Origin of the sequence: Pseudoalteromonas sp. P1-30 (assembly GCF_001400005.1) — a bacterium.
Taxonomy (GTDB): domain Bacteria; phylum Pseudomonadota; class Gammaproteobacteria; order Enterobacterales; family Alteromonadaceae; genus Pseudoalteromonas; species Pseudoalteromonas atlantica.
Window position 1 is genome coordinate 526,716 of sequence record NZ_LKBC01000001.1, and the last position, 57,671, is coordinate 584,386.

Here is a 57,671-nt window from a genome sequence, read left to right on the forward strand (position 1 = left end):
GTTAATATTGGCGATGCTAAATCGCTAGCTTGTCACCCAGCGTCAACCACGCACCGCCAATTAAATGATGAAGAGCTTGCAAACGCAGGTGTGAGCCGTGATTTAATTCGCCTATCAGTCGGTATTGAAAACATTGCCGATATTATTGCCGATGTAAGCCAAGCGCTCGATAAAGCATAGTTATAAAATTAAGAACCTTGCGTGAGTAAAGAAGGTGCTTTTGTAGCGCCTTTTTTATTAGGTTTAATTTGCTTGGTTTGTTTTATAAATGCATTTGTATAAAGTTTATTTAAAACGCCGCTGTGTAATTGTTGAAACTTACGTTTAAAAAAAGCTTTTTTAACCTTGGTTTTAGTAGCGCAGCTTGCAATATCGCTCTGTATGTCTGTATTTTGCGAAACAGGGTATGGCATAAGCGAAAAACCATTTACGTGGGTTTCCCAAATATGCTGTAAATCGCAATCTACAGGGCGGCCAAATTGAGCTGTGGCTTTAAGTAATTGCTTAGCCCCTTCATAGCTTATTGCCGTAGCACAACAGCCGGTCATTAGCTTTTTATGTATGACTAATTGCTGGTGGTTATTTAGGTTTTGCTGATAGGCAATAGGGCGAGTGCGGTTTTCATAAGCGGCGAGTTTAATAAGCTGCCAGGGCTGCTGTAGCAGCTCAATATTTTTTATCGCATTATGAATGCTCTCATCAATATAAAAGTCATCCTCGAGCACAATCGCGTAATCTAGTTTTTCATCAACTATTTTTTGCCATGCTTTACGGTGGCTTAAATAGCAGCCAATTTGGCCATTGCTTAGCGGATAGTGATACTGCTGTTTATTTAATTGCGGGCTGTAATGTAGGAGCTTTTGTTGTGTACTCAATTGTGCGCCATCTACGGCATCAATCCGTTCAAATGACAAGTTAACACGTGCCAGTTGCGTTTGAGTATTTGCGAGTCGCTGCGCGGAGCGCGCTAAGTTTATTACAAATAATGCTGCCATGATGTTCACCCCCTACCGTTTTTAGCAATACTAAAGGGGGGCTGTTACACGCAAGTGGCAAATTTATGGCTTTTTTAAGTCAGCTCGCGGCTGCGCTAAAATGGCGTTTTTTTCTTCTTGGCTGAGGATGATCCAATCAAATATTTCTTCATTAGTTCGCCCGCAGCCAGTGCAATAACCGCTGCGGCGCTCACATATGCCTAAACAGTCTGTTTTTAACTTAGTGTTTGAGTGTGTGGGTTTTTGCATTTAATTTCCTAGCGGTGGAGCAATTTCAAAACGGGTAATATAGCGCGTTCTGTTTTGAGAGGTAAATAAGGTGATAACTGGATGAGCTTCATCCAAAACAAAGTTACTACTGATTGAAGTTGCTGACTCTTTCGTATTTTCGTACCAGCCTTGTGACGCTACACATTGACGTATTTTATCCACTGTTTGTATATGTAGATTTGTGGCATGGGCTTGTTTGTTCTCACTCGTGCATTGATAACTAAACTGCTTATTATGTTGAGTAATGGTGCAGGTATTGCCTATAAAATGAGTATTAGCATGCCACTGGTTTATAAAATCATTTCCCACTTTATTTGCTTTTACTGCATTAAAGCCGTTAGTGTGCGCATTAAGTAATGTGTTTAGTGGCCTACATGCGTTTTGCGTTTTTACTATTTTAGGCGCAGGGGCTTTTTGGCTTACACAGCCTGTTAGTACCAATAAGGATAAGGCTGTGATAATTGATTTATTCATAAGCAACGCTAAAAGAATTCGATAAGCTGCACCATACGCAACCTATGTAAAAAAATAAATACCATAACGTAAAAAGGCCCATAAAATATGGGCCTGTAAATGCGCTAAAATAAAGCAGCTGTATTATTTATGGCGACCTTGCAGGCATTTTACAACGTCTTCAAGGGCTAAGCCTTGGCGTTGTAGTAATACAGTAAGGTGGTAAATTAAATCAGCGGATTCGTTAGTAAGCTCATCGTTATCGTGTTTCATTGCAGCAAGCGCTACTTCTACGCCTTCTTCACCTACTTTTTGACAGCTACGGCTTAAGTCTTTAGCAAACAATGAAGCTGTGTAGCTTTTTGATGGGTCGTCGTTTTTACGCTCAACAATCACATCTTCTAATTGCGCTAAAAAGCTTAGGCTAGGTTTTGCGTCATCACCAAAGCAGCTTTGTGTGCCTAAGTGACATGTTGGGCCTTCTGGGTTAGCCAGTACTAAAATTGAGTCGTAGTCACAATCGGTATGCACTGATACTACGTTTAAGTAGTTTTCTGATGACTCACCTTTGGTCCATAAACGTGACTTTGAACGCGAGTAAAAGGTTACTTTGTTACTTTCAAGCGTTACCTTTAGTGCTTCGCTGTTCATGAAGCCTTGCATTAAAATAACACCAGAGCGAGCATCTTGAACAATCGCAGGGATCATTTCGCTTTTAGCAAAATCTACTTGAGTTTGGTTTTGTTGTGTTACTTGCATAGTCTTGCTGCCACTTGGTTATCAGTTAAAAATTGTTTTAATTCGCCAATGTTAATCACATTTTTGTGAAAAACGCTTGCTGCTAATGCGCCATCGACTTCGCTTTGTTTAAATACATCAACAAAGTCTTGCATACTGCCTGCACCGCCTGATGCGATTAAAGGAATATTACACAATGCGCGCATTTTACTTAGCTGCTCATTGTCGTAACCGTTACGTACGCCATCTTGGTTCATACAGTTTAAAACAATTTCGCCTGCGCCTAAGTCTTGTACGCGTTTAACCCATTCTTCGGTTTTATAACGTGTACGGCTTGATGCATTAGGATCGCCGGTTAATTGATACACTAAGTATTCACCGGTTACTTCATCGTAAAAGCTATCAATACCTACAACAACACATTGCTTACCAAATTCATCATGTAGCTCTTTTATAAGCTCAGGGCGGGCAATAGCAGGGCTGTTAATACTTATTTTGTCAGCGCCACGCTCTAGTACACGTGCTGCATCGGCTACCGATTTAATACCGCCAGCCACACAAAATGGAATATCGATGTGGCGGGCAATGCTCTCTACCCAATTTACATCAAGTAGGCGTTTTTCAACACTTGCGCTGATCTCATAAAAAACCAGTTCATCGGCACCAGCATCGCTGTAGGCTTCTGCCATTGTTAAAATATCGCCCACTATTTCGTGGCCTTTAAATTTAACGCCTTTTACTACTTGGCCGTCTTTTACATCTAAACACGGGATTATGCGTTTTGATAACATGCCAACGCCTCCTCAACACTAAATGCGCCATCAAGTAGTGACTTACCTAAAATAACGCCACCTACGCCCAGCTCTTTAAGCTTTTTAATGTCATCAAGTGAGCTTACGCCACCCGAAGCTTGTACTTTAATGCTGCTGTTATGGCGAGTTAAATCTTCGTAAAGCTCAAACGATGGACCGGTCATGGTGCCATCTTTACTGATGTCCGTACATAAAAAGTCAATAACGCCCAAGCTTACATAAAAATCTACAAGCTCAAGTAAACCAAACTCAGATTCACTTAACCAACCATGGGTTGCAGGTGCCCAGCCCGTGGCTGTTTTATTTACATCAAGGGCAATAACAAAGTGCTCGGCGCCAAATTGTTCAACCCAGGCTTTTACTTGCTCGCGTTTTTCTACCGCCATAGAACCAATAACAACTTGGTTAGCACCGGCTTTTAGCCAATCGCTTACATCTTGCTCTGAGCGAATGCCGCCGCCCACTTGATACGGTACGTTAAGCGCTTTCGTTGCAGCTTGGATATGTTGCCACTGTTTTTTACTTGGATCGCGTGCGCCTTCTAAATCTACAAGGTGCAATTTACCTGCGCCGCTGTCGGCGTATTCTTTTAAACGTGCGCCAAGCTCAAAAGGGTAAAACTGAGCGGTGTCGTACTTACCTTGGTATAAACGAACAATTTGATTTTGTAATACGTCTAATGCTGGAATAATCACAAATAATCTCTTTATTGTTGGTTAATGGGCCGTTTATAACTGCCAATCAACAAAATTTTGTAATAAACGTGTGCCTACTTTTGCACTGCGCTCTGGATGAAATTGCATGCCAGCGTAGTTGTCTTTTGCAACAATGGCTGAAAAGGTTTGGCCGTATTCGCCGCTTACAAGTGTTGCATCGTTTACGGTGTGCGCAAAGCTATGTACAAAGTACACTTGCTCGTCTTGCGTCAAGCCTTTCGTGAGTGCATGCTCTTTATTTACGCTTAAGTTATTCCAACCCATATGCGGCGACGTTAAATTGCCAACATCAAGGGCTTTTACTTGGCCTGGTATTTTACCTAAGCATTGTACGTTACCTTCTTCGGTGCTTTCGCACAGTAACTGCATACCTAAGCAAATTCCCATAAGTGGGCGCTGGTATTCGTTTATAGCTTGTTGCCAGCCGTTATCTACAAGGCGTTTCATGGCAACAGATGCATGTCCAACGCCTGGTAATATAGCACGCTCAAAACCCGCTAATTGCTCTGGTGAGGTAATGACTGTTGGCGTTTGACCTAAGCGTTCAAAGGCAAAACGAACTGAATTTATATTGGCACACCCGGTATTAATTATGGCAATCATAAACATCCCTTAGAGCTGGCTGTTTGTTGGGTCGTGTCTTGTGCTACTGCCATACGAAGGGCACGTGAAAACGCTTTAAATAAGCCTTCTACTTGGTGATGACAGTTACCGTCGCTCACCGATAAAATAAGGCTAATAGCGGCATTATCGCTTAAGCTTTTGAAAAAGTGCTCAACCATTTGTACGTCTAAATCGCCGGCTTTTTCACGGCTAAAGTTAGCGTTTAATACAAATGAAGCGCGGCCCGATAAATCGATTTGTGCCTCTGCTTTACACTCATCCATTGGCAGTGCAAAACCATAGCGCGCTATTTGCGATTTAGTACCCAGCGCTTGTTTAAGCGCAACACCTAGGGCAATACCAATGTCTTCAACAAGGTGGTGCTCATCTATGTGTAAATCACCTTTCGCTTTAATATTTAAACCAATGTTGGCGTGGGTGCGAATTTGGTCAAGCATATGATCAAAAAAGCCAAGGCCTGTTTCAATGCTACCGTTTTTAGTTTGATCTAGGTTTATGGCTACATCAATTTGGGTTTCTTTGGTGTTACGCGTAACACGGCCTTCGCGATTGGCAGTTGTAAGCTTTGTAACAATGGCAGGCCAGCTGCCATCATACAAAATGCCTTCACAACATAAGTTTTGAGCAAGGCCAATATCGGTTTGGCGATCGCCAATCACGTATGAGCGAGCTAAATCAACTTTGCCTGAGCGCATAAGTTCAGTTAATAAACCTGTTTTAGGTTTACGGCAATCACAGTTTTGCTCGTCAAAGTGTGGACAAATCAATACTTCGTCAAAGCTAATGCCTTGGCTTTGCAGTATGTCCATCATTTTATCTTGTGCTATATCAAAGTCAGCAGTCGGGAAGCTGTCTGTGCCTAAGCCATCTTGGTTAGATACCATTACTAAGCGGTACCCTGCGGCTTGTAATTGTAATAAAGCAGGGATAACACCAGGTAAAAACGCTAATTTTTCAAGGCTGTCTACCTGTTTGTCGGTGATTGGCTCTTCAATTATGGTGCCGTCACGGTCAATAAATAAATAGGGGTTACTCATGATACTTCTTGTCCTGATAAAAGAGGTGAGGTTGCTGGCTTATCAAGGCCATCTAACCAAATTTTTACTTGCTCAAGTTCTTGCTCATTACCAATGGAGATACGTAGCCAATCGTCTTCACCGTATAGGGTAAACGCGCGCATCACTAAACCTTGTTCAAGTGCTACTTTAAAGTAGTTTTTGTCGGCTAATTTTAAGGTAACAAAGTTACCTTCACCAGTGAGAATTTTTAATGCAGCTGGGGATGCGTTTAACCACTGTACAAGTTTAGCTTTTAAACTATTTAAAATAGTCACTTGTCGGCGCATTGATGTTATTGCATCAGGCGCTATGGCTTGTGCTGCAATACTTGCTACCACACCCGATACCGGATACGGCGCAATCACTTTACGAATAGGGGCAAGTACAGTTTCTTGTGCAAGTGTAAAACCGGTTCTTAGCCCTGCAAGCGCAAACGCTTTAGATAAAGTGCGCAGTACCACTACATTACTATATTCGTTAATCAGCGCTGTAGCACTTTGCTCAGGGCAAAACTCAATGTAGGCTTCATCAACAATAACTAAAGCTTTACCGGCAAGCGCTGTTGCAATTGCTTTTACTTTTTCAAGGGGGGTTATGCTACCGGTTGGGTTATTTGGATTACAAATAAACACCAATTTTGAGCTATCCACTGCCTCAACTATTTCATCAACACTGCCATCAAGTAATAACGCTTGGGTTAAGCCATTGATTGCAACGTTGTGCGTATCAGAGGTTACTTTGTACATACCGTAGGTTGGCAAAAATAACGCAATGCTGTCTTTTGCAGGTTCGCAGTAGGTACGTACTAAAAGCTCAATGCCTTCATCGGCGCCGCGCGTCATTAATACGTTTTCGCTTTCAAGCTCTGCATACGCAGCATAGCGGTCAATAACCAATTGCGGCTGTGGATCTGGGTAGCGATTTAAATCTTCAATACTCAGCTCAATATTTTTAGCGTACGGGCTTTCATTGGCATTTAACCACGTTGACCCTGTTAGCTTTTCACTTTTAGCAGAGCTATAGGCAGCAAGAGCTGCAATATTTTGTGGTAATAAGCTAGTCGCTTGTGCGCTCTCATTGCTCATTTTTAATTGCCTCTAAACGAATTGAAACCGCATTTGCGTGTGCATCAAGGCCTTCTGCATCTGCTAGTGGCAAAATAGCTTTTGACAGCTGTGTTAGGCCACTTTTACTTATAGTTTGTACTGTGTAAGTGCGGAAAAAATCAAGCAAGTTTAAGCTTGAATAGGTTGCACTGTAACCGTAGGTAGGTAACACGTGGTTAGTACCCGATGCGTAATCGCCCGCTGATTCTGGCGTGTAGTCGCCAACAAATACCGAGCCTGCATTTTTTACTTTATCTAAGTAAGGTGTTGAATCTGCTAATTGCAAAATTAAGTGCTCAGGGCCATATTGCGCTGATACGTCAAATGCTTGCTCAACAGAGTCGACTAAAATAAGTGATGAATTAGCCAGAGCTTGCTCGGCTGTCTCTTTGCGGCTTAAGTTAGCAAGCTGGCGCGTAAGCGCCTGCTGCGTTTGCTCAATGATACTTTCGCTGTTACACAATAAAATAACTTGCGAGTCTGCGCCGTGCTCAGCTTGCGAGAGTAAATCTGCCGCTATAAATTCTGGGTTTGCACGCTCATCTGCAATCACTAATACTTCAGAGGGGCCAGCTGGCATATCGATTGCCATACCAGGAATTGTTTGCGCAACAAGCTGTTTTGCCATCGTTACAAAGCTATTACCTGGGCCAAAAATTTTGTTCACTTTAGGTACTGATTCGGTGCCGTAGGCCATTGCGGCAATTGCACCTGCGCCACCACTTTCAATTAAAGTTGTAATGCCACATAACTTAGCTGCATATAATATCGCAGGGTTAATGCTTTCATCACCTTGCACAGGGGTGGCAAGTACGACGGTTTTAGCACCACTTAATTGTGCAAGTACACCTTGCATAATAACCGATGATGGCAGTGGAGCACTGCCACCAGGTACATAAATACCCACAGCTTCGATGGCCTGATATTTCAGTTCACATTCAACGCCAGGTTGGGTTGATAACTTAATATCTTTAGGCAATTGCGCTTCGTGAAAACGTTTAACGTTTGCATAAGCGGTGTCAATTGCGTATTTAAGCTCTGCGCTTAGTGCTTGCTCTGATGCGTTTATTTCATCAAGCGGTACACGTAAACGAGGGTTAGCTCTATTATCAAACTTTTTAGCCATATCAAGTAAGGCTTTATCACCTTGCTCTTTCACATCGCTCATAATTGTTTGGCATATAGCTTCAACCTTTGCGCTGGCAGAAACCGCAGGGCGCATTAGCGCCGCTGCTTGTACTTGTGAAGATTCCTCATTCCAACGAAGCATGGTACTTACTCCATCATTTTTTCAATTGGCATTACTAAAATAGAGTTAGCGCCTAGGGCTTTAAGCTGCTCCATTGTTTCCCAAAATAATGTTTCGCTGCTTACCATGTGTAGCGCTACGTACTCTTCGTTACCAGCAAGTGCAAGTAGAGTAGGTTGGCCAGAGCCTGGTAAAATTTCGCAAATTTCATCAAGTTTAGTTTTTGGCGCGTGTAGCATAATGTATTTGCTTTCTTTAGCTTGTTTAACACCACGAAGGCGCGGCATAAGCTTATTGATTAGTGCTAGTTTGTCTTCATCTTGCAGGTCTTTATTTTGAATTAAACACGCGTTTGATTCTAAAATTGTATCACCTTGAATCAAGCCGTTCGCTTCAAGCGTTGCACCGGTAGAAACTAAATCACAAATTGCATCTGAAAGACCGGCACGTGGGGCTACTTCTACTGAGCCTGTAAGCATTACAGTGCTTGCATTAATGCCTTCGCGCTTTAACCACTGCGTTAAAATTTCTGGGTAGGTTGTTGCAATACGTTTGCCTTCAAACCAGCTTTTATCACGTGGGCCAAGCTCTTGTGGCCATGCAAGTGCAAGGCGGCAGTAACCAAAGTCTAGTTTTGCTAGTTTGCTAACTTCGCTTGGTACACCTTGGCGTTCACGTTCGGCTTGTACTTCTACTAGTACGTTTTCGCCAACAATACCTAAATCACAAACACCGTCCATTACTAAGCCCGGAATATCGTCATCGCGCACACGAAGCACGTCAATTGGCATATTGGTTGAGTGTGCAATTAAGCGTTGCTCACGTAGGTTTAATTTAACACCTAGTTGCTTTAGTAAATCTTGACAATCTTTAGACAGGCGACCGCCTTTTTGGATGGCGATACGTAGACGATTTGTGTTACTCATTATTCATTTTCCTTTAATTTAAAAACTAAAAACCCCGAGGGGAACCTCAGGGCGAAAATGAATCAATGTGTTTTGAATCGCCAGAGGTTCCTTTTAGGAATAACCTCTCAGCGAAAGACCTGACAGGTTATTCCGGTGAATGGTGGTGATGATGTACTGTTGTCAGGTTTAAGCGCATTTTTGTATCCTATTTTGCTTACCGCTATTTAGTGAGCGTTAAGCTTTAATCTGTTTCAATAAATTTCGCATTCATAAAAACATAAACCGCCTAGCTAAGGCAAGTTTTTTTTTACCAAATTAAAGCATATCTTATAACTTCCGATAATATTGAGAGCTAATCAGTATTTTTAGTTGTTTTAATGTTTAAATTGTAGGCAAATTGGGCTTTATTGGTCAATTTATCTAATTTTTAATAAACAGGTTAAGGAGGGGAGTATGGATATAATGATCCCTTTTTTAGGGAAAATTTCGCGGTTAGAGCTTGAGCCAAAAAGTACATTTCATATTGCAGGTGTGCAAAATATGCCGCAAGCGCAAAAAATTAAGCTTGAAAATGAAAAAAAGCAGACGCTCAACAAAAAAAGATTAGCGCAGGCGCAGGGCAAAAAAAGTGCAAGTGCAGCTAATGAAAAAGCGATTACCGTAGATGAACAAGGGAATAAACATTTAGATACGTGGGCATGATCTAAACCCTTAATAGTAAAAAGCCACGCACAACTTTTCACTATTAAGGGCGTGTTGTTCTTTACGTTTTATACATTTTTAGTGTTTTTTAGCTTTAATAATGTAAAAGCTAAATATAACAGCTATGGTAAGTTGCGCTATAAAGCCTTGCCACGTAGATTTTAAACCCAGTAGTGCAATATCAAAGTTTATCGGCATTACACTAATCGCGACTAAATCAGCCTCTTGTAATGCAATGACAGCTTTACCCATTAAAACAAAGGCAAGTGCAAATAATACATAAGTTGTATAAGCAAAAAACTTAGCAATAGGTAACTTAATCGAATATTTAACTAACACCCATGCAACAAGCGCTAATAAAGCGACAGCTAATGCAAACCCAATAGCCACCGATGAATACTGCGCTTGTGAGCTTTGCGTTAATAACGACTGATAAAATAATACCGTCTCGAACACTTCACGATATACCGCTATAAACGAGAGGCCCGCGAGCCCCCACAGTGTGCCAGACTCTAAACGCGTATTAATATTTTGCTGAATATATGCCTGCCACTGCTGAGCACTGGTTTTACTGTGCATCCATACCCCAACATATAGCAAAATAATAGCTGCAAATAGGGCGCCTATACCTTCCATAACTTCGCGGCTTGCACCACTTATTTGTATTAATGTTTGCGCTACTGCCCATGTTAAGCCTCCTGCTATGAGGGCCATTACCCAGCCAATATGAACGTATTTAAGCGCATCCTGGCGTTTGGTTTTTATAAGTACGGTCATTAGCGCAATAACAACTAATAGTGCCTCTAGGCCTTCGCGTAGCAAAATAACTAAACTGGCTGATAGCAAGGCGCCATCGCTGAGTGTGGTGTCATTAAGTAGGTTGTTTGCTTTTGTTAATTGTGCAAGTACAGCGTTAACTTGCGCACCGACAAGCTCGGTGTTTTTTTCATTTTTGAATGTATTACGTAAGTTCATCAATTGTACTTCAATGCTTTTACGCAAGCTTTCATCGTATGCATTTAAGTTATTTTCTATCAGCTCAAAGCCATCTAAATAGGCACTGATAGCCAGTTCGCTGGCTTTTGCATATTCACCATTAGCATGTGCATTTTGCGCTGCAATAAGTTGCGAGCGTGCAACGCTAAGTGGCTGAGCTTTGTTTTTAAATAAGTGTTCTGGATTACCGCGCAGCCACTTAATAAATTGAACTTGGGCAGGGGATTTATTTTGTGAAAGCTGCGCAGGGTTAAGATTAATGATGTCTGAAGTGCTGATTGTCTGGTTATTGTGTTGCGGCTTAGTTATATCTTGAAAAGCTAAACTGCCTACATAAAAGGCGAGTGACCAACGTTGTTGCTCATTAAATTGGCTAAAAGCAACCATTGGCGTATCGTCTATGCCATTGGATACAGCTTCATATAATCCAATAATTGTGCGATTTGTGGCTCGCTCTTTATCCGTAAAGTTGGTGGGCTGTGGTGTTAAACCTTTAGCAAGTGGGCCATCACCTTGTCCATTTATGCCATGGCACATAGAGCAATTTTCTGCAAAAAGTGCTTTTGTTTGTTTTAGGGGTAATAAAGATGTAGGCAAAGAAAGCTGTGGCATAAATTCAAGCAAAGACTCCCTAAGCTTTGAGCTGGCAGCACGAACACTTTGTACGCTTTGTTTATTTATAATGGTGTTATGTAAGGCGCCAGCTTGTATTTTTATATGACTGTATTGATTATTAGCACTGCTTAACTGTGTGGCTAGCGTGCTTATTAAATTTGCAAACTCAGACATTTCTTGAAATTCGTCTTTACTGACTACCTCGCCTTTTTGCACCGCGCCAACGTAATCAACCCCTACGTACTCTGCAAGTTGTGATATTTGTTTAATCTTAGCTTGCTCAGCAGACGTTGAGGCAAAAGCAGAGCAACATAAAAAAGTGAGTAAGAACAAAGGAAAGAGAAAAACGTGGCGACGTGTAATGCCATAAAATAACGAAAAAACACTTGTATACTTACTGGACATAGTTAGCCCTATAAAAAACATTTAAAATTAAAACTATTTTTATTACGCTTAAAATAAATAAAACCGTGCTAAAAATAATTCCCCATAAATAACTAACCCGCAGTGAGTAGACTGCGGGTTTAATAAAGAAAACTTAGTGACTTTGCTCGGCAGATTTAATACTACTTTGAATGAGAGGAGAGATAGTTAAACCTTGCACAATAATAGAAAATATAACCACAACATAGGTCACAATAACGATTAAATCATGCAGATCACTGCCTGATATAAATACTTGATCACGAGGAATAGCTGCAGCCATAGCTAATGCTAAACCGCCACGTAAACCACCCCAAGTTAAAATTTTAACGCTGTGTTTGTCGTAGTTTTTAAAGCGCTTAAATATTACAAATGGTGCACCAACACTAATAAAACGTGCTAATAAAATAGCAGGGATCATAACAAGGCCTAAGCCAATTTCACCCATTGTTACTGGCATAGTGACAATCAGCATACCAATAATCAAAAACAACAAAGCGTTTAAAAAGCTGTCGGTGGCGTGCCAAAAGTCTTTAATATAGCGCGTGTTTTCAGGCCCTGTGCGCTCGGTTGCTTTTGCGCGAGTAATATTACCTAAAATAATACCACTGGTTACCATGGCAAGCGCACCAGATATTTCCCATACATTGGCAGCGGCAAAACCCGCAGTTGGAATGGTTAAGGTTATTAATAGGCGTATATTTACATCTTTACAGTTAATAATTAAAAAGTGTCCCACAAGGGCCATTGCTAAGCCAAACACGATTCCACCTATGGCATCAACAAAAAACAGCTCTGCAATGTCGGCTGGGTTGGCATCGGTGCCAAAAAATGCAACAGAAAACAGCGTAGTAAAAATTACTAAACCAATACCATCGTTAAATAAAGACTCGCCTTCTACCTGTACCGAAATACCTTCAGGGGCGCGTAATTGTTTAATAATTGCCAGTACAGCAATTGGATCGGTTGGGCTTATTAAGGCGCCAAAAAGTAAACAATAAATAAAAGGGACGGGCCAGCCGAGTGCGGCAAAAATATAAAAACTTAAATAGCCAATTAAAAAAGTAGAGACTACGGTAGAGAACAAAACTAAAGCGGTTATTTCCCATCGTTGTTTACGCAGTGCCAACAGGTTAATTTCTAAAGCACCTGCAAATAACAAAAATCCAAGCATGCCTTTTAAAAGCAATTCATTAAAATTAATACTGGCTACAATTTGCGTCATTTCTAATGCAGTTGTATCGCCTAATAACTTAACTGAAATAATTAATAACAACGATATAACAACTGAGCCTGTTGTTATAGCAATCGTTGTTTGCATTTTAAGAACATACTGGTTTGCATAAGCAATAAAAATTGCGATAGCAGAGAGAAAACAAATGAGATACCAAGCATTCATTGGCTAACCTTAAATTTATTTTAGAGAACAAAAAAGAGCGAATTAAACGAGCCGTATATTACTCCTGTGACTAGGCTGTGTCACAGTATTTATGGGGCTTTTAGCACTTTTTTTATGTCTTTAGGAGACATATAGTTAATGCAAATTTACTGGTGTTATTGCTTGTAATGAAGAGATTAACACAAGGTTGCCTAGGCAACGTAATGGCTGATTACTGCCGTTAATTTAATAAAGTAAACGCGGCTATTTCGCGGGTGTAATAGTGTAATTTAGTGTAAATATATGTATACAAATTGTATCTGTTTAAGGTTTTACTGATTTTGTGTGTTTTTTAACCTGCTGTAATTTCAGTTGTTCTTACGTTTCCTAATACTTTACTTGTAAATTAAATGTTTAATTTTCATAACTCAAATTTGTAACATAAGCTTGATCCTTAATCGGGTACAAGTAGTTCCGATTAATACAAATCCACTACAAACTAAATATTTTGACGGAGCGTAAACGTGAATTTATCAAAAATCACATTAGCAACTTTTGCTGCTTTAACCTTGGTTCAAGCAACAGATGCAGTAGCTGCGAACAAGAAATACCTAAATCAACAAACGGCTTTAAATAACATGATGCAATCAAATTCGGCATCCATTTTATCTACTAGCCCTAAAGACTTGATTGGGTTAAGTGTAAGGAACGAGTTAGTTGTATTAAAAGAGTTTATAAGTAATAACGGTGAAGTAACTCGCCGTTATCAGCAAACATATCAAGGTTTACCAGTAATTGGTGACACTTTAAGCCTTACATTTAAAAATGGCATGCTTAAAAAAGCCCATGGCGCTGCGGTGTACGATATTGAAGGCGATATAAACGATGTAAGTGCTAAATTATCTGTAAAACAAGCCATGCTTCAAAGCCAAAATGTAGGAATAGCTGCAAAAACTAAAGGCTTAAAAAAACACAATGAGAAATCAAGGTTAGCGATTTGGGTTGATCAACAAAGTAAGGCGCATTTGGTGTATGAAGTATCGTATGTAACCTACGGCAAATCGCCATCACGCCCTTATCAAATAATCGATGCTAATACCGGTGAGGTTTTGCTCAGCTACGATAACTTACAACATGCTGATGCTACGGGACCAGGGGGGAATCTCAAAACAGGTAAATACATCTACGGTACTGACTTTAGCAACCTAGATGTGTCTCAATCTGGTAACACCTGTGTTATGGATAATGCCAATGTAAGAACTATAAATCTCAATGGCGGCACAAGTGGCTCTGCTGCCCATTCATTTACCTGCCCAGAGAATACAGTAAAAGAGATAAATGGGGCTTATTCGCCGCTTAACGATGCTCATTATTTTGGTAACGTTATTTTTAATATGTATAACGACTGGGTGGGGTCGCCACCGCTAAGTTTTCAGTTAAAAATGCGCGTACATTATTCAAGTAATTATGAAAATGCATTTTGGGATGGCAGCGCAATGACCTTTGGCGATGGGCAAAGCACTTTTTACCCACTCGTAAGCCTTGATGTATCAGCACATGAGGTAAGCCATGGCTTTACCGAACAGAATTCTGGCTTAATTTACAGCGGTAAGTCTGGTGGCTTAAATGAAGCTTTTTCTGATATGGCTGGTGAAGCGGCTGAGTATTACATGAAAGGCACTAACGATTGGTTAGTCGGACAAGATATTTTTAAAGGCAATGGCGCGCTTCGCTATATGAATAACCCATCACAGGATGGACGCTCTATAGATAATCAAGGTAGTTATACCTCAGGCATGGATGTGCACTATAGCTCGGGTGTATTTAACAAAGCTTTTTATAACCTTGCTACTACATCCGGCTGGGATACTAAAAAAGCATTTGTAGTCATGGCGCGAGCGAACCAGCTTTATTGGAGTGCGAGTACAAATTGGGATTTGGCTGGTAACGGCGTTATGGACGCTGCGTGTGACTTAAATTACAACCCAAGCGATGTACAAGCTGCTTTGGCGGCAGTGGGAGTTAGTTCAAACCTAAGTGCAGGGAGCGATTGCTCAAGCACACCTGTGCCTACGGATGAGGCGTTAACAAATAAAGTGGCACGTACGGGGATCAGCGGCTCTGCAAAAGCGCAGATGTTTTTTACACTCGATGTACCAGCGGGGGCAACAGATCTTGAGTTTAATACCGCTGGTGGCTCGGGCGATGCAGATTTATATGTAATGTTTGCAAGTAAACCCACACTGAATACGTATGACTGTAAAAGTACCACCTCTTCAAGCACCGAAAATTGCAGTATTTCGAACGTCCAAGCAGGCACCTACTATGTAATGGTAGAAGCATGGAATGCTATAGCTGATGTATCGCTTACTGGGAGTTTTAACAATTCAACAGGAGGTGTCACACCGATTAACAGAACCGAGTCTAATATTAGTGTTTCAACTAATAGCTGGGCTCGATTTACTCAAGACTTAGGAGCGGGCTATAGTAATTTAACCGTTACTATTTCTGGTGGAAGTGGCGATGCCGATCTTTATGTAAATTATGGTTCGGCGTCGAGTACGTCAACTTATTTGTGTAGACCTTATAAAAATGGCAACAGTGAAACGTGTTCGTTTGATAATCCACAATCAGGTACCTGGTACCTAGATTTAAGAGGGTACAGTAATGCAAGCGCAGTAACACTGAGTGTGTCTGCTAATTAAACATTGATACCAGGGGCCTAGTGCCCCTTTTTAATTTTATGGATACCAGTATTGCCAATTATAAGGAATACCAATGAAACCTTTTAAACTACTAAGTGCGCTGAGCTTATTTACTACAATGGGCGTTGTAGCACAAAGTGAAACAAACAAAGTGTGGGTAAGCATAGATTCAACTGCAGCGGCACATTATGAGTATACCCAGCATGGATTAGTACAAAGATTGCCCTTTGCACAGCGCTCAACAAGTGCGCTTGAAAATATAGACTTGGTAAATATACCTGCTGATCAGGTAAATAATCTAAGCGAATTTATGCACCACAATTATAATCGGTGCGGTGGGTTTGTGGCACATGATTCATGGCAAGAGGCGAGCAGTTACGCAACACAATTAGCCGCGGCGCATACTATACAAAATACATTAGCATTTAGTTATTCTATTGATAACGAACAAACAGTACAAAATTTAATGTCATCAATTAGCACCGTTAACCTCGATAGCACTGTTAACTCTTTAACCAGTTTTAATAATCGTTATTACACCTCACAAACAGGGATAGATGCTGCAAATTGGTTAAACACATATTGGCAACAAATAGCGCAAAGTCGCAGTGATATTAGCATTGCAACTTACCCGCATAATTGGGCGCAATCGTCGGTTATAGTGACAATTGAAGGCAATGAAAAAGCAGATGAAATTGTTATTATTGGTGGCCACCTTGATTCGATAAATCAGTCAAACCCAAGCAATGGACGCTCACCTGGTGCTGATGATAACGCCTCAGGCATTGCTGTGCTATCAGAGGCGCTGCGCGCGATTGTACAAACTAATTACAAACCACAGCGTACGATTCAAATTATGGCGTTTGCAGCGGAAGAAGTTGGCCTTAAAGGTTCAAGTGATATTGCAAGCAGCTACCAATCGCAGGGTAAAAATGTAGTGGGCATGGTGCAGTTTGATATGACAGGCAATAATGGCAGCCTTGAAGATATAGTTATGATGACTGATTACACTAACAATGCACAAAATCAGTTTTTAGCAGCGCTTTTAGATACCTACTTACCGCAATTAAATTATGGATTTGATCAGTGTGGTTATGGTTGTTCTGATCATGCGTCATGGTATCAGCAAGGGTTTGCAGCCTCTATGCCTTTTGAATCAAAAATGGGCGATATAAACCCGCTTATTCACACCCAAAACGATAACCAGTTTGATGCTCAACATGCCAGTAAATTCGCCAAGTTGGCAGTAAGTTATGTTGCCGAAATGGCTAAAAATGCCGGCGATACCGCGCCCCCTACTAATTACCAATTAACCAATGGGCAAACACTTAGTGGGATCACAGGGGTTGCAAAAGAGCAGTTTATTTATACATTAGCTGTGCCACAAAGTGCGAGCAATTTAAATTTTATTACGACTGGGGGCACAGGCGATGCAGACTTATACGTACGCTACAACCAAGCACCTACACTGAACGATTATGATTGTAAAAGCACTACCTCAAGTAGTAATGAACGTTGCGATATTAATCCCTCTAGTGAAGGAGTTTACTATGTGATGGTACACGCATGGAATGCGATAGAAAATGTATCCCTAACCGGAAGTTACAATGAAGGGGGGAGTATTGAGCCTATCAATCGGAGCATAACAAACATTAGTGTTTCTGCTGGGAGCTGGCAACGCTTTAGCCAAAGTTTAAATACGCAGTACGCATCATTAGATATAACAATGTCTGGTGGCAGTGGCGATGCTGATTTATATGTAAACTTTGGCACTCCTTCTAGTGATTCTCAGTACTTGTGCAGGCCATATAAAAATGGCAATAGCGAAACCTGTTCGTTTTCTGCGCCACAAACAGGTAATTGGTATATCGATTTAAAAGGGTATAGCAATGCCAGCAATGTCACGTTATCAATAAATGCACAATAACGTGTAAAGGGGCGTGAGCCCCTTTGCAAAATTCTAATTTCAATTGGCTTGCCCTTATAGCCAGGCTTACGTAAAATCTCGCTATTATTTTTTGTAAAGTGACTGGTATTATCAAACAGCTGTTTAGTGCAACCGGGCCGTTAGCGTTATCTTTAGATGGATACACGCCTCGCCAACCTCAAATTGATATGGCCGTTGCCGTTAACGATGCATTAAAAAATAGCACGCAGTTAGTGGTTGAAGCGGGCACTGGTACAGGTAAAACGTTTGCCTATTTAGCGCCTGCCCTTAAATCTAAGGGTAAAACAATTATCTCTACAGGCTCTAAGGCCTTACAAGAGCAGTTATACCACCGCGATTTACCTCAGCTAGTAAAAGCACTTAATGCCTCTAAAAAAACCGCATTGTTAAAAGGGCGCGCTAATTATCTGTGCACTTATAGGCTAAACCAACATGTAGCCCATGTACCAACAGACGATCCTGATGTAATGCATCAACTTGCTATGGTTGCAAAATTTGCCAGTGAAACACACTCGGGTGATTTAGCTGATTGTATTGGTATTGAAGAAGACGCCAAGGTACTGCCCTACGTTAATTCGACAGCCGATAATTGTTTAGGCAAAGAGTGTCCAGACTTTCAATCATGTTATATACGCAAAGCGCGTTTAAATGCAGCCGAAGCGGATGTAGTGGTTATAAACCATCATTTATTTTTTGCTGATATGGCAGTAAAAGACTCCGGTTTTGCCGAACTTATGCCCACCGCCGACGCTTATATTTTTGACGAAGCACACCAGCTTAGCGAAATTGCCAGTGACTACTTTGGTGAAAGTATTAGCACTAAAAAGCTGGTGGATTTAATTAACGATTTACGCGCTATTTACCGTGCAGAAATTCCCGATATGCTGCAGCTTGGCAAAAGCCTCAATAAGCTTGAAACCAGTGTGGCTGATTTACGTTTACAGTTTGGTGTAGATGGTAGCCGAGGAGATTGGCGCGAAAAGCTCAGTGATAAATTAATTTGCGCAGCGCTGCATCGGGTAATTAGCGATTTAGACTTTGTTTATCAGGTATTAAAACTGTGTCTAGAGCGAAGTGATAAAATAGAGCACCCGTTTGAGCGCACTTTAGCGTTTAAAGGTCAGTTAGAGCGTGTTTTTGATACTGCACAAACGGGCTTTAGCTATTGGTACGAAACCACGCGGCGCTATTTAACGGTTAATATTACGCCACTTAATGTCTCTGCTAAATTTGCTCAAATGATGAAAGACACCGGCGCAGGGTTTGTATTTACCTCAGCCACGTTATCGGTTGATAATAAGCTCGATCACTTTAATGCAAGCTTAGGTATTACTCCTGCGCAAAGTATGATGGTTGATAGCCCCTTTGATTATCCTAATCAGGCGCTTTTATGCTTACCACGATATTTGCCTGAATCGCATGCAGAGAACATGCCTCATGCAATTATAAAATTAACCCTAGAGCTGATTAAATCGGCTAAAGGGCGTTGCTTTGTGCTGTTTACAAGTTACCGAATGATGCATTTGGTGGCTGAGGGGTTAACCACACAAATGGACTACCCAGTTTATATGCAAGGGCAAATGTCTAAGCGTATAATACTGGAAAAATTTACGCGCCATGGTAATGCGGTATTGTTAGGTACTGCCTCGTTCTGGGAAGGGGTTGATGTACGTGGTAGCACGCTAAGCTGTGTTATTATTGACAAGTTACCTTTTGCAGCACCGGATGACCCATTACTGCAAGCCAAAATGCAAGATTGCCAAATGCAAGGCAAAGACCCATTTGCTCATATACAGTTACCGCAAGCTGTTATAGCGCTCAAGCAGGGCGTGGGGCGTTTAATACGAGATAACAAAGATAAAGGCGTGCTGGTTATTTGCGACAACCGATTAGTAACGCGCCAATATGGCCAAGTATTTTTAAAAAGCTTACCGCCGATGCGCCGCACGCGAAGCTTAGAAGATGCAAACACATTTTTAAAACACATTAACTAGAGTACTAAAATGATTAAAAGTAATATTCTTGCCCTAGACGCCTCAACCGAAGCGTTATCTATAGTTTTACACTTTGAGGGGCAAACATTTCATCATTTTGAAGAATGCCCACAGCAACATAGTCAAAAAATACTCCCTTTAGTTGATGAGCTTCTTAATAAAGCACAGTGTAAATTAAAAGACTTAGACGTTATTGGCTTTGGCCAAGGGCCAGGTAGCTTTACCGGTGTACGCATTAGTGTTGCTATTGCACAAGGGTTAGCTTATTCAGCCAATTTACCATTAGTGGGCGTATCAACCTTGGCAATTATGGCCCAGCAAGCGTACGAACAAACGCAGGCGCCAGTCGTGTATTCAGCTATAGATGCGCGTATGGGAGAAATTTATTTTGCCCAATACCGAGTAAATAACGCACGCATGGAGTTAGTAAATGAAGAGTGTGTTATAAAACCTGATTTATTAAGCAAAGAGCACATAAGCAGTGAAGAGTTACACGCGATTGCCGTTGGCACGGGATTTAAAAGTTACCCTGATGCACTTAAAAACGTTAGCAATATAACCATAAATACAGCCATTACTTTGCCAGATGCTCGCTATATGCTTAGCCATGTAGACACGGCCTTTTTAAAGGGCGAGGTTGTTAAAGCAAGTGATGCGCAACCTAAATATGTGCGCGATACAGTAACATGGAAAAAACTACCGGGTCGCGAATAAGCACAAGAGTTGCAAATTGGGTGTTTTTAAATCATAATTTTTAATATGTTTGTTGTTGGAAGTTATCTATGACTTTGCCAATTGGTGCTGGTTTTTTTACGGGGGATATTCCTGCAAAGGTTACCTCTACAAAAATTATACCCTCTAAACCACAAGGTTTAGCGGATGATAGCGCCAGTCAAAAAACAAACACAGATTATGTAAAAACTAGTAAAGCGGGTGTAGAGCTTGCTAATCAATACTTTAGTCAAAACACTAGTAACGCAAAGTACAGCCAAACTATTTATGACCAACCAAGCCCAACGGTGAGTAAAGCAATTTCAACATATACTGAATTTGCAAATTTAGAGCGTCGCGCCGAAGTACAAGATTTAATAGGCGTCGATATATACGCTTAGCTCCAGTAACAGTAAAAAATAAAAAGCCTGAACACAGGTTCGGGCTTTTTGCGTAAGCTTATGGCTACTGTTTAATAAAGCCAATTAGTTTATCGGCAATATCTGTATTATTTTGAGCACCGTTAAAGTGTTCACTGCCTTTACCGTAGGCAAATACTTGTACATCTACAGCGGTGTGTCCGCCTGTTGTCCAACCAGTAAAGCTGGCGTCACTAATAATACTTTTAATGGCTAAATTAAGCGCTGTTTCGCCCATTTTTTTCGCTTGTTCAAGTTTTACTTTATTAGCCGGTGTATATTCAATACCTGTGTTGGCGCGCCAAATAGGCTCTAGGTCATCAGCAGCGAGTAATTGCTTTGTCAGCTCAACGGCTGTTGCTTTAACGCCTTTAATAACTTCTGTATCCCACTTATATTGTCCGTGCGCACCGAGGGTTAACCCACCAGTTGAATGATCTGCAGTAACCACTAATAAAGTATCAGGGTTTTTATCAATATAGGCTTTTGCTTTTTCAATCGACTGTGCAAAGTCATCCATTTCGGCCATGGCACAGGCTACATCGTTAGCATGTCCACACCAATCAATTTGGCTGCCTTCAATCATGACAAAAAAGCCGTCTTTATTTTGGCCGTCGAGTAAATCAAATGCTTTAGCTGTTAGTTGCGTTAAGTGGTTTGAATTAGCATCAAGTGCAAACGGCAGGCCCATTGGGGCGTATAAGCCAAGTGCCGGTACTTGTGTGATCTGACCAAGGTTTTTTATATCATCGCTATATTGATAACCAGCTGCTTTAAATTCATCAACGAGGTTACGGTCTTCTCTAATAAAATACTGCGTACCGCCCCCTAGCATTAAATCAACAGGGAGTTTACCGGCAATTTTGTTATCTATGTATTCATTAGCAATGGCATCGTAATTTCGACGTGATTCGTTATGTGTAGCAAAACTAGCTGGGGTGGCATGGTTAATTTGCGAGGTAGCTACTAATGCCGTTGTCATACCGCGTTCTTTTGCTATTTCTAGCATGGTTTTAACGGGCTTTTTGTCTGTATCGACTGCAATAGCACCATTATAACTTTTGTGGCCGCTACTCAGTGCGGTTGCACCTGCAGCACTGTCGGTAACATAAGTGTGATCGTCAGGGTAAGTACGCGCCATGCCTGTTAAAATAGTATCAAATACGGTTGTTTCAATCTGCTTGGTGGTTGGATCATCTTTAAAATAACGATAAGCGGTTGTATAGGCAGGACCCATCCCGTCACCAATCATATAAATTACATTTTTAGGTGCATCGCTTGCATAAACACTGGTAGATGCACATAAAAGCGCTAATAAGCTAAGTTGGTTCTTCATTTTTATCCCTATGAATGTGCTGTTTAAATAGCACCACAATTGTATATGGTTACGCCGTGTTGAATTTGCAGCATAAATACCAAACATGCGCTGCCCAGAAATTCTTTCTAAGGCGATTAAATTTTTTGCTAGGTTTTTACCCAGCCCACAAGGTTACAAACCTCGTACCAGGATTTAACCGCCCGTAGATTGAACAAGTTTCAATCCACAAAGTTCAATACGCCCTCGTATAATAATGAAATGAAGTAAGAATAAAAAGCAAAGTATATAAACAGGTTTGGCTAATTGTCACTAAAACAATACAGCCATTTTTTTAGCTTATGTTAATTATAGTGTAATGAATATAGTGGTATACATTACCTACCTGAAGAGTATTTAAGCTCTGTTTGTAATTATTTATTGAATTAATGAAACTTAAAATATTTTAAGTTGTTGAAATTAAATACATAATTAAAATTCAAAAGTTAACCTTACAAATAAAGTGGTCTTTATAAATATAAAAAATATAAAAACTTTTGGTATTAGAGGTCTGACAACTAGTATGTTATAAATAATGTCGCACGTTAAAAAGAGGTGTCTGTTGCAGCCATTTGAAATAAAAACAAGAAATATAACATTGCGTGGCTTACAAAAAGGCACTGGCGATGAGCTGGTTATAGCCTTGCATGGGTGGCTAGATAACAGTAATAGTTTTACACCTATGCTAGATAAAGTTAATCCGCAGCATACTTGGTATTGTGTTGACTTTGCTGGGCATGGGCTATCTGATTGGCGTGCACAGGACGCTCATTATTATTTTGTTGATTATATTGACGATGTGTACCAACTTATAAAGAGCTTAGGGGCAAAAAAGGTACATTTAGTCGGCCATTCAATGGGCGCAATGGTGGCTGGTTTATTTGCTAGTTGTTTTAGTGAGTATGTGTATTCAGTTACCTTTATTGAAGGGATTGGCTGTGTTACAACCCCCAGTGATGAAGTATGTGAGCAATTAAAAGGGGCGATACTGAACAGAGAGCGCGCCTACAATAAAAAAAAGCGCGTTTATAAATCGCAATCAGCGATTATCGAAGCGCGTGCAAATACAACAGATTTAAATAACGAACTGATCACCTTATTGATGAGTCGTAATATTAAGCAAAGTGAACTAGGGTATGAGTTAACAACAGACCCTAAGCTTAAAAATCACTCAGGTTTTAGGTTTGATGAAGCGCAATGTATTGGTGCAATAAAACAATTAATTGCACCAAGCCAATTAATTTTAGGTAACCAAGGTTATTCGTTTGTAAAACAAAATTTGGCCAAGTATATTAGCTATTACAACAACTTGAAGGTAATTAATGTAGATGGCGGGCATCATTGCCATATGCAAAGCAGTGGGTTATGTTTTGAGCATATTCAAGCCTTTATGCTGCAAAATGGTGCATGTTAATTGTAAATTAGCGCCAAATGTGGGATTATTCCTGCATTAGAGTATTTGCTCAATTGTTAAAGTGCCTTACTTAGATTAAGGTTAATAAAAATATAATTATAAACAGGGGCTAAGAGTGGAAAAAATCTGGCTTAAGCGCTACCCAGAAGGTATGCCTGAAACAATCGATCCTGAGCATTACAACTCGTTACTCGAAGTGTTCGAAAAAAGTTTTACCGATTACAAAGATTTACCTGCATTTACGAATATGGGTAAAACATTATCGTATGATGAAATAGATACAGCGACACAACGTGTTGCCTCGTATATTCAAAATGATTTAGGTTTGAAAAAAGGCGACAAAGTCGCCGTAATGATGCCTAACTTATTACAAACGCCTATCGCTATTTTAGGTATTTTACGTGCAGGGTGTGTGGTGGTTAACGTAAACCCACTTTACACAGTACGAGAGCTTGAGCATCAATTAAAAGACTCTGACGCGTCAGCTATTTTTATATTGGCTAACTTTGCAGACACGCTTGAAAAAGCACTTGCAAAAACGGATGTAAAACACATTGTTGTTACCCAAGTGGGCGACATGGTGGGTGGTATTAAAAAGCATATCGTTAATTTTGTGGTTAAATACATAAAAAAAATGGTACCTAGCTACAACCTACCAAATACAATTAAGTTTTCAGATGTGTTAGCAGGTGACCCTGCAAAGTATACGCGCCCTGAAATGAGCTTATCTGATCTGGCCTTTTTACAATACACAGGTGGTACAACCGGCGTATCTAAAGGGGCGATGTTAAGTCATGGCAACATGGTTGGTAACCTTGAGCAAGTATCGGGCTGTTTAGATAAAGTATTAGACCGTGGTACTGAAGTTGTTGTTACTGCATTACCGCTTTACCATATATTTGCGTTAACGGCTAACTGCTTAACGTTTATGAAATACGGTGGTTTGAATGTATTAATTACAAACCCACGTGATATGCCAGCATTTGTTAAAGAGCTTAATCAGCATAAATTTACTGCTATTACCGGTGTAAATACCCTGTTTAACGGGCTACTTAATACACCAGGGTTTGCAGAGCTTGATTTTAGTCATTTAAAAATGTCATTAGGTGGCGGTATGGCGGTACAACGTCCTGTAGCTGAAAAATGGCAAAAAGTGACTAATTCTAAATTAATGGAAGGTTACGGTTTAACTGAGTGTGCACCGCTTGTAACTGTAAGCCCGTACGATTTAGAAGCTTATAATGGCTCTATTGGTTTACCTGCTCCTAATACCGAAATTAAGCTAATGCTTGAAAACGGAGAAGAAGCGGCAAAAGGTGAACCCGGTGAGCTATGGGTTAAAGGCCCACAAGTTATGCTAGGTTACTATAACCGCCCAGATGCAACTGCAGAATGTTTGCAAGATGGCTGGTTTGCTACTGGCGATATTGCCACATACGACGATGAAGGTTTCTTCTATATTGTTGACCGCAAAAAAGACATGATCATTGTATCGGGCTTTAATGTGTTCCCAAATGAGATAGAAGAAGTGGTTGCCATGCACGACGGCGTACTAGAAGTCGCGGCTATTGGTATTCCGCACGATGTAAGTGGCGAACAAGTTAAAGTTTTTGTTGTTAAAAAAGACCCTTCTTTAACTGAAAAAGATATAATAAATCACTGTCGTGATAATTTAACTAATTATAAGGTGCCTAAACTCGTTGAGTTTAAGGATGAGTTACCTAAAACAAATGTAGGTAAAATTCTCAGAAGAGCCCTAAAAGATTAGTAAACTATAAAAAAGCCGGCATTAGCCGGCTTTTTTATTGTAGGAGATTAAGTGCAATACCAATTGATCGAAACACAAAATCAACTCAATACCTTTGTTGAGCAAATAAAAAACAAGCCTATTTTAGCCATAGACACAGAGTTTATGCGCCGCCGTACTTTGTACCCTGAAGTTGCACTTATTCAAGTATATGATGGCGAGCATCTTGCCCTTATAGATCCACTGGCCGAACTCTCGTTATTTGAATTTTGGCAAATATTACAAGATCCATCAGTACTGAAAGTGTTGCATTCACCTTCAGAAGATATTGAAGTATTTCAAAAATATGCAGGCTTTGTACCCGCTCCATTGTTTGATACACAATTTGCTCTTCAGCTTTTAGGCGAAGGCAACTGTATGGGCTTTGCGCTAATGGTAAAAGAGCTATTAGGCATAGAAATAGACAAAAGTGAATCGCGAACTAATTGGCTACAGCGCCCATTAACTAAAAAGCAGCTCGATTATGCAGCCGCTGATACGTTTCATTTACTGCCTTGTTTTGAACTAATAATTGAGCGTATAAATAAAGCTGAGTTATTTGATATTGTCATAAATGAGAGCGAGTTAATTGCAAATAAACGCGCCTTTCAAACTCCAGATGAGCTGCTTTACAAAGATATAAAAAACGCATGGCAACTAAAACCGCACGAGCTCGCGGTATTAAAAGAATTAGCTGTATGGCGTCGTAATAAAGCTATTCGTAAAAATTTAGCGCTTAACTTTGTGCTTAAAGAGCACAACATGACGGAAATTGCTAAACGTGGGCCCTCGAGCTTAAATACGCTGAGACAAATTCCGGGTGTTGAGTCGATGGAAGTAAACCGCTCTGGAGTCGAAATACTAAAGTGTATTGAAAAGGCCAAAGCACTCCCGGTTGATGAGCATCCGCCTGTGCTTAAACGTTTAATTGATTTTCCGGCTTATAAAAAAGTAGCTAAAGATATTAAACAAAAAATCACTAAAGTGGCAAAAGAGCAGGGTATACCAGAGGATGTAATAGCCTCTAAAAAGCAAATTAATCAGCTTATTAGCTGGAATTGGAAACTCACCGATGAGCAAAAGGTAAATCATATTAAACCTGATTTACTTAATTCTTGGCGCTACAGTTTTGTTAAAGACGCACTTAAAGAGTGGGATAATTAAACCCACTTTTTAAGCTAACAGGCTATGTTATACCAATTCGCAATAATATTTAATCATTTTTAGGGGCTAAACGTGTCGCTATCTGCGTTAAAAAATTCTCGATTTTTTTGCCTTGCTATCAACACGTTTTTTAATCCTCAAAATAGATCACTTAATTATGCGAATTGGTATTAAAAATCGGGCGCTACGCAGAACGTTAAACGCTTATGGGTAATGGGGTGATCTAGCGCCAAATATTCGGCATGTAAGTGTAACCTGTTGGCTTTTTTACCGTAATGTGTGTCACCAATAATAGGCATATTAAGCCCTAAGTGATGAGCACAGTGTACCCTTAATTGGTGAGTGCGGCCCGTTTTAGGGTAGAGCTGTAGGCGTGTAATATTGTTTTTACGTTCAAGTACCTGCCATGTAGTAAGTGCGAGTTTGCCGTTTTTATAACAAACAAGCTGGCGTGGCTTATCGTCAAAATCAAGTCGCAATGGCAGCTCTATCTTGCCACTGTCCTTAGGCACAATACCATCAACCAGCGCAATGTAACGTTTATCGATAGTGCGGGCAATAAATTGCTTTTGTAATGCTTTGTGGGCTCGTTTATTGAGCGCAACCACTAATAAACCTGATGTAGACATATCTAGTCTGTGCACAATTAACGGGCCTGTAGCGTGTGGAAATTGCGTTTGAATACGTAAATACACAGAATCTTCAATATTGACACCTGGTACAGATAAAAACTCGCTGGGCTTGTTTACAATAACAATATCATCGTCTTGATAGACAATCGGCAGCGTTTTACCTTCAGCAGGGTTAACGAGTAGCGGGTTATCTTCTATGCTGAGGCCTTTTAACATGTGCGATAAAATAGGTTGGCACTTACTGTAGCAAGAAGGGTAATAGTTTTTATGTTGGCGTATTGCCGATTTAGGTGCGGGCCCCCACCAAAACTCAGCCATAGCCACTGGCTTTAAATTATTAAGATAAGCGTATTGTAATAGCTTGGGCGCAGCGCAATCTCCCGCACCTGATGGCGGAGTATGCTCTGGCAATGCTGCAAATATGGCATTGAGATCTTTAACTTCATGCTCTGCATTTAAAAACTGGTACTGTGCAAACACTTGCTTTTGTAGGTTTTTAGATAAAACTTTACGGCGTTTTTTTAACTGTTTTATTTCGTCGTGTAGGGCATTAAGCGCCTGCTGTTGCTGAGTTATTTTATCATGCCAGTGATCTTTTATGCTTTGATAGTGTTTTTTATCTTCTATGCTTTGTTTGGCCAGTTCATTCAAGCTTGCTTGTTGCTCAGGCGTTATTGCTTGGCTTTGCTCAATTGCAAGTGCACTGCGCGCCTTTTTACGTATTTTTCTATTGGCTTGCATTACGCTTTGTTGAGCGTGTAACTGCTGATCAAACGCGGCTTTATCGGCATTTAATGACGCTGTTAATTTATTCAATGTACTTGCATTCTCTAGGGCATGTATTTGCGCATTTATGTCGTTAATTATTTTACTTTCTTTTAAATAACTCACATCTTCCAGTGCCATTGTCGATACATTAGGCACGCATTTTATATCGGTATTTAAATTTTCAAGCTGGCCTGAATACGCCGCTAAAAAGCCAAGTTGTTGTTGCTGGTTTTGTACAACCAGTACACCAAACATTTTGCCATCATTCGTTGCTGTATTGCTGTTGTCATTTTCGTTATACGGTAAATGCGTTTCAAGTTGCTGCTGCAATTGTGTTGCGGCTAAAACAGATAACGGATGAGGCTGGTAGTAAAACGGAAACGTAAATTTATCTGGAAGCGGTATAGAATCTACAGAGCAATCAAATAAAGTAAAACAAGAAGCGTGATTTAACATAGCAAAGTAATAGCAAGCATAAAGCAAAATAATAGGCCCATAATAACATATTCACTTAAGGGGTACTTGCTTAATCCTCTGCGGTTACTAAACCGCGCTTAGCTAAAAAGCGTACTAATAATAGTGTTAGGTTTTCTCTGCGTGCATTATTTGGCCATACCGCGTAATAACCAAGCGGCTTGAGTTGCCAGTTAGGTAAAATGTGGATGAGCTCTTCTTGTGCTAATTGTTTTTTTACTAGGTTTTCGGGCAAAATGCCTAGACCCAAGTTTTCAGATACAAAGTGACTTATTGCAAGCGCACTATTTACATTTACGCGCGACTTTTCACAAATACACACCACTTCGCCATTTGGAGAGGTAAAATCTACAGTGCTGCCGCGCATACTAAAATGAACCCAATCCCACTGTTTTAAATCGTTTGGGTGCGTAGGGGGTTGATGCTTACTCGCGTACTTACTTGAAGCAACTAAAAAGCGTCTACTCTCTCCAATTTTACGCGCCATGAGTGAGCTGTCTTCTAGCCAGCCAACTCGAATACTTAAATCGAGCCCTTCATCCATTATATTTATTACTTGGTCTGTGTAATTAAGAGACAAGTTCACTTTTGGGTAGGTTTGCACAAATTCTGCTATCGCGGCTGAAATTTCGGAGCTTGCTCAAAAGGCGGGCAGCGATATTTTTAAAGACCCTATAGGCTCATCACCCACAGAGTTAATTTCGTTCAAACCTGCTTCTGCGTGTTTTGTTATGTTTTCTACGTGGGCGTAAAATTTTTCACCTTCAGGGGTAAGCGACAATTTACGGGTTGTTCTATGTAATAAAGTGACGCCTAAAAACTGTTCTAAGTCAGAAACACATGGCTAACACGTGAAGGTGCTATGCCAAGCTCCTTAGCTGCAATACGAAATGAACCGCCAGTAACCACTTTGGCAAAAAAAGCCATGTGTCGTAAATAGTTAATCATTGTTCTGAAAGTCGGAATTGTATTGTGCCTTTATTGTATCTATTCGCTTGTGTATCTAAAAGTTATATTAACTGCGAATTCAACATTAGCCTTACAGCCCAATAATTTGGCTGTTAAAAAAATCAGGAATGACAATGAACACATTACAAAAAACTATAGTTGCCGCAATTGCTTTAGCGTGTACCACGCCTACTTTAGCTAGTGCAGAGGGATTTTATGGAACTGCACATGTAGGCTATAGTTCGCAAGCAAATGACTCTCAAGCCATTGGTAACAATATTGCCGTAGATAGTGATTTTCCATCTGAATTTGATGCCGGTGAGGGCAGTGTAGGCAGTATTGGTTTAGGTTATCAGTTCAATCCTCAATTTAGAGTAGAGGCGCGTATTAGCTATCATGATACCGATTATAGCGATACAAAAGTTGGCGTGGGTGCACGCGAAGGTGAGCAGTATGTATTAAAGGGGGATTTAAAAACCACCACTTATACAATTGAAGGCTTTTACGCCATATATTAAAGCGGGGTTAGGGGTTGCCGATAACAGCTATTCTGCAAAATTAGGTGGTGCAGGCATTAGCGCCTTTGACGCATTCGATGGAAATGTTGATGGCTATTACGATGCGTATGCTGATGACGATTCAACTGAATTTACATGGAATATTGGTGCAGGGGTTAACTATCAAATAACTAAAACTATGTCGTTATACACTGAGTATCAATACATTGAATTTGGTGACGTGCAAACGGGGCAAGATGCATTTACCGATGGCTTTAAAATTGACAGTGCAGCAAGCCATGAGTTTTTACTTGGTTTACGTGTAAACTTTTAAATTTAAAACACAACACAATGCACCACATACGTGTAGTGAGTGTGTAAAGCAAAAAGCGGCATTTAAAATGCCGCTTTTAGTTGTGCTACTTTTTTTCTTCGTCAGGTAATGTCACGTTGAGCTCAAGTACCGCTAAATCATCTTCGTTTTGATCAAACTGTACCTGCACTGCATCAGTGTTTACATTTACGTACTTACGGATCACATCTAAAATATCTTGTTTTAATTGTGGTAAGTAATCCGGTGTTCCGCGTTGCGAACGCTCGTGCGCGACAATGATCTGCAATCGCTCTTTTGCTAATGACGCGCTATTTTTCTTTTCTGAGCGGAAGTAGTCAAGTAAAGACACATTAACCTCCAAAAATCCGTTTAAATAAGCCTTTTTTCTCAACATCTAAGAATCGAAAATCGACTGTTTCACCGAGTAAGCGATTGATTGCATCAGCGTATGCTTGCCCTGCATCTGAATCACCATCAAGTATTACTGGTTGGCCTGAATTAGACGCACTTAATACCGCTTGCGACTCAGGGATAACACCAAGTAAAGGAATCGACAGAATATCTTTAACATCTTCTACCGATAACATTTCACCTTTTTCAACTCGCTCAGGGTTGTAGCGTGTTAATAATAAGTGTTCTTTAATATTTTCTAGGCCTTCTTCAGCACGTTTTGATTTGCTGTGTAAAATACCTAAAATTCTGTCTGAATCTCGAACCGAAGATACTTCAGGGTTTGTTGTTACAATTGCTTCATCAGCAAAGTACATCGCCATCATTGCGCCGGCTTCAATACCTGCAGGTGAATCACACACAATGTAGTCAAAGTCTTCTTTTAGTTCGTTTAAAACGCGCTCTACGCCTTCGCGGGTAAGGGCATCTTTATCACGTGTTTGTGATGCGGGTAGTAAAAATAATTTTTCAACGCGTTTATCTTTAATAAGCGCTTGATTTAGGTTGGCTTCGCCGTTTATTACGTTTACAAAATCGTATACTACGCGGCGCTCACACCCCATAATTAAATCTAGATTACGTAAGCCAATATCAAAATCGATAATAACTGTTTTATAGCCTTTTAAAGCTAAACCGGTGCCTATTGCAGCACTTGATGTTGTTTTTCCAACACCGCCTTTACCAGAGGTAACGACAATTACTTTTGCCATGAGATTTATCCTTTAACCAAAGCTGAAATTTCTAATGATTCGTTTTTTTGTTGTATTTGTACTGCATTGCCCCAGTGCTCACCTTGTAATGAGTCGCTGATCCAGTAATTGCCATCAATTGAAACCAATTCGGCTTCGAGCTTTTGGCAATAAATGCACGCGTCTTTAATCCCTTTTGCACCTGCAATAGCGCGCCCGCGTAAGGTGCCATAAATATGCACATTACCATCGGCTATTACTTCTGCACCATGGCTAACTGCACCAAGTACAATTAAGTCTCTGTCTTTTGCATAAACTTGCTGCCCTGAGCGTACCGTGCCATTAATTACTTGCGCAGGTAAGTACACGTTTTTTTCAACAATAGAGGTATTAGGCGCCTCTTGTTTAACGGGTGCACTTTTAGCATCTTGCGAGTAATTTAGTACAGAAAGGCCAGCGGCTTTAGCTTGCGTGTGTTGCTCATCTGAGCCATTACAAACACCTACAGCATTAAAGCTCATACGCTCAATGAGAGATTTTAAATGTACAAAATCAAGTGAGCTGTTTTTAATTTCTTCTAAATTAACAACAATAGGCGCTCCTTCAAAAAAACGAGGAGCTTGGGCTATTTTTACATACAACTGTTCTGCTAGAAGGGCGATATCAGTGCTATAAAGATGCAATACTGACAACGTGAAAAGGTTCCCTTTTAGCTCAAAAATTTGTTCCGACATACACGCTCAATTGATTTGTCTGATTAGAAATTAATTTTAGATAAACGTAGGCTGAATAAGGCCTTTAATGAAATTTCTAATCTAATTTTTCTAACTTATTATTACTCTCATGTTATAGTGTGCGGCAATGTTAAGCAAGATTAAATAGGGCCATTATGCTCACTGCGGTATATAAAAGTAAGAAAAAAGCGGATACCTTCTTATTTGTTGAAAAAAGAGATGATTTTAGTAAAGTGCCTGAACCTTTACTGGCTATGTTTGGTCAACCTATTTATGTAATGATTATCAATTTAGCAAAGCGTGATCATTTAGGCGGTGCCGACCTTGAAACAGTAAAAGCAGCCTTAGCTGACCCAGACAAGGGTTACTATTTGCAAATTCCACCGCCGGAAGAAAATTTACTTAGCCAATTACGAAAAGAAAACGGAGTTGATAGTGATTAAAAAGTTAGCCGTAATTTTATGCTCAGTGTGTTTAAGTGGCTCTGTAGTTGCTAAAACGCAGGCCGAATTTCAAACTTATTTAAGAGACTTAAAACAAGAGGCCATTGCAAAAGGGTACGATAGTAAATTAATAGACGATGCATTTGCGACTGCCTCATACAAAGAAAAAGTTGTATCGGCTGATAAAAACCAGCCAGAGGTTAAAGAAACCCTCGAAACCTACTTACCAAAACGTGTACCGCAATGGAAAATTGATCGTGCACGTAAACTCTACGCAGAAAATAAAGATGTACTTGAACAAGTTGCAAAAGAGTTTGGCGTACAAGCACGCTTTATAGTGGCATTATGGGGCCTTGAAAGTAACTTTGGCACAATACAAGGTGGCCATAATGTTATTTCATCGCTAGTGACGCTTGCCTTTGATGGTCGTCGTGAAGCGCTTTATAAGCGCCAGCTTTGGGCAGCATTAGATATTTTAAAGTCAGGCCATATTACGCTTGATAAATTTAAAGGCTCTTGGGCTGGAGCAATGGGGCAAACTCAGTTTATGCCTACCTCATTTAACGCCTACGCCGTTGATTACAATAACGACGGCCGCAAAGATATTTGGACCACAAAAGAGGATGCATTTGCATCGATTGCCAATTATTTAAAACAAGAAGGTTGGAATGACTCACTAACTTGGGGTCGCCAGGTAAAATTACCTGAAAATTTTGACAGTAAATACGTGCTAAAACGTGGCACTAAAACACGTAAGCAATGGTTAGAATATTGGAACGACTCAGAGCGCTCGCTTGCAGACTGGCAAGCTCTGGGTGTACGCAAAGCTGACGGGTCTGACTTACCTAATGTTGATGTACGCGCTGCACTGGTAATGCCCGATGACATTAATGGGCGTATGTACTTAGCGTACGATAATTACAAAGTGTTTATGCACTGGAACCGCTCATATTACTTTGCCACCAGCGTGGGCTATCTATCAGATAGAATTGGTTATCCAAAAATATAATTTATACGCTGTTGTGTAATAAAAAAAAGCCGCTATGCGGCTTTTTTTATTTGTTTAATCATGTTCTTTTTTAAATATTTTATCTTTTAAATCGATAACCTTGCCAATTCCTGAACCAAGCTTCATTAGCTTATTAAGCTGCTCTGGGCTTAAGCGTTGTAACTCTGAAGACCACTTAGTAACCGTTTCGAGTAGGTTGTGGATTTCGCCCATTTGCTTTTGTGCATAGCGCTCTTCTTCGTTGTTTGCTTCGTCTAAAAGGTTATCACGTAGCAAACTTAGGGTAGGGTCTATTTCACGCTTTTTACGTTCTTCAAATACGCGATTAGCCATATCCCAAATTTCACCCGCTGGGGCGTAATATTCTTTACGATCACCAGGGATATGATGCACTTTAATTAATTGCCATGACTGGAGCTCTTTAATTCCCATGCTTACATTGCCACGCGAGATACTTAGCGCATCGGCAATCTCATTTGCGGTCATGGGCTCTTTGGTGATGATCAGCAAACCGCACATTTGGCCAATCGTGCGATTGAAACCCCAACGGCTGCCCATTTCACCACAGTGCATAACAAAGGCTAAGTTTTTTTCAGATAGACTCATAGCTTTTTAAGTTTCAGTAAATTCAGAAAGTAATGCTAGCACGCTTATAAATTATAGCAACGTTTAGCCTGGTATCTTTTGTAGAGTATTAAATCAAGATTAGGTTTAATTTACTCCTACTTTTTGTAGGAGTAAATTAATTGCTTAGGCAGGGTTAAAGTGTGTAGCTAAAGCTGAGCTTAGCGTTGCGCTCTTCGCCTGGCATACCACCTAAAAACATGGCTTTAGAGTAGTATTTTTTATTAAACAAATTGTTTAAATTAAGCTGCATGTGCCACTTATCAGTGGTGTACGAAACTGCTGCGTCGTACACCGTGTAGCTTGGTACATAGCCATCAGGAATACTAAACGAGCTAGAGTTAGTGCTTCTGTTATCTACAAAAGTAATGCCGCCACTGATGTTAACAGCCTCAGGTAGGTTAAACATATCGGCATAGTAGGTAACCCACGTACTTGCCGTTACATACGGTACGCCTTTTTGGCGTGTATCGTAACTGCTGCTATTTGGATTAGATTTATCGCGGGCATCTTGGTATACGCCGTTTACATTTACTTTCCATTGCTCGTTTAAGTGGGCATTTAAATCGAGTTCAACGCCTTTGGTTTGCTCTTCACCATCGTAGTAGCTCTCTACTACATCAGGTCCAGACACACCGGCTTCATACAGTGGATTTGTGTATTCAAGGTTTGTACGCGCGCTTTCAAATACCACCAGTGATGCTAAAAGCTGATCATCAAATGCTTTAAATCTAAAGCCTAAATCGTTACTGATAGACTCAGAGTCTTCACGGTCAGCCTCCGTACCTGCTACTGAGCCTAATACACTGTAGGCAGTACGGCCTTTAGCGTGGTTAATAAACACGGAAAAGTTTTCAGTAGGCTGATACGTTGCGCCTAAGTTATAAGTTAAGCCACTGTCTGATGTGTTTGCTTCAGGCGTTGGCTCAGCGCGGCTTGAGCTATAACGCTCATCTACACCATAGTGCTCATATGTTTGCTTAATGCGATTATAAGCAACACCAACTCGGGTTGTAAGTTGCTCAGTAATATACCCTACGTGTTGAATACCTAAGCCCCACGCTTGTACTTTTTTGTTGTAGTCACTGGTTTTTAGCGGGTCGTAGTCATCAAAACTGCCTGTTGGCCAATTTGGCGAGCGCATATCATAAATATATGGCAGCGTGCCTTGGTAAAGTACATTTCCTTCGCTGTCGTAAATAACTTTGTCTGCATCGTAAATAGAGTACTGTTTAAAGCGAATGTCTCTGTCTTCGTAGTTTGCATTAACCAGTAATTCGTTATCCACGTCGCCTAACATAAAGTCATAGCGCAAATCTAAGAAATACTGCCATGACTTTTCATCAGCTTCTACTTGGCGGTATTCTTGGCGTCGCGCTGCAAATGGGTAAAGCACACCGTCTTCAACTAACGGGGCACGCGGGTCGTTATTTATAATGCCATCGCGTGTTGAATACACATAATTAAACGCACCAGTTTGGCGAGCAAAGCTTGATGTGTAGTTACGGTACTGTAATTGCTGATTTAAAAATAAATCATCTGTAATAAAGTAATTATGGGTTAGCTTAAAGCGAAGCTCTTCACCTTCATTATCATCCGCCATAGGAGAGATAATACCGTTAGTACCAAAATCGTACGGGGTAAGGCCATCGGTTGATGAAAGCGAATCTGCCAATTGTGTTTGTTGAGCCGCAGTTAATTGAACACCATTACCAGATGGGTCATTTACTAAATCTGCGCCAGTTACTTCACCTGCAGTTAAACCATTGGCGGTTTCTGCGTTATAAATTCGAATAGGGTGGCCAATAGAATCTACTGCAATTGAGTCTTTAATATAGGCAGCAGAGAGCATGATATCTTGCTTGTCGCTTAGTATGTATTTAAGCGAGGTATAAATTTCGTCGCGGTCTTCTTTTAAATCACGAAAGCCATCGCTTGAGGCTGTTTTAGCCATTACGCGATACGCTAGGTCATCGGTAATCGCATTGGTGCTATCAAAGGCAAGTGAATAACTATCCCACTGGCCAAGTTCGGCAGATATTTTATGTTTTTCTTCAAACTCAGGCTTTTTTTCAATTAGATTTATAACACCACCAGCACTACCTATGCCATATAAACCGGTAGCAGGGCCTTTAAGTACTTCTACCGACTCAACATTAGTGAGTGAACGAGTTGGGTTAAATGTATTACCTAAGCCTGCACCACCATACATACCATCGTAAGTGTAATTAGCATCAAGACCACGAATGACTAAATTGTCGCCTATACCGTAGTTATTACCGGCTTGAGTTAAACCACTTACATTACGTACAAGTTCTTGTAGGCTATCTACACCTTGTGACTCTATAAGTTCACGGTCAATAATAACAACTGGTGCCGGTGTTTCCATTAACGACATGTCTGATTTAGTTGCAAGGCCTGAGCTCATTACAACTTGGTTTTGCTTTTCGTAAACGCTGATGCGCTCAATGTCTTTTTCAGCCGTTGTTGCAGCAACCGCTAATGATGCGTTTAAACACGCAAGTGTAACAAGAGAGTATTTGAACTTTTTCATATTGATAATTATTCGCATTCCATAAAGTGTGCGAATAATAATAGTTATTATTCGTTAAGTGAATAAAAAATTCTAAAAAAGTGAAATTAATTGCGTAGTAGGTGAGTTATTGTTCTAAAAAGTAAATTTAAGGTTAAATTAATGCGGTTAATAAAAAAGCATGAAAGTGTAAGCTTTTATGCTTTTGTAAAATAATACATTAATTAATGACTATTGTTTATAAACAACGCCTGCTTTCATAACAAAAGGAATGCGCTCAAGCACAGAGATATTTTTAAGTGGATTACCTTTTACGGCAATAATGTCGGCTGCAAACCCTGATTTTAGCTGACCCAGTTTATTATCCATTTTTAATAGCTTTGCACTGTTAATGGTGGCAGCTTGTATTGCTTGTAGTTCGCTCATGCCAAATTTAACCATACGGCTAAATTGTTTGGCGTTATCGCCATGAGGGTAAATAGCAGCATCGGTACCAAATACCATATTTACACCGGCTTTTACTGCGCGGTTAAAGCTGTCGCGCTGCTTTTTAGACACTTGACGTTCTTTATTGAGGTTTTCTTCATCTACCCCATTTTGCTCACCAAAGCTCAGTGTGTATTCTGTATTATAAATGTCCATTGATAACCACGTGCCATGTTTTTTAGCAAGTGCGATGGCTTCATCATCTAAAAAGCTGGCATGTTCAATACTATCTACGCCGGCTTTTATAGCTGTTTTAATACCACTTGTGCCATGTGCGTGAGCGGCTACAGGTAAATCACGCATGTGGGCTTCATCTACAATGGCTTTCATTTCTTCAAATGAATACTGCTGTACACCCACTTTTGTACCTTTAGAAAAAACGCCCCCCGTGGCGCAAAACTTAATGGCATTAGCGCCATACTTTATGTTTTCTCGTACTTTTACACGTGCAGCCCATGGGCCATCGGCTACCCCTGTTGAAGTGTATTTTAGCTCTGGTGGTAAACGGTTATTATCGCAATGTCCGCCTGTGATCCCAAGCGAAGGGCCAGCTGCCCAAATACGCGGGCCTACAATATCTCCGGCGTTAATACCATCACGCACTGCAATAACGCTATAGCCCTCGGCTCCTACATTTCTGAGGGTAGTAAAACCTGCAAGCAATGTTTTTTTAGCAAAGTGCGCGGCTTTAATGGCCATGCGCGGTACCGACTGACTTAAACGCTCACTTCGAGATACCGTAGGGTCGCTGGTCAAATGTACATGCATATCCATAAGGCCCGGCATTAAAGTGAGTTCGGGTAAATCAATATGCTGATCATTTTTGCTCATGCTCGGCTTTTTGTTTTGTGTAACATCAGTGATCACCCCATTATCAATGGTGATCAGCGGCGATTGAATAACCTCGCCTGTGTGTACATCTACCATGGCTTTAGCAGATATATAAGTAAGGGCTTGCGCGTTAAAGCTTCCTAAACACATAAGTGCAACGGAGGCGCTGAGTAGCTTTTTTTTCATTGTTTTTTCTTCTGGTGGCGGTTTAATTAATTGAAATGTAACAACCTAATATAAAAGTGTAAATATAATAGGTTAATCGCCACTTATCGTAATTTCTTTATTAACGCAGGTTAAATGCGCATAATCGACTGACGATACTAAAAAGGATTACCATGAAATCAATTAAATTAGCCTTAGTTGCCAGTGGCGTTATGTTTGCTTTAAGTGGCTGTATGAACACACAAACCAGTAATAACACTGGCAATAGTGCACAGCTAAACACGTCAAACGCACCTGCAGCTATTGTTTCAGAGCTCTCTTATGAGCAGCAATTAGATGTACTTGTAGCACAGTACTACAACGAGTTACTCAGCTTTAAACCTATTAATGCAACTTATAGTGGGCGCAGTGAATTTAATGATAAGTTTACGCCCGCTATTACTCAAAAAAATCGGGCAAAAAAAGCCGCGTTTTACAAAAAGTATCAACAACGTTTAACACTTATTGATAAGTCGCAGTTAACAGGGCAAGCGTTACTCAGCTATGAAATATTACAAAGAGACCTAGCACTTAATTTAGAGGGAATGCAATTTCCAAGCTATATGCTGCCTATTAACCAAATGGCGGGAGCGCATAATACCTTTGCAGGTTTTGGCTCGGGACAAAGTGCGCAGCCATTTAATACCGTAGAAGATTACAATAATTTTATAAAACGAAGCGAAGGCTTTATTACGTGGCTAAGCAGTGTAGAGCGCGCGATGGCGAAGGGGATTAAAGCGGGCATTACCTTACCAAAACCATTAGCTAAAAAGCTTCAGCCACAATTTGCTGCGCATGTGGTTAAAAATGCAGAGGATTCGTTATTTTGGGGACCAATTAAAAACTTACCAGCCTCATTTACCGCACAGCAAAAGCAGCAAATAACGGCGCAATATAAAGCACTTATTATGCAGCAATTAGTGCCTGCATATAAAAGTATGAGCGACTTTTTAGCCAATCAATACATTCCTCAAAGCCGAGAAACGGTAGGCTATAGCGACTTGCCTAATGGTAAAGCTTGGTATGAATATCAAATTAAAAAAAATACCACGTTGAGCCTTTCTGCAGATGAAATACATGAGATTGGTTTAAGTGAAGTTTCGCGTATTTTAAGCCAGATGAAAAAAGTAAAACACGAGGTAGGTTTTAACGGCACTTTGGATGAATTTTTTCAGCACTTACGTGATTCGGACCAATTTTATTACGATACGCCAGAGGCATTAATTGCAGCATATGAAGATATAAAACAAAAAATAGATGCGCGCGTCCCTTTACTGTTCGATGTTGCGCCTAAAGCCCCTTATGTTGTAAAAGCGGTTGAACCTTACCGAGCCCAATCTGCGGCGGGTGCATCTTATGCAGCGCCGGCACCTGATGGCTCTCGACCAGGTATTTTTTACATCAATACTTATAACCTTAAAGCGCAGCCAAAATTTTTATTAGAAACGCTCTCTATACACGAAGCCGCGCCAGGCCATCACTTTCAAATTGCTTTACAGCAAGAAATAGATGGCCTTCCAGATTTTAGAAAGTTTGGCGGCTACACGGTATTTGCAGAGGGCTGGGCGTTGTACGCAGAAAGCCTAGGAAAAGAGCTGGGCTTATTTACCGACCCTTATATGTGGTACGGGCGTTTGGCCGATGAGCAACTTAGAGCAATGCGCTTAGTGCTTGATACAGGCTTTCATGCAAAAGGCTGGACTCGACAGCAAGGTATCGATTACATGCTGGCCAATTCGTCAATGGCTAAAAGCGATGTGATAGCAGAAGTTGAGCGTTATATTGCATGGCCTGGCCAAGCACTGTCGTACAAATTGGGGCAATTTAAAATTCAACAATTACGTGACTACTCTAAAAAAGAGTTAGGTGATAAGTTTGATATTAAAGCGTTTCATACGCAAATATTGATTGATGGTGCCTTGCCGATGCCTATTTTAGAGGAAAAAATTAAACGTTGGGTTGCTGCCAGTAAATAGCAAAATGCGCAAAGCCCGTACAAATAAAGGCACGGGCTTTGCGCACGCTGTAGCAATACGTTAGAATGCGCGCTCTTTAGGGGCGCGAGTAAATTATGTTTGATCAAGAGTTAGCAAATACACAGTTTTGGCTTAAAAAAAGCTTAGCCGATATGAACCAAAACGAATGGGAAGCGATTTGTGATGGTTGCGGAAAATGCTGTTTAAATACCTTTATTGACAGTGAAGATGAAGACGAATTTACCGCCACCGATCAACTACGTGAAGGTGAAGAGCTTATTTTCACCAACATTGTTTGCCAATACCTTGATAACAATACCTGTGGTTGTAGCGAATACGAAAACCGCCAAACGCTGGTCCCTTCTTGCGTTAAACTGACCAAAGCCAACCTTAAAGATATCTTTTTTATGCCGCAAAGCTGTAGTTATCGCCGTCTCCACGAGGGGCGAGGTTTAGCCTCTTGGCATCCGCTATTAAATCAGGGTGACAAAACCCAAATGCATGCGCTTGGTATTTCTGTTAAAGATAAAACCGTAAAAGACTGTGACGTAAAGCTCGATGACTTTGATTTATACATTGCTGAGTGGCCAACAAAGGATTGCGACTAATGAGTGAACTTAAGGCTGTAATAGGTTTAATAAATCCTAAAAGCCCGACAAATGTTGGCGGCGTTTTACGTGCCGCGGGTTGCTATGACGCTAAACAAGTATTTTTTACCGGTAGTCGCTACTTAAATGCTAAAAAGTTTCATACCGACACTAAAAATGTTGTTGAGCGTATTGCACTTACGGGCACTGATAACCTACTCAGTGTAAAACCTGAAGGCGCAAAGGTTGTGGTTATTGAGCTGATTGAAGGCGCCACTGCGTTACCTGATTTTAAACACCCTGAAAACGCATTTTATGTATTTGGGCCAGAAGACGGCTCAGTACCAAAAGAGGTTTTAAAATGGTGCGATGAAGTGGTTTACGTACCTACAATTGGTTGTATGAATCTTGCGGCCACCTGCAATGTGGTACTATACGACCGTTTAGCCAAACTTGGTGGGGTGGAGAGCAGCGACTCAACTATTATTAATTCTCGCGATACCAATAATAAAATGAAGTGGGTAAAAGCTTAAGCTCCCACAGCTGTAATTTTAATTAAAATTTCTTTTACTTTATGTACTAAGTTCTACACTTTAGTAACATATTGTAAATGAAATTTAATTATGCGTGTATTTTTAATCCTCATACTCTTTTCATCTTATTGTTTTGCTGAGGTTCCTGTGACCTACATGCAAGATGATACTCGTCACACTGTAATTGGTGAGCGCTATAAATCGGGTTACCTATTTAGCGCGCCTAACAGTAAAGACACTATCCATGTGGTAACCGAAGATTGGCCGCCTTACATTGGGAACAAACTTTGTAACAAAGGGTGGGTATACCAATTTGCGGTATCTACATTTAACAGTGCTGGCTATAATATTTATATTGAATTTGTACCCTGGGCTAGAGCTGTTAGAGCCGTTGAACTAGGCAAAGCGGATATTTTATTGCCAGAGTACTTTATTGAAGATACAGCCCCTTCTGATTACGTACCAAACCATACTCGTCGAAAATTACTTGGCCTTTCAAATTCGTTTTCGGGCGGTAATATCGGCTTTTTAAAACGCAAAGGCGAGCCCGACAGGTTTAATGGCAATTTAAAGTCGCTTAAAGGCGCGCGTATTGGTGTTGTAAGAGGGTACCAAAACACCCCTGAGTTTGATGCCATGATGGATAATAATGAGTTTATTATTATTCATGCCGTAGACGATTTACAACTTGTAAAATTACTCGCTGCAGGACGTGTAGATTTAATTATAGGTGACCCTGAAGTGCTAACTTACTCTGTAAAGTATGCCTCTTTAGCTGAAAATGAAAAACGCGCTTTGCTCAGTGCCGTAGAGTCAGAAAGCAAGGTAATTCAATATAACCCTTTATATTTTGCGATAAGTAAAAAAACACCAAACTGGCTCACTGTATTAGAAGATATTAATACAGCTTTATACAAATTTAAAAATAGCGGCGAAACCCAAAGGATGAAACAGGCCTTATTAAATGAATGCGATTAATTGTAACGTTCCAATTATTTTGTACTTATATTATGTCGCAAACGTGTAAAATCATTTTCAACTTGTTAATGGAGTGAAAATGACGTGAGTGAAATAAATACCAATCAATCATTTGCGGTCAAAGAGCAACAAAATAAAAATTACCTGTTACCGCTGACTGCAATGACCACACTGTTTTTTTTATGGGGTTTTATTACCGTTTTAAACGACGTACTAATCCCTCGTCTGAAAGGCGTTTTTGACCTAACTTACTTTGAAGCAATGCTCGTACAGTTTTGCTTTTTTGGCGCCTATTTTATTGTTTCTATTCCAGCTGGAATTTTGGTTAAACAATTAGGTTATAAAAAAGGCATACTAACTGGCCTAGTGGTTGCCTCAATTGGCTGTATGTTGTTCTACCCTGCGGTGGTGGTGCATGAATACTGGTTGTTTTTAGGTGCTTTATTTGTATTGGCTGCTGGTGTAACTGTTTTGCAGGTTTCTGCGAACCCGTATGTAGCTGCTTTAGGGCCAGAAAAAACCGCCTCATCTAGGCTAAATTTAGCGCAAGCACTGAATGCCTTAGGGACAACCTTAGGCCCGTATGTTGGAGGTATCCTGTTTTTTGGTACCGCAGGTACATTAGCGGCAAGCGCTGCTTCTGCTGAATCTGTAAAAGTACCTTATTTAATGTTAGCAGCGGCCTTACTCATTATTGCTATCGTATTTGCCTTTATTAAACTTCCTGAAATAGAAGGCCATAAAGAAGAAAATAACCCGGTTAATGAAACTCGCTCACTAACACAGGCACCTCATTTAACAATGGGCGTATTTGCTATATTTTGTTATGTCGGTGGTGAAGTGGCTATTGGTAGTTTTTTAGTTAACTTTTTTGGCGAAGCACATATAGCTGGGCTTGAAGAGCACGCTGCTGCTGCACTGATCAGCTACTATTGGGGCGGAGCAATGGTTGGCCGCTTTATTGGCTCTGCTGCACTACAAAAAATAGCGCCATCTAAAGCACTGGCATTTAATGCCTGCATGGTAATTGCCTTATTACTTGTGACTATATTTACGCAAGGCAATGTAGCCCTGTACGCGGTACTGGCCATTGGTTTATTTAACTCAATTATGTTCCCGACTATATTTTCTGTAGCGATAGAGCGCTTAGGCTCATTAACCAGTAAAGGCTCTGGTTGGTTGTGTTTGGCAATAGTAGGGGGTGCCTTGGTACCTTTATTACAAGGTTACATTGCTGATGTTGTTAATATTCAGCAAAGCTTTTTTGTTCCGCTAGTATGTTATGTATTTATTGCTTGGTATGGCTTAAACGTGGTTCGTTTAGCTAAAAAGTGGTAAATACCCCCCGATGAATGAGCGACTGAATACGTATTCAGTCGCTTTTTTATTGCTATTTTATAGGAACGTTCCAAGTGCGGGTTTGTTTTTAAAAAAATAGAGTTGTTACAACTATATACCGAATAGAGCTGGTTCTTTATTCTTATTTTAAGTACATAACCTGCTTATCTACCTCATTAACGACGACATACCTTTAAATTTTTGCTAAAAATATAATTAATAACAAAAAAATAAAAAAGGGCAGTCATGCTTAACTCACTTAAATTCACCTCAAAAGTGACTATTGCAGCATCTATGGTACTGGTTATTGTACTGGGTTTATTTGCTATAAATAATTACATCGCCATGCGTAACCAAACGCAACAGCAGCTCGGTTTAGTCCTTAAGCAAAATTCAGAATCTACCTCACAAAACATTGCAAGCTGGCTTAATGCCAAACTCACCATAGTAAAATCGATTGCGCAAACTCACAAAAATAGTGATCCAAAACAGTTAACCCTTGCCCAGCTTAATACTGCTAAATACGCTGGTGGCTTTAAAAACACGTATATAGGTAAACCAAGTGGTTTATTTATACTTAACGATCAAAGCATTGTATTACCTTCTGATTTTGATGCCACCTCGCGACCTTGGTATAAGTTAGTTGAAAATAAAAGCTATACCGCATTTACCACCCCGTATATTGATGTAACCACCAACGAGCTGACTATATCTGCCGTTGTGCCCATTCAAAGCAATGGCCGCTTTAGTGGTGTAGCGGGTGCAGATATAGACATGCACACAGTAACTGAAATAATTAACGATATTGATTTTTTAGGGTTAGGGTATGCTTTTTTAGTAGATAAAAATGGCCAAGTGCTGAGCCATCCTAATAGCGAACTTAATTTAAAAAACACCGCCGAATTATTTGGCCAACCTACCGCGCTTAATAGCGAATTTACACAATATGATATAGCGGGTGAGCCGCAGTTGATATCGTTTACTAAAATACGTGGCATAGATAATGTTGACTGGTATTTAGGTGTCGTTATTAATAAAAACCAAGCCTATGCAGAGGTGTCTCGCTTTGGTGTTAACGCGCTTATTTACATGTTAGTGGGAATTGTGGCCATTATTGTGTTTATGCAATTTTTACTGCGTTATTTAATGCAACCTATGGCGCGCCTAAATGATGCACTAGAAGATATTGCAAAAGGCGAAGGCGATTTAACCAAACGTTTAAAGGTTGAAAACAATGATGAGTTTGGCCAAATTAGTCACTCGTTTAACATTTTTATTGAAAAAATTCAGCACTCTATAGAACACGTTAAATTAACGACTGAACAACTCGATAGCGTAATAGCCAGCGTGGTGTCACAAACACATTCTTCACTAGCCATGCACCATGACCAAACAAAACGTACTGATAGTGTGGCCATGGCGGTTAATAATTTTTCACAATCGGCTATGGCTATTGCTAATAACGCCAGTGACGCTTCTGTAATTGCTAAAAATGCAGATGAGCATTCAACACAAAACCAGCAAACCTTATTGCACAGCGTTAATAGTATTCATCAGTTATCAGCCAATATGGAACAAGCGCAACACACTATTAATAGCCTTAACGCGCATACAATTAGCATTGGGCAAGTGCTTGAGGTGATAAAAGGTGTGAGCGAGCAAACCAACTTACTTGCATTAAATGCGGCAATTGAAGCTGCAAGAGCAGGCGAAGCTGGGCGCGGTTTTGCTGTTGTTGCTGATGAGGTACGCCAGTTAGCTCATCGTACTCAGCAATCAACCCAAGAGATTGAAGATACCGTAGGGCAATTACAAAGAGGCTCAAACCAAGCGGTAGAACTGATGAAAACAAGCATTCAAGACAGTGAAAAAAGCGTAGAGCACGCTGAAGGTGTGAGCGTGTTAATGGGCCAAATAATAGAGTCAATAAAACAAATTAGCAGTGCTAATCATAGTGTTGCCAATGCCACTGTTGAGCAAAACGACCTTGTTAAAGTGCTCGACGCAGACATTACAAGCATGAGTGAGTTATCGGTACAAAGCCAAGAAAATTTAAAAAACACCCTCAATGAATGTACTAAACTTAAACAACAATTTAGTGATTTAGAGCAAATGGTTCAAAAGTTTAGAGTTTAAAATATGCCAAAAAAATCGGTTACAGGACAAAGTTGGTTAAGCCTTATTAACATAGATAAGGTGTATAGCTCGGATAAACAGCGCCAAGCATTTTCACTATTCACCATGATAGCCATTGCTATTATTGTTATCTCTATGTTGGTGGTGTTTAACTACACGGTGTATTCGCCTATTCTTACCACGTCGTTAATAGCGGTTAATATTACCCTTATTAGCGGCACTTTTTATTTTATAAAAACAGCCAAGCTGGAAATGGTTGCACTTATAAGTATGTGTATAGTGTTTATTATGTGTGTGGCCCTTACGTATACCGGCGGAAAAGAAAATACCGCGCTTTATTGGCTAATGTTTTACCCTGTAGTGTGTTTTGCCTCTTTAGGTGTAAAGCATGGCTGCAGGCTTGGCTTAGGCTTATTATTGTGCTGCAGTGTTATTTTATACGGGCCTGATTTTGGCCAAGTTAACTATGGCGGTATTGAAAAGTCTCGTTTTTTAGCCTCTTTTACACTGGTGTTTATTTTTTCGTTTATAGGTGAATATTTCAGGCATAAAAGTCACCTGGCAATTGCTGATATAACCCTTGCGCAAACGCAAGATGCCTATACAGATCAGTTAACGGGTGGCGCGAACAGGCGTTTCATCACCGCTCACTTTTTAAAATTAGCCGCTAAAACGCCCGAAAACTACTTGCCGTTTTCTATTTTATTACTTGATTTAGATAATTTTAAACGACTAAACGACACATATGGTCATGATTTTGGCGATACAGTATTGATAGAGTTTACCAAATTACTTGATTCACAATTTCCAAATTCCGCAGTCAAAGCTCGTTATGGAGGCGAAGAGTTTGTGGTGATTTTACCTAAAGAAACAGCCCCAGTGGCTACAAAATTAGCCGATGATTTTAGACAATGTGTCGCAAAACAAGCTATTTTAACCAGCGATAATAAACGGGTATTTATTACCTGTAGTATTGGGGTGGCACAGGTTGATAATGTGGATCATTACAGCCGTGCACTTAAACAAGCAGACGAATACTTGTACCTAGCTAAAGAGCAAGGGCGTAACAAAGTTGTATCAAATCACACAGGAACACTATGACTCAAACTAAACTTATATATGTACACGACCCTATGTGTAGTTGGTGCTGGGGATATAAACCGACGTGGTTAAAACTAAAAGCCGCATTAGCTTCGCAGCTGACTATAGAATACAAAGTAGGGGGGCTTGCTCCAGATAGCCAAGAGCCCATGCCAGAAAATATGCGCGCCATGCTCCAAAGCACGTGGCATAAAATTAGTGCGATGTTGGGCACACAGTTTAATTTTGATTTTTGGCAGGTTTGTCAGCCAAGGCGCTCTACTTACCCAGCCTGCAGAGCGGCGATTATTGCCAGAGCGCATAATAAAGAGCCACAAATGATAGAGGCAATTCAACATGCTTATTATCTACATGCCCAAAACCCATCTGATGAAAGTACTCTAATTACCTTAGCTGAAAAAATCGGGCTAGATAAACAACAGTTTAGTGAGGAACTTTGCTCAGAGGCTTTGAATCAAAAATTACACGAGGAGTTAGCATTTAGTGCAAGTTTGCCAATACAAGGCTTTCCTTCGTTAGTATTAATAACTGATAATAAAGCCATTGCAATTAAAATAAATTACACCGATCACCAGCAAACACTAAACACAATTAACGCTTTATTAGCTTAACAACTAGCCAAAATGCGTGTATTTGTTGCTTTAATACACGCTTTGCATATAAACATTTCGATATAAGACGCAAATGTTACAGCTGTAACAAAATAGACTTTTTTGCGCAACATGCCTGTCATTATTCATCTATACAATTTCACTCATTGAAAATCTTTAGCCTAAAACAAGTCAGTTTAGGCTAAAACAACAAACTAGCAAATCCGCTAATTAACGAGTAAAGGTGTATGCGATGAAAGGCGTTAAACCATTGATCTTAGCTGGTATTGTAGCAGCAAGTGCTGCAGTACATGCCAATGATTTAGAAAAGGTTATCGATAAAAGCAGTGAAATAAATAAATCAGCTGCGCAATCACAAACAAAAATAGACAAGATTGCTGATTCAATGCAAGGCCGTCTTCAACAGTTTAAAACCCTTAATAAAGAAATTGATGGTTTAACTGTTTATAACGCGCAATTAACTAAACAGTTAAATAACCAAATTGAAGAAATGGAGTCACTTAACCTTTCAATGGATCAGGTCTCTATTATTGAGCGTCAGATCACACCACTAATGCTGCGCATGATTGAAGGGCTTGAGCAATTTGTAGCACTTGATGTGCCATTTTTGCAAGAAGAGCGCACTAAGCGTATTAGCTCTTTAAACGCCATGATGGACCGTGCAGATATTAACTCAAGCGAAAAATTCCGCCGCGTATTAGAAGCATATCAAGTAGAAGTTGATTACGGACGCACTATTGAAGCCTACACCTCACTGCTAACGGTAGACGGTAAAGAGCGTGAAGTAGACTTTTTACGCATTGGCCGCTTAGAGCTTATTTATTTAACACGTGATGGTAAGCAAGCTGGTAGCTGGGATGAAGAAACAAAATCGTTTGTTACTTTACCAGACTCAACAATTAGCCAAATCAACAAAGGTTTACGTATCGCACGTAAGCAACTTGCCCCAGATATGTTAACTCTGCCAGTACACGCAGCAGAATAAGAGGTTGAAGATGAAACTGTTTACTCAAATGACAAAAATGGCCCTTTTTGCTGCAAGCCTAAGCTTTGCAGGCGCAAGTGTGGCAGCTGAGCCTATGGACTTAGACTCATTATTAAAAACACTTGAAGAAGGCAAATCGGCTCAAAGCGCGCAAAACAAGCAACGCGAACAAGAATTTATGGCGCGCCAAAACGAACAAGTGCAAATGCTTAACAACACACGAGCAAAACGTAATCAAATGCTTGCTGAGTCTGAGCGCTTAGAAACACAGTTTGAAGAAAACGAAATTAAACTTGCTAACTTAACAGATACACTGTCTAAACGAATGGGTTCTTTAAAAGAGCTATTTGGTGTGCTTCAGCAAGTTGCTGGTGATTCTAGCAATAAGTTCGCTACCTCTGTGGTATCAGCTGAAATTGCGGGTCGTAGCACATTTATGGATGAGCTAGCACAAAAAATGGGCTCTACTTCAAAGCTTGCCTCTATCGAAGATATTGAAAAAGTATGGTTTGAGCTACAACGCGAAATGACAGAGCAAGGTAAAGTAAGCCGCTTTACTACCGATGTAATTGTACAAGGTGGTGAAAAAGCACAACAAGAAGTGGTACGTGTAGGTGCTTTTAACTTAATCTCTAACGGTAAATACCTAGAATTTAACCCAGTAACAAATACCTTAAGCGAGTTAAATCGCCAGCCTGTAGCACGTTTTACTGCAACTGCAGAAGAGTTACAAAATGCAAAAAATGGTGTTGTGCAGTTTGCACTTGACCCAACGGGTGGCTCAATTTTAGGTTTATTAGTGCAAGCACCAGATACCGAAGAGCGCGTACACCAAGGTGGCACAGTCGGTTACGTTATTTTAGGTGTAGGTGTTATTGCTTTACTTATCTCACTTGAACGTTTTTTCTCATTACTGATTATGGGCGGTAAAATTCGTCGTCAACTTAAAGATGATGTAGCACGCGATGACAACCCACTTGGCCGCGTAATGAAAGTTAAAGATCAGTTCCCTGATGTTGCCCACGACACATTAGAGCTTAAATTAAGCGAAGCTATTTTACGTGAAATGCCAAAAGTAACGCGTAATTTAACGCTTATTAAAATCATCTCGGTGGTGGCGCCGCTGCTAGGTTTACTAGGTACAGTAACCGGTATGATCAACACCTTCCAAGCAATCACATTATTTGGTACAGGCGACCCTAAACTAATGGCTGGTGGTATTTCGCAAGCATTGGTAACAACGGTGCTAGGCTTAGTTGTGGCAATTCCTACGGTATTTTTATACACCCTACTTAATACACGCGCTAAAAACATTCTGCTTACTATTCAAGAGCAAAGCGCAGGTATTATCGCACAGCGAAGCGAGAAGGGAGCATAAACCATGGTGCTATTGATTGACTCAATCAATGCTATCCGTGATTTTCTCGACACTGGTGGCCAAGTCCTCTTGGTCATCGGGGTGTTAATCTTCGCGATGTGGTTATTGATACTCGAGCGATTTATTTATTTTTTCAAAGGTTTTCGTAGTTACAAGCAAAACGTAAAAGCGCAGTGGAAAAACCGTGCAGAGCGCAATAGCTGGAATGCTGAGCAAATACGCCAGGCGATGATTTCACGTGCTTCAATGCGTTTAGACACCAACTTAGCACTGATAAATGTAATGGTTGCATTGTGTCCGCTACTTGGGCTGTTAGGCACAGTAACGGGAATGATTGAAGTATTTGATGTAATGGCAATTACCGGTACAGGTAGTGCGCGCTCTATGGCATCAGGTGTTTCTAAAGCAACTATTCCAACCATGGCAGGTATGGTTGGCGCACTTTCGGGTGTATTTGCCTCTACGTTTTTACAGCGCAGAGCCAAGCGCGAAGTTGAACTACTTGAAGACAGCATGGTTTTAGACCATTAAGTAACATTTTGATAAGCGGCTTATAGAGTCGCTCATCCTAGGAGAATAAAAATGAGAGCCCCGTTAGGAAACCTATTACAAGAAGACGAAGCAGAAGAAATTAACATGACCCCAATGTTAGATGTTGTATTTATCATGCTTATTTTCTTCATCGTTACCGCCTCGTTTGTTAAAGAAGCCGGTATTGATGTAAACCGCCCAGAAGCCGCAACAGCGGTTAAAAAAGAACGCGCTAATATTTTAGTGGCTATTTCTGATACAGGCGAGATTTGGATTAATAAACGTCAAATCGATGTACGTGCAGTGCAAGCCAATATCGAACGCTTAAAAGCAGAAAACCCACAAGGGAGCGTGGTTATTCAAGCTGATAAAAAAGCCACCACTGATATGTTAATCAAAGTAATGGATGCGTCGCGTGCTGCAGGTGCGTTTGATGTTTCGATTGCTGCACAAGATGCGTCTTAAGGGTTAGCCATGTTGCGATATTTAGTAGCATTAATAGTAGCGGGTGTAGTGACCTTTATGCTGTTTTTAGGCATGCAGGCACTGATCACCGGTGGTGAAGGTGCCATGTCGGAGCCAGTAAAAGGAAACGTTTTAGACTTTGTACGTTTGAAAAAAGAAGAAACAGTACAAAAGAAAGAGCGTAAACCGCAAAAGCCACCTACACCAAAAGAGCCACCACCGCCTATGGAGTCGCCGCAAATGCAAAATAATGATGCAAACGCGGCCAGCAATAATTTTGATTTTGGCGCGGATGTAGGCAGCGATGTTGACCTAGCGGGTGGCTTAGCGCTTGAAACAAGTGATGGTGAATACCTACCCATTGTAAAAGTAGCTCCAGTGTATCCGCGTCGTGCTTTGTCGCGTGGTATTGAAGGCTATGTAATTGTTGAATTTATAGTAACTAAGCAAGGTACTGTACGTGACCCGCAAGTAGTAAAAGCGGTCCCTGAGTCACTGTTTGATAGAGCAGCGATGGATGCCGCACTTAAATTTAAATATAAACCGCGCGTAGTAAATGGTGAAGCCGTTGAAGTGGCGGGTGTTCAAAACAAAATATCTTTCCAAATTAATGGTTAACTTATCTTAATTGGATGAAATAGCGAGGCGATTATGAAATTACTACCTACAGCTAAAAATTTAAAACTGGCATTATTTTGCACTGCCGCGATCAGTGCAAGTATTGTTGTGCCAAGTACGCTAAGCCTTGTGCCGGGGCTAAACGTAGCAACTGCCCATGCAGAGCAAGAGCAAAAAACAAAGCGTGTACCCGCACTGCGCGAAAAGGTTTATAGCCAGCTTGCTCGTGCGCAAAAGCTCGCTGACGATGGCGATGTAAAAGCCGGCCTTGAAGCACTTAATAGCATTCAAGAGCGAGCTTCAAGTATGAACTCGTATGAAATTGCGATGATGCATAACTTTTATGGCTTTATTTATTACAACGAAAATGATTTGCCAAAAGCCATTGCCTCGTTTGAAAAAGTGGTAGCCGAAGAGGCTATTCCTGAGTCATTACGTTTAAGTACCACGTTTAGCTTAGCGCAGCTCGCAATGGCAAACGGCGAGTATAAAAAAGTTATCGCGTTTTTAGATAAGTGGGATGAAATAAATACCAAACCTATTACAGAAGGGTATTACTTACTTAGAGCGCAAACTTACTACCAGTTAAAAGAATACCCAAAGGGGCTTGAGTACATTAATCAAGTTATTGCTCTTAGCGACAGCGAAGGTAAAACCCCTAAAGAAAACTGGCTGGTACTACAGCGCGCTATGTATTACTCACTTAATCAAACAGATAAAGTAGTTGCAGTGCTTGAGCGCATGGTTAAACTTTACAATAAACCAGAGTATTGGGTTCAGCTAGCTGGTATGTACGGAGAAACCGGCAAAGAAAAAGAGCAACTAGCAGTAATCGAAGCGGCGTATCAACAAGGCTTTTTAAAAACCAAGTCTGACTTAAGACAGTTATCGCAAACTTACCTTTATAACGGCCTGGCATACAAAGCAGCTAAAACAATGAGTGATGCGATAGAAAAAGGCATTGTAGAAAAATCAGCGAAAAACTATGCCTTTATTGCAGAGGCCATGATTCAAGCTAAAGAAGATGAAAAATCGATTAGCTACTTTACAAAAGCGGCTGACCTATCAGAGCATGGTAAGTACGATCAACGCCTAGCAGAAGTGTTTGTTAACACTGAGCAATACGAAGAAGCGGCTGATGCTGCGCGTAAGGCGCTTGATAAAGGCGGCCTTGATTTTGAATCAAACGCTTACGTTGCGCTAGGTATGGCACAGTACAATATGCAAAATTTTGATGCGTCTATTTTAGCGTTTGAACAAGCCCAAAAGCATGATAAATCACAACGTTTAGCAAAGCAGTGGATTAAATATGTTAAGCGTGAAAAAGTGCATGCGCAAACACTTAAAGCCGCGTTACTTTAACTTTATACCCTAACGCTATTTTACAAATAAAGAAGCGTTTACCTATTTCATAATCGCAACACCAAAACCGCCTTAGGGCGGTTTTTTTCGTTGTTAAAATATTTAAGTTGTTGAATTTAAATTAATTACTATTGTCATCTTATGGTTACTAAACTGTAACTGGTTTGTCATATCTCTACAGTATCTTATTTGCATCCGATAACTCAGGTCACCTTAATGCATGAGTATCGTGCCTTAAAGTGACTTAAGTTTTTACTTAATGCACTAACAAAATAATTAAATACTTTAACGGAGTGAACAATGAAATTATCTGATTTATTTAAGGTCAGCCTAGTAGCAACTGCAATGACACTAGCTGGCTGTGGCGGCGATATCGAAATTACACCTACTGTAAACGATAACAGCTCGTCAACAGATAACAGTGTTAATAATTCAAACAATACAACTGGTTCAACAACTGAAGAAGAAGCTGTTTGTGCAAGCTACGAATCAGATGCAGGTACGGTAACAGGCGTAGTAAGTGGCATTGATTGTTTATACAACGACTCGTTTGCAAGCAAAACAATTTCTATCACAAGCAACATTACTTTCGCTGAGCTACCTGATGGCGGTGTCCACGTTTTTGAAGATGCATTACAAATTGGCGAAGACGGCAGCACTGTAGATGGCTTTGAAGTACCAGCAAATGGTCCAACAATGACTGTTGAACCAGGTGCCGTTTTAGCATTTGGCTCAGGTGAAGCAATTGTACGCATTGCACGTGGTGCAAAAATTCAAGCGGTAGGTACTGAAGAAAAGCCGGTTGTATTTACTTCTGCAAACGCGTTTGACCGTTTTGATACAGCTGGCGAAGGCGCACGCTACGCAGATTGGGGCGGTATCATCATTAATGGTAACGGCATTACTGACCAATGTACTGATGCAGAGCGTGATGGTGGTACGTGTAACGTAGCCTCTGAAGGTATTACAAGTTACTTTGGTGGTAACGATAATGCAGACTCTAGCGGTAATATTAAATGGGCTAAAATTTGGTACGCAGGTTCAGGCCCTCGCGTTGGTGGTGAAGGCGATGATTTGAATTCACTAACACTAAATGCAGTTGGCTCTGGCTCTGAGTTTGATTACCTACACATTCACCAAGGTTTTGATGACGGTATTGAAATTTTTGGTGGTGCTACAACGCTTAAGCACGTAGCGGTAACAGATACACAAGATGATTCGTTTGACTTCGACGCCGGTTGGCAAGGTAAAGCTCAGTACTTATTTATTCAACACGGTACTGTGACACTAAATGATGGCACTGTTGTTAACATGGGTAACAATGGCTTTGAGTCTGATGGTGTTAAAGGTTCTTCTACCGAGCAAGTGTCTCCATCTAACCCAACGGTTGCCAATGTAACGGTTGTAACTACAGATGGTAACTCGGTACGTGATGACGACCCTTCACAAGCTTACAAGTTTGATGACCAATTTAATTCAAGCATTTACAACACAGTTATCGTTAAGCAAAACGCAACTAACACGCAATGTATTGAGTTCTCAGGCGACGGTGAAGCACAAGCAGATAAAATCTCATTCACAAGCTCTGTAATGGCGTGTTCTGCAAACTTTACAGATACAGATACGTTTGCAAGCGGGCCATTAGAAGGTCAAACAAAAACAGCGTGGTTTGAAAATGACGGTGCTAACCAAATCTTAACTGATGATGTTGCAGTACTTGCAGATAACGGTTTTGCAACGAACACAGCAGCTGCAGAAGTAACGGTTACTGCAACAGATTTAAGCACAAGCGATTCATTTTTTGAAAGCGTAAACTACATTGGTGCGGTATCGGATCAGGATACAGACTCTAGCTGGTATAAATGGGTTGAAGCGGCTGTTACAGCAGCAAATGCTGACTAAATAGCACACCATTATAACCTCTGATTAAAGGCGCCTTGTGGCTTGTTATTTAAGCGTCAGGCGCCTCTTTTGTATAACCTGATTAGGATTATCTCATGTCTAAAAAGCATAGACTCAATCAAATTACCTGGGCAATTGGTTTAGGTTTAGTCGCTCATTCGACGAGCTTAATTGCTGCACAAGCCGATGAACAGTTAACAAACGAACAAGAAATAGAAGAAGTTGTTGCTGTAGGTACGCGTTTACAAGGGAGCGCTGCGGCAGTTGTAGAAGAACGTAAAAACCAAGCCTTTGTTGCCGATATTTTAGGCTCTGAACAATTATCACGCACGGGCGACAGCGATGCAGCATCTGCGCTTCGTCGAGTGACAGGCCTAACGCTTGTTGATGGTAAGTTTATTTACGTTAGGGGCCTAGGTGAGCGTTACTCTAGTGCGCGTTTAAATGGCGCTTACATCCCAAGCCCAGATTTAACCCGTAACGTTATTCCGCTTGATATTTTCCCTGCAAGTATTATTGAAAGTATGGCTGTTCAAAAAGCTTACTCTCCAGACATGCCAGCAGCGTTTGGTGGCGGTAATATAGATATTAGAACTAAATCCGCACCGAGTGAATTTACAGCAGGCATTGAAGTGGGTGCAGGTTACGATACGGCATCAAGTGATGGCTTTACCTACAATCGTAACGAAAATGGCATTCCAAGTGAGTTATCGCAGGCTATTTCAACATACCGTGGTGATTTTAGTATTGGCAATATTGTTAGTAGTGAAGGCTTTGAAGATGGCGATTTAACGCGTGCAGAACAAGCAACCGCTGTTAATAACGCACTTTTAAAGTCGCTTCCTCGCGATTATGAGTTAAAAGAAGAGTCGTTAGACCCGCGTTATAATATTAAAGCCCATTATGGTGATAGTTTTGAAGAGAGCTATTTTGGCGGCAAGGTTGGGTTTTTACTGGCAGGTGCTTACAAAAACGAATGGGATTTTGAAGAACGTTTTAGCTCAGTTATCACCCAAGATTTAGAAAACGAAGAAGGCAATGTTGATTGTACAACGTCGTTAGCGACCAGTGAAGATGTGAGTAACTCGTGTTACAACACAGTCAAAAATTCGCAAGTGACAACTGAAACCGAAAGTTATAACGGTTCATTGAGCTTGTCATACCGTTTAGGTACGCACAGTATTTCTGCTCAACAGCTTTACATTATTGATAATGAAGATGAGTCTGAAATTGCTATTTCGCAAAGCCCTGCGGGTAGTTCTACGTTTAGTATTGCGGGTGATGGGATTGCAAACCGTAATCATGAGTTTAATTACGAAGAACGCCAATTAAACATTACTCAAGTTATGGGCCAACATACCTTTTTAGATTATTTTGGTATTGGTGCCGATTGGCAGTACACCGAAGCTAAAGCAACGACTGATATACCTACCAGTGCCGACTTTGAGTTTCGTGACACTTATAATAGTGATGGCAGCTATGCCGGCTCAACTATTACAGGGGATGATAACCGTGTAATTATGTCATACACCAATATGGAAGAGCGTGTTAAATCGTACGGTGGTAACTTAACGCTGCCGCTTAGCTTTGAGTCTATGGAAGTTGAGTTTAAAGTTGGTTACGATTTTTCTGACAGAGCTCGAATATTTAATACCTCAAGCTTTGCTATAAACAACAGTGGCGGCTCAGGTATTTCAATAAACGACGGTAGCACTGATGCGCTTAATAATAGTGGTTTTTTAACTGACGACTTTATTGATAATAACGCTGTGTTAGTTGACTTTAATGAGCCAACAGCCCCTGATGCCGATGATTACATAGCTGCGCAAAAGGTGGATGCAGGTTATGCGTCTTTCGATGTGTTTTATGATCAATGGATAAGAATAAGCGGTGGTATTCGTTATGAAGAATTTAAACAATCTTCTATCGGTACATCGAGCCTTATTTTTGATGAAGACGATTTAAATACCTTTTACGATCCAGATAAAATTCAAGCAGGCTCTGTTATTACCGATGATTGGTACCCGGCACTGTCTATTACCTATGTAGGTGGCGATGATTACCAGGTGCGCTTAGGTTATGGTGAAACAGTGGTACGCCCTGATTTTCGTGAAGTAGTGCCTGTTACGTATTACGACCCTTTGACTGACATTAGAACGTTTGGTCGTACAGGTATGAAAAGTAGCCCAATTAAAAACTACGACTTACGTTATGAATATTACGGACAAGCCGGTAATTCATTTAGCGTAGCGGCGTTTTATAAAGATATTACTGCGCCAATTGAAACGGTTTTAAACATTGGTGATGAAGATTACTCAGCATCGTTTATAAATGGTGAAACAGCAGAAGTTTATGGTATTGAAGCTGAATGGCTACAAGACTTAACATTTGTAAGTGAAGGCCTATTTACTAGCGGTAATATCACATTAAGTGATTCTGAAGCGTCTATTGACCCAGCACTGGCGGGTACATTAACTAATCCTAAAAAACGTATGACTGGCCACTCTGAATATGTAGTTAATTTACAATTAAACTACGATTCGTTAGATGGCATGCACAGCAGTTCTTTAGTTTATAACGTATTTGGTGAGCGAATTTTAGCAGCGGGTGTTGCTAATAGAGATGACGCGTATGAGCAGCCATTTCACTCACTTGATTTAGTTTATACTTATTACCCTGATTTTAATTCTAAGATTAAGTTTAAAGTTAAAAACTTACTCGATGAAGATCAAGAGGTAACACAATCAGACATTATAGTGCGCTCAAAAGAGCAAGGTGTAACGTTTGATTTAAGTTACAGCTACGAGTTTTAATTTTCTTCCCAAGGAAGGGGGATATAATAAAACCTAACTACCGACTAGCCCTGTATTTAATACAGGGCTTTTTTATGACTATGAAAAATATTTAAGTTTCGCTTTATTCACTAGTTTTAGGGCGCTTGGGGTGTTAGGTTAGCTTTATACTAATCGACTTAAA

The 57,671-nt window shown here is 40.5% G+C and carries 53 protein-coding genes and 1 pseudogene (1 of these 54 only partly in view); 30 read left to right on the plus strand and 24 right to left on the minus strand.

Annotated features, from left to right (window positions below; all coding sequences use genetic code 11):
- Positions 1-180 carry the end of an O-acetylhomoserine aminocarboxypropyltransferase/cysteine synthase family protein gene (locus AN395_RS02320; RefSeq protein WP_054981934.1) on the plus strand. 1,092 nt of this gene lie to the left of the window's left edge, so 180 of the gene's 1,272 nt are visible here — the last part of the coding sequence; its start codon lies beyond the left edge, outside the window; the stop codon is at positions 178-180.
- Positions 181-188: 8 nt separating this feature from the next.
- Here the strand turns inward: AN395_RS02320 and AN395_RS02325 are convergent, their stop codons facing one another.
- The 11 genes from AN395_RS02325 to hisG form a co-directional block, all read right to left on the minus strand.
- A complete protein-coding gene (locus AN395_RS02325) occupies positions 189-995 on the minus strand; it encodes a glycosyltransferase family 25 protein (protein ID WP_054981935.1) in 807 nt (268 codons plus the stop codon).
- 63 nt (positions 996-1,058) lie between these two features.
- Positions 1,059-1,244: a DUF1289 domain-containing protein gene (locus AN395_RS02330; protein WP_024031736.1), complete on the minus strand. Its 186-nt coding sequence runs from the start codon at positions 1,242-1,244 to the stop codon at positions 1,059-1,061.
- On the minus strand, positions 1,245-1,739 hold the full coding sequence (locus AN395_RS02335; RefSeq protein WP_054981936.1) for a lipoprotein: 495 nt from the start codon (positions 1,737-1,739) through the stop codon (positions 1,245-1,247).
- Between the two features lie 123 nt (positions 1,740-1,862).
- Positions 1,863-2,477 (minus strand): bifunctional phosphoribosyl-AMP cyclohydrolase/phosphoribosyl-ATP diphosphatase HisIE, encoded by a 615-nt coding sequence (gene hisIE, locus AN395_RS02340; protein ID WP_054981937.1) that lies wholly within the window; start codon positions 2,475-2,477, stop codon positions 1,863-1,865.
- A complete protein-coding gene (gene hisF / locus AN395_RS02345) occupies positions 2,468-3,247 on the minus strand; it encodes an imidazole glycerol phosphate synthase subunit HisF (RefSeq protein ID WP_054981938.1) in 780 nt (259 codons plus the stop codon). The genes hisIE and hisF overlap by 10 nt, the downstream gene beginning before the upstream one ends.
- On the minus strand, positions 3,229-3,963 hold the full coding sequence (locus AN395_RS02350) for a 1-(5-phosphoribosyl)-5-[(5-phosphoribosylamino)methylideneamino] imidazole-4-carboxamide isomerase (RefSeq protein ID WP_054981939.1): 735 nt from the start codon (positions 3,961-3,963) through the stop codon (positions 3,229-3,231). The genes hisF and AN395_RS02350 overlap by 19 nt, the downstream gene beginning before the upstream one ends.
- Before the next feature lie 33 nt (positions 3,964-3,996).
- Entirely contained in the window at positions 3,997-4,587 is a 591-nt protein-coding gene (gene hisH / locus AN395_RS02355; RefSeq protein WP_004586382.1) for an imidazole glycerol phosphate synthase subunit HisH, read from the minus strand.
- The gene (gene hisB / locus AN395_RS02360; RefSeq protein ID WP_024031732.1) at positions 4,584-5,645 is read right to left on the minus strand and encodes a bifunctional histidinol-phosphatase/imidazoleglycerol-phosphate dehydratase HisB; all 1,062 of its coding nucleotides are present in this window, start codon (positions 5,643-5,645) and stop codon (positions 4,584-4,586) included. Before hisB ends, hisH begins: the two co-directional genes overlap by 4 nt.
- Positions 5,642-6,751 (minus strand): histidinol-phosphate transaminase, encoded by a 1,110-nt coding sequence (gene hisC / locus AN395_RS02365; protein ID WP_054981940.1) that lies wholly within the window; start codon positions 6,749-6,751, stop codon positions 5,642-5,644. Before hisC ends, hisB begins: the two co-directional genes overlap by 4 nt.
- A complete protein-coding gene (gene hisD, locus AN395_RS02370; RefSeq protein WP_054981941.1) occupies positions 6,741-8,042 on the minus strand; it encodes a histidinol dehydrogenase in 1,302 nt (433 codons plus the stop codon). The genes hisC and hisD overlap by 11 nt, the downstream gene beginning before the upstream one ends.
- A gap of 5 nt (positions 8,043-8,047) precedes the next feature.
- Positions 8,048-8,947, minus strand: a complete 900-nt coding sequence (hisG, locus tag AN395_RS02375) for an ATP phosphoribosyltransferase (RefSeq protein WP_004586378.1) — start codon at positions 8,945-8,947, stop codon at positions 8,048-8,050.
- A 435-nt stretch (positions 8,948-9,382) separates the two neighbouring features.
- Here hisG and AN395_RS02380 point away from each other — a divergent pair, with 435 nt between their 5' ends.
- Positions 9,383-9,631 (plus strand): hypothetical protein, encoded by a 249-nt coding sequence (locus AN395_RS02380; protein WP_054981942.1) that lies wholly within the window; start codon positions 9,383-9,385, stop codon positions 9,629-9,631.
- A 78-nt stretch (positions 9,632-9,709) separates the two neighbouring features.
- Here AN395_RS02380 and AN395_RS02385 read toward each other — a convergent pair whose 3' ends face one another.
- Entirely contained in the window at positions 9,710-11,647 is a 1,938-nt protein-coding gene (locus tag AN395_RS02385; RefSeq protein WP_235576538.1) for a cytochrome c/FTR1 family iron permease, read from the minus strand.
- A 133-nt stretch (positions 11,648-11,780) separates the two neighbouring features.
- A complete protein-coding gene (locus tag AN395_RS02390; protein ID WP_004586375.1) occupies positions 11,781-13,064 on the minus strand; it encodes a sodium:proton antiporter in 1,284 nt (427 codons plus the stop codon).
- Positions 13,065-13,567: 503 nt separating this feature from the next.
- Here AN395_RS02390 and AN395_RS02395 point away from each other — a divergent pair.
- The 5 genes from AN395_RS02395 (at position 13,568) to AN395_RS02415 (ending at position 20,802) form a co-directional block, all read left to right on the plus strand.
- The gene (locus AN395_RS02395) at positions 13,568-15,748 is read left to right on the plus strand and encodes a M4 family metallopeptidase (RefSeq protein WP_054981944.1); all 2,181 of its coding nucleotides are present in this window, start codon (positions 13,568-13,570) and stop codon (positions 15,746-15,748) included.
- Between the two features lie 73 nt (positions 15,749-15,821).
- Positions 15,822-17,675, plus strand: coding sequence for a M20/M25/M40 family metallo-hydrolase (locus AN395_RS02400; RefSeq protein WP_200910432.1), 1,854 nt, complete (start codon positions 15,822-15,824; stop codon positions 17,673-17,675).
- A 98-nt stretch (positions 17,676-17,773) separates the two neighbouring features.
- Positions 17,774-19,690 carry an ATP-dependent DNA helicase gene (locus AN395_RS02405; RefSeq protein ID WP_029772969.1) on the plus strand — a complete coding sequence of 639 codons (1,917 nt, stop codon included), beginning with the start codon at positions 17,774-17,776 and terminating at the stop codon, positions 19,688-19,690.
- Positions 19,691-19,699: 9 nt separating this feature from the next.
- Complete coding sequence (gene tsaB / locus AN395_RS02410) at positions 19,700-20,404, plus strand: tRNA (adenosine(37)-N6)-threonylcarbamoyltransferase complex dimerization subunit type 1 TsaB (protein WP_024031724.1); 705 nt, start codon at positions 19,700-19,702, stop codon at positions 20,402-20,404.
- A 68-nt stretch (positions 20,405-20,472) separates the two neighbouring features.
- Positions 20,473-20,802, plus strand: coding sequence for a hypothetical protein (locus AN395_RS02415; protein WP_054981945.1), 330 nt, complete (start codon positions 20,473-20,475; stop codon positions 20,800-20,802).
- A gap of 64 nt (positions 20,803-20,866) precedes the next feature.
- Here AN395_RS02415 and AN395_RS02420 read toward each other — a convergent pair whose 3' ends face one another.
- Positions 20,867-22,156 carry an alkaline phosphatase gene (locus AN395_RS02420; protein ID WP_054981946.1) on the minus strand — a complete coding sequence of 430 codons (1,290 nt, stop codon included), beginning with the start codon at positions 22,154-22,156 and terminating at the stop codon, positions 20,867-20,869.
- Between the two features lie 580 nt (positions 22,157-22,736).
- On the opposite strand from AN395_RS02420, the gene AN395_RS02425 reads away from it, so the two are divergent.
- The 3 genes from AN395_RS02425 to rnd all read left to right on the plus strand — a co-directional run bounded on the left by AN395_RS02425 (position 22,737) and on the right by rnd (position 26,538).
- Entirely contained in the window at positions 22,737-23,588 is an 852-nt protein-coding gene (locus AN395_RS02425; protein WP_054981947.1) for an alpha/beta hydrolase, read from the plus strand.
- Between the two features lie 115 nt (positions 23,589-23,703).
- On the plus strand, positions 23,704-25,356 hold the full coding sequence (gene fadD / locus AN395_RS02430; RefSeq protein ID WP_024031721.1) for a long-chain-fatty-acid--CoA ligase FadD: 1,653 nt from the start codon (positions 23,704-23,706) through the stop codon (positions 25,354-25,356).
- 51 nt (positions 25,357-25,407) lie between these two features.
- Positions 25,408-26,538 (plus strand): ribonuclease D, encoded by a 1,131-nt coding sequence (gene rnd, locus AN395_RS02435; RefSeq protein WP_054981948.1) that lies wholly within the window; start codon positions 25,408-25,410, stop codon positions 26,536-26,538.
- Between the two features lie 170 nt (positions 26,539-26,708).
- On the opposite strand, the gene AN395_RS02440 is transcribed toward rnd, so the two are convergent.
- The 4 genes and pseudogenes from AN395_RS02440 to AN395_RS19740 form a co-directional block, all read right to left on the minus strand.
- Complete coding sequence (locus AN395_RS02440) at positions 26,709-28,394, minus strand: pseudouridine synthase (RefSeq protein ID WP_054982120.1); 1,686 nt, start codon at positions 28,392-28,394, stop codon at positions 26,709-26,711.
- A 70-nt stretch (positions 28,395-28,464) separates the two neighbouring features.
- Positions 28,465-29,016: a substrate binding domain-containing protein gene (locus AN395_RS19575; protein WP_235576539.1), complete on the minus strand. Its 552-nt coding sequence runs from the start codon at positions 29,014-29,016 to the stop codon at positions 28,465-28,467.
- Positions 29,017-29,052: 36 nt separating this feature from the next.
- A pseudogene (locus AN395_RS19805) lies at positions 29,053-29,214 on the minus strand (LysR family transcriptional regulator); the annotation flags it as partial.
- Between the two features lie 23 nt (positions 29,215-29,237).
- A complete protein-coding gene (locus AN395_RS19740) occupies positions 29,238-29,360 on the minus strand; it encodes a LysR family transcriptional regulator (RefSeq protein ID WP_327078092.1) in 123 nt (40 codons plus the stop codon).
- A gap of 134 nt (positions 29,361-29,494) precedes the next feature.
- Between AN395_RS19740 and AN395_RS19745 the strand changes: the two genes are divergently transcribed.
- Both AN395_RS19745 and AN395_RS19750 read left to right on the plus strand, forming a co-directional pair.
- Positions 29,495-29,878: an outer membrane beta-barrel protein gene (locus AN395_RS19745; protein WP_268795990.1), complete on the plus strand. Its 384-nt coding sequence runs from the start codon at positions 29,495-29,497 to the stop codon at positions 29,876-29,878.
- Positions 29,853-30,191, plus strand: coding sequence for an outer membrane protein (locus AN395_RS19750; protein WP_268795991.1), 339 nt, complete (start codon positions 29,853-29,855; stop codon positions 30,189-30,191). Before AN395_RS19745 ends, AN395_RS19750 begins: the two co-directional genes overlap by 26 nt.
- 85 nt (positions 30,192-30,276) lie before the next feature.
- Here AN395_RS19750 and minE read toward each other — a convergent pair whose 3' ends face one another.
- From minE to minC, 3 genes are read right to left on the minus strand one after another with little or no spacing between them, the layout of a single operon-like run.
- Positions 30,277-30,540, minus strand: a complete 264-nt coding sequence (gene minE / locus AN395_RS02455; RefSeq protein WP_004586362.1) for a cell division topological specificity factor MinE — start codon at positions 30,538-30,540, stop codon at positions 30,277-30,279.
- Between the two features lies 1 nt (position 30,541).
- Positions 30,542-31,351, minus strand: a complete 810-nt coding sequence (gene minD, locus AN395_RS02460; protein ID WP_024031716.1) for a septum site-determining protein MinD — start codon at positions 31,349-31,351, stop codon at positions 30,542-30,544.
- 5 nt (positions 31,352-31,356) lie between these two features.
- Positions 31,357-32,064 carry a septum site-determining protein MinC gene (gene minC, locus AN395_RS02465; protein WP_004586360.1) on the minus strand — a complete coding sequence of 236 codons (708 nt, stop codon included), beginning with the start codon at positions 32,062-32,064 and terminating at the stop codon, positions 31,357-31,359.
- Positions 32,065-32,219: 155 nt separating this feature from the next.
- On the opposite strand from minC, the gene AN395_RS02470 reads away from it, so the two are divergent.
- Both AN395_RS02470 and AN395_RS02475 read left to right on the plus strand, forming a co-directional pair.
- Positions 32,220-32,507: a YcgL domain-containing protein gene (locus AN395_RS02470; protein WP_004586359.1), complete on the plus strand. Its 288-nt coding sequence runs from the start codon at positions 32,220-32,222 to the stop codon at positions 32,505-32,507.
- The gene (locus AN395_RS02475) at positions 32,500-33,516 is read left to right on the plus strand and encodes a lytic transglycosylase domain-containing protein (protein WP_054981949.1); all 1,017 of its coding nucleotides are present in this window, start codon (positions 32,500-32,502) and stop codon (positions 33,514-33,516) included. Before AN395_RS02470 ends, AN395_RS02475 begins: the two co-directional genes overlap by 8 nt.
- Positions 33,517-33,570: 54 nt before the next feature.
- Here the strand turns inward: AN395_RS02475 and AN395_RS02480 are convergent, their stop codons facing one another.
- The 3 genes from AN395_RS02480 to AN395_RS02490 form a co-directional block, all read right to left on the minus strand.
- Entirely contained in the window at positions 33,571-34,122 is a 552-nt protein-coding gene (locus AN395_RS02480; RefSeq protein ID WP_004586357.1) for a GbsR/MarR family transcriptional regulator, read from the minus strand.
- 154 nt (positions 34,123-34,276) lie between these two features.
- Positions 34,277-36,694, minus strand: a complete 2,418-nt coding sequence (locus AN395_RS02485; protein WP_054981950.1) for a TonB-dependent siderophore receptor — start codon at positions 36,692-36,694, stop codon at positions 34,277-34,279.
- Positions 36,695-36,904: 210 nt separating this feature from the next.
- Complete coding sequence (locus AN395_RS02490; RefSeq protein WP_054981951.1) at positions 36,905-38,176, minus strand: amidohydrolase family protein; 1,272 nt, start codon at positions 38,174-38,176, stop codon at positions 36,905-36,907.
- A 152-nt stretch (positions 38,177-38,328) separates the two neighbouring features.
- Between AN395_RS02490 and AN395_RS02495 the strand changes: the two genes are divergently transcribed.
- From AN395_RS02495 to AN395_RS02570, 16 genes are all read left to right on the plus strand, one after another.
- Positions 38,329-40,170 (plus strand): DUF885 family protein, encoded by a 1,842-nt coding sequence (locus AN395_RS02495; RefSeq protein ID WP_054981952.1) that lies wholly within the window; start codon positions 38,329-38,331, stop codon positions 40,168-40,170.
- A gap of 95 nt (positions 40,171-40,265) precedes the next feature.
- Positions 40,266-40,778, plus strand: coding sequence for a YcgN family cysteine cluster protein (locus tag AN395_RS02500; RefSeq protein WP_024031710.1), 513 nt, complete (start codon positions 40,266-40,268; stop codon positions 40,776-40,778).
- The gene (locus tag AN395_RS02505; protein ID WP_004586351.1) at positions 40,778-41,290 is read left to right on the plus strand and encodes an RNA methyltransferase; all 513 of its coding nucleotides are present in this window, start codon (positions 40,778-40,780) and stop codon (positions 41,288-41,290) included. Before AN395_RS02500 ends, AN395_RS02505 begins: the two co-directional genes overlap by 1 nt.
- Positions 41,291-41,380: 90 nt before the next feature.
- On the plus strand, positions 41,381-42,268 hold the full coding sequence (locus AN395_RS02510) for an ABC transporter substrate-binding protein (RefSeq protein WP_054981953.1): 888 nt from the start codon (positions 41,381-41,383) through the stop codon (positions 42,266-42,268).
- A gap of 84 nt (positions 42,269-42,352) precedes the next feature.
- Positions 42,353-43,606 (plus strand): sugar MFS transporter, encoded by a 1,254-nt coding sequence (locus AN395_RS02515; protein ID WP_054981954.1) that lies wholly within the window; start codon positions 42,353-42,355, stop codon positions 43,604-43,606.
- Between the two features lie 246 nt (positions 43,607-43,852).
- A complete protein-coding gene (locus AN395_RS02520; protein WP_054981955.1) occupies positions 43,853-45,742 on the plus strand; it encodes a methyl-accepting chemotaxis protein in 1,890 nt (629 codons plus the stop codon).
- Between the two features lie 3 nt (positions 45,743-45,745).
- Complete coding sequence (locus tag AN395_RS02525) at positions 45,746-46,843, plus strand: GGDEF domain-containing protein (RefSeq protein ID WP_054981956.1); 1,098 nt, start codon at positions 45,746-45,748, stop codon at positions 46,841-46,843.
- Positions 46,840-47,454: a DsbA family protein gene (locus AN395_RS02530; RefSeq protein ID WP_054981957.1), complete on the plus strand. Its 615-nt coding sequence runs from the start codon at positions 46,840-46,842 to the stop codon at positions 47,452-47,454. The genes AN395_RS02525 and AN395_RS02530 overlap by 4 nt, the downstream gene beginning before the upstream one ends.
- A gap of 232 nt (positions 47,455-47,686) precedes the next feature.
- Positions 47,687-48,439 carry a DUF3450 domain-containing protein gene (locus tag AN395_RS02535; RefSeq protein ID WP_004586345.1) on the plus strand — a complete coding sequence of 251 codons (753 nt, stop codon included), beginning with the start codon at positions 47,687-47,689 and terminating at the stop codon, positions 48,437-48,439.
- 10 nt (positions 48,440-48,449) lie between these two features.
- Complete coding sequence (locus tag AN395_RS02540) at positions 48,450-49,817, plus strand: MotA/TolQ/ExbB proton channel family protein (protein WP_054981958.1); 1,368 nt, start codon at positions 48,450-48,452, stop codon at positions 49,815-49,817.
- A gap of 3 nt (positions 49,818-49,820) precedes the next feature.
- Positions 49,821-50,348, plus strand: coding sequence for a MotA/TolQ/ExbB proton channel family protein (locus AN395_RS02545; protein WP_029772985.1), 528 nt, complete (start codon positions 49,821-49,823; stop codon positions 50,346-50,348).
- 51 nt (positions 50,349-50,399) lie between these two features.
- Positions 50,400-50,813, plus strand: a complete 414-nt coding sequence (locus AN395_RS02550; RefSeq protein WP_004586342.1) for a biopolymer transporter ExbD — start codon at positions 50,400-50,402, stop codon at positions 50,811-50,813.
- Positions 50,814-50,825: 12 nt separating this feature from the next.
- The gene (locus tag AN395_RS02555) at positions 50,826-51,431 is read left to right on the plus strand and encodes an energy transducer TonB (protein ID WP_200910436.1); all 606 of its coding nucleotides are present in this window, start codon (positions 50,826-50,828) and stop codon (positions 51,429-51,431) included.
- Between the two features lie 33 nt (positions 51,432-51,464).
- Positions 51,465-52,793, plus strand: coding sequence for a CDC27 family protein (locus tag AN395_RS02560; protein ID WP_054981960.1), 1,329 nt, complete (start codon positions 51,465-51,467; stop codon positions 52,791-52,793).
- 300 nt (positions 52,794-53,093) lie between these two features.
- Positions 53,094-54,695 carry a hypothetical protein gene (locus tag AN395_RS02565; protein ID WP_004586339.1) on the plus strand — a complete coding sequence of 534 codons (1,602 nt, stop codon included), beginning with the start codon at positions 53,094-53,096 and terminating at the stop codon, positions 54,693-54,695.
- A gap of 95 nt (positions 54,696-54,790) precedes the next feature.
- Positions 54,791-57,508 carry a TonB-dependent receptor plug domain-containing protein gene (locus AN395_RS02570; RefSeq protein WP_054981961.1) on the plus strand — a complete coding sequence of 906 codons (2,718 nt, stop codon included), beginning with the start codon at positions 54,791-54,793 and terminating at the stop codon, positions 57,506-57,508.
- The last annotated feature ends 163 nt before the right edge of the window (positions 57,509-57,671 follow it).

Excerpts from the sequence above, each read along its gene's own strand:
- AN395_RS02325 (WP_054981935.1), bottom strand. The coding sequence starts at position 995 with ATGGCAGCATTATTTGTAATAAACTTAGCGCGCTCCGCGCAGCGACTC.
- AN395_RS02330 (WP_024031736.1), bottom strand. The coding sequence starts at position 1,244 with ATGCAAAAACCCACACACTCAAACACTAAGTTAAAAACAGACTGTTTA.
- AN395_RS02335 (WP_054981936.1), bottom strand. The coding sequence starts at position 1,739 with ATGAATAAATCAATTATCACAGCCTTATCCTTATTGGTACTAACAGGC.
- hisIE (WP_054981937.1), bottom strand. The coding sequence starts at position 2,477 with ATGCAAGTAACACAACAAAACCAAACTCAAGTAGATTTTGCTAAAAGC.
- hisF (WP_054981938.1), bottom strand. The coding sequence starts at position 3,247 with ATGTTATCAAAACGCATAATCCCGTGTTTAGATGTAAAAGACGGCCAA.
- hisH (WP_004586382.1), bottom strand. The coding sequence starts at position 4,587 with ATGATTGCCATAATTAATACCGGGTGTGCCAATATAAATTCAGTTCGT.
- hisB (WP_024031732.1), bottom strand. The coding sequence starts at position 5,645 with ATGAGTAACCCCTATTTATTTATTGACCGTGACGGCACCATAATTGAA.
- hisC (WP_054981940.1), bottom strand. The coding sequence starts at position 6,751 with ATGAGCAATGAGAGCGCACAAGCGACTAGCTTATTACCACAAAATATT.
- hisD (WP_054981941.1), bottom strand. The coding sequence starts at position 8,042 with ATGCTTCGTTGGAATGAGGAATCTTCACAAGTACAAGCAGCGGCGCTA.
- hisG (WP_004586378.1), bottom strand. The coding sequence starts at position 8,947 with ATGAGTAACACAAATCGTCTACGTATCGCCATCCAAAAAGGCGGTCGC.
- AN395_RS02380 (WP_054981942.1), top strand. The coding sequence starts at position 9,383 with ATGGATATAATGATCCCTTTTTTAGGGAAAATTTCGCGGTTAGAGCTT.
- AN395_RS02385 (WP_235576538.1), bottom strand. The coding sequence starts at position 11,647 with ATGTCCAGTAAGTATACAAGTGTTTTTTCGTTATTTTATGGCATTACA.
- AN395_RS02390 (WP_004586375.1), bottom strand. The coding sequence starts at position 13,064 with ATGAATGCTTGGTATCTCATTTGTTTTCTCTCTGCTATCGCAATTTTT.
- AN395_RS02400 (WP_200910432.1), top strand. The coding sequence starts at position 15,822 with ATGAAACCTTTTAAACTACTAAGTGCGCTGAGCTTATTTACTACAATG.
- tsaB (WP_024031724.1), top strand. The coding sequence starts at position 19,700 with ATGATTAAAAGTAATATTCTTGCCCTAGACGCCTCAACCGAAGCGTTA.
- AN395_RS02415 (WP_054981945.1), top strand. The coding sequence starts at position 20,473 with ATGACTTTGCCAATTGGTGCTGGTTTTTTTACGGGGGATATTCCTGCA.
- AN395_RS02420 (WP_054981946.1), bottom strand. The coding sequence starts at position 22,156 with ATGAAGAACCAACTTAGCTTATTAGCGCTTTTATGTGCATCTACCAGT.
- AN395_RS02440 (WP_054982120.1), bottom strand. The coding sequence starts at position 28,394 with ATGTTAAATCACGCTTCTTGTTTTACTTTATTTGATTGCTCTGTAGAT.
- AN395_RS19740 (WP_327078092.1), bottom strand. The coding sequence starts at position 29,360 with ATGATTAACTATTTACGACACATGGCTTTTTTTGCCAAAGTGGTTACT.
- AN395_RS19745 (WP_268795990.1), top strand. The coding sequence starts at position 29,495 with ATGAACACATTACAAAAAACTATAGTTGCCGCAATTGCTTTAGCGTGT.
- minD (WP_024031716.1), bottom strand. The coding sequence starts at position 31,351 with ATGGCAAAAGTAATTGTCGTTACCTCTGGTAAAGGCGGTGTTGGAAAA.
- minC (WP_004586360.1), bottom strand. The coding sequence starts at position 32,064 with ATGTCGGAACAAATTTTTGAGCTAAAAGGGAACCTTTTCACGTTGTCA.
- AN395_RS02470 (WP_004586359.1), top strand. The coding sequence starts at position 32,220 with ATGCTCACTGCGGTATATAAAAGTAAGAAAAAAGCGGATACCTTCTTA.
- AN395_RS02480 (WP_004586357.1), bottom strand. The coding sequence starts at position 34,122 with ATGAGTCTATCTGAAAAAAACTTAGCCTTTGTTATGCACTGTGGTGAA.
- AN395_RS02485 (WP_054981950.1), bottom strand. The coding sequence starts at position 36,694 with ATGAAAAAGTTCAAATACTCTCTTGTTACACTTGCGTGTTTAAACGCA.
- AN395_RS02490 (WP_054981951.1), bottom strand. The coding sequence starts at position 38,176 with ATGAAAAAAAAGCTACTCAGCGCCTCCGTTGCACTTATGTGTTTAGGA.
- AN395_RS02495 (WP_054981952.1), top strand. The coding sequence starts at position 38,329 with ATGAAATCAATTAAATTAGCCTTAGTTGCCAGTGGCGTTATGTTTGCT.
- AN395_RS02500 (WP_024031710.1), top strand. The coding sequence starts at position 40,266 with ATGTTTGATCAAGAGTTAGCAAATACACAGTTTTGGCTTAAAAAAAGC.
- AN395_RS02505 (WP_004586351.1), top strand. The coding sequence starts at position 40,778 with ATGAGTGAACTTAAGGCTGTAATAGGTTTAATAAATCCTAAAAGCCCG.
- AN395_RS02510 (WP_054981953.1), top strand. The coding sequence starts at position 41,381 with ATGCGTGTATTTTTAATCCTCATACTCTTTTCATCTTATTGTTTTGCT.
- AN395_RS02520 (WP_054981955.1), top strand. The coding sequence starts at position 43,853 with ATGCTTAACTCACTTAAATTCACCTCAAAAGTGACTATTGCAGCATCT.
- AN395_RS02525 (WP_054981956.1), top strand. The coding sequence starts at position 45,746 with ATGCCAAAAAAATCGGTTACAGGACAAAGTTGGTTAAGCCTTATTAAC.
- AN395_RS02530 (WP_054981957.1), top strand. The coding sequence starts at position 46,840 with ATGACTCAAACTAAACTTATATATGTACACGACCCTATGTGTAGTTGG.
- AN395_RS02535 (WP_004586345.1), top strand. The coding sequence starts at position 47,687 with ATGAAAGGCGTTAAACCATTGATCTTAGCTGGTATTGTAGCAGCAAGT.
- AN395_RS02540 (WP_054981958.1), top strand. The coding sequence starts at position 48,450 with ATGAAACTGTTTACTCAAATGACAAAAATGGCCCTTTTTGCTGCAAGC.
- AN395_RS02545 (WP_029772985.1), top strand. The coding sequence starts at position 49,821 with ATGGTGCTATTGATTGACTCAATCAATGCTATCCGTGATTTTCTCGAC.
- AN395_RS02550 (WP_004586342.1), top strand. The coding sequence starts at position 50,400 with ATGAGAGCCCCGTTAGGAAACCTATTACAAGAAGACGAAGCAGAAGAA.
- AN395_RS02560 (WP_054981960.1), top strand. The coding sequence starts at position 51,465 with ATGAAATTACTACCTACAGCTAAAAATTTAAAACTGGCATTATTTTGC.
- AN395_RS02565 (WP_004586339.1), top strand. The coding sequence starts at position 53,094 with ATGAAATTATCTGATTTATTTAAGGTCAGCCTAGTAGCAACTGCAATG.
- AN395_RS02570 (WP_054981961.1), top strand. The coding sequence starts at position 54,791 with ATGTCTAAAAAGCATAGACTCAATCAAATTACCTGGGCAATTGGTTTA.